Origin of the sequence: Methylobacterium sp. Leaf469, from assembly GCF_001424745.1 — a bacterium.
In the GTDB taxonomy this organism is placed as follows: Bacteria; Pseudomonadota; Alphaproteobacteria; order Rhizobiales; family Beijerinckiaceae; genus Methylobacterium.
Genome location: NZ_LMRE01000045.1, coordinates 1 through 56,810, shown reverse-complemented (window position 1 = coordinate 56,810; position 56,810 = coordinate 1). Strand labels below are relative to the sequence as shown.

Genomic DNA, 56,810 nt, shown 5'->3' with positions numbered 1-56,810 from the left:
CGAGATCGTCAACGTCGCCGGCAACGAGCCGAGCCTCGACCAGACCGCCCTCATCCTGTTCGGCATGATGGGCCTCGCGGTGGGCGCGTTCCAGTGGTCGTCGAGCCCGTGGTTCATCGACGTCAAGCAATGGCTCGCCACGATCCTGATCGAGCGCGGCATCTCCTGGCCCCTGGAGACGACACTGCCGTGGTTCGTCCTCACCAACTACCCCGAGCACAACGACGTGCTCAGCCTCCTCGACGGCGTGCTGCTGCTCGCCTACATCGTCGCCTCGGCCCTCATCCTCGGATCGTCCCTGTCGGGCTTCGTGGCCCTCGGCACCCGCGCCCTCGGGGCGTGGTCGACCCAGCGGTTCCACCACCTCACCCAGACGCTGATACCGGTCGCCGGCTGCGGCGTCTTCCTCGGCCTCTCGGCCCTCACCGTGACGTTCCTGCGCGGCGACGGTCTCGTCATCCCCTATGTCTCCGAATTGCGCGGCGGTCTCCTCCTCGGCAGCAGCCTGTGGAGCACCTGGCTCGCCTGGCGGGTGTCGGGGCTCTACGCGGCCGGGGCGCGCCGGATCGCCGCCACCCTCGCCATCGCAGCGGCCTGCGGCCTCTCGGTGTTCGGCTGGGTGCTGCTGTTCTGGATCTGGTAACCCGCGCGGCCCTTCGGCGCGCACACAAGGATATCCGCGCATGATCGGCGCTTTCGTCATCGCCTTCCGCGAGGTCATCGAGGCCGGCCTCATCGTCGGCATCGTGCTCGCCGCGACACGCGGGATCAGTGGGCGCGGCCGCTGGATCGCCCTGGGTATCGTCGGGGGACTGGCGGGCGCCGCCCTCATCGCGCTGTTCGCGGAAAAAATCTCCGACGCCTTCGAGGGTGCCGGCCAGGACATCCTCAACGCCGCCGTGCTCATCGTCGCCGTGCTGATGCTGATCTGGCACAACACCTGGATGAGCAAGCACGGTCGCGAACTCGCCGGGGAGCTGCGCGCGGCCGGCGACAAGGTCCGCACCGGACAGACCACGGCGGCCGCCCTGGCCCTCGTGGTCGGCGCCGCGATCCTGCGCGAGGGCGCCGAGCTCGTGCTGTTCCTCTACGGCCTCGTCGCATCCGGCACCTCCGGGATCGATATCCAGCTCGGGGCGCTCGCGGGCGTCGCGGCCGGTGCCGCCCTGTCGGGGGTGAGCTATTTCGGTCTCGCCGCCATCCCGACCCGCTACGTCTTCTCGGTGACGAGCGCGCTGATCATCTTCCTCGCCGCCGGCCTCGCCTCGCAGGCCGCTCAGTTCCTGGTGAACGCGGGCGTCGTCACCGTGCTCGATCGCCCCCTGTGGAACACCACCGCGATCCTGCGGGAGGACAGCCTCGCGGGCCGCGTGCTCCACGCCCTCGTGGGCTACACCGACCGGCCGAGCGTCCTCCAGGGCCTCGTCTACCTTGGCACCATCCTGGTCATGGTCGCCCTGATGCAATGGTCGTCGGCGGACAAGCGCCGGCAGGTCCGCACGGCCTGAGGCGCGCGAGGTCGTCATGCACGCCAGCCCCACGCCCGACGCCCCGGCGGCCGAGACCATCGGATTCGACGCGTTCCTCGCCGTGGATATCCGGGTCGGAACCATCGTGTCGGCCGAGCCGTTCCCGGAGGCTCACAAAGCCGCCCTGAAGCTCGTCATCGATTTCGGCGGCAGCATCGGCCGGAAGCGGTCGAGCGCCCAGATCACCGAGCATTACCGGGCCGAGGACCTGCCCGGCCGTCAGGTCGCCGCCGTGGTGAATTTTCCGCCCCGGCAGATCGGGCCGTTCCGGTCCGAGGTGCTGACCCTGGGCCTTCCCGACGCCGCCGGGGCGGTGGTGTTGTTCGCGCCGGACAAACCCGTGCCGAACGGCGGGCGCCTGTTCTGACTTATCGGCGCAGGGGCGCGGCCGCGATCCACTCGCCGATGCGGCCGCTCAGAACGACGGGATCGCCCGCGAGCGCCACCACCTTCCGACGAGCCGTCTCGCCCGAGACGATGCGGATCTCGCTGCGCCGCAGCTCCAGGACCTCGGAAAGGTAGCCGATCAAGGCCGCGTTGGCGGCGCCCTCCACCGGCGGGGCAGCGACGCGCAGCTGCACGGCAATCCGTCTGTCAGCCCCGGCGACGAGACCGTCGAGGCCGGACCGCGCGGCGCGGGGGGTGAGCCGGACGGCGAGGCGCACGCCGTCCGCATGGGCGGTATAGGGGAGGGCCGGCGTCACAGCTCGCCCGTGAGGAACTGCGCCCGGCCGTGGCCGAACGACCAATCGGCGTCGCTGTTGACCATGCAGGACACCATCACGTCGGCCGGAGCGATGCCGCAGGCGGCCTCCAACTTCTCCGTGAGCAGGCGATAGAAATCCTGCTTCATCTCCTGCGAACGCGGGCGGGTGAACACCTGCACTACCACCACGTCCTCCGTGCGCGGGATGCCGAGGCCGGTATCCTCGACGATCATCCGCGACGGCTTGTGCTCGGTGACGATCTGGTAGCGGTCGCCGGCCGGCACCCGGAAGGCTTCCAGCATGGCCTCGTGGGCCGCATCGAGCAGGGTCTTCAGCTCGGCCTCGGTACGGCCTTCGATGAGATCGAAGCGGATCAACGGCATGGCACTCTCACTCTTCGGGATCGACGAGCCGCGGCAGAACGGCTGCCTTGCTTGGTTTCGTCGGCGACGTCGGGCGAGACCATAGCAGTCCCTGTCCGCTCGCGTCCCGATTCGGGGAAGGAACTGCCATTCGCGGGGCCGTGCGGGGTGCCCAGGCGCCGATGTTGCATTAAGGTGCGCGGCGATTTCACAGGAACCCGCGATGTCCGACCTCCGCCTCCGCCGCAGCGTGCTGTATATGCCCGGTTCGAACCAGCGTGCTTTGGAAAAGGCCCGGACCCTCGCCGCCGATTCGCTCATCCTCGACCTCGAGGACGCGGTGGCGCCCGACGCCAAGGAACTCGCGCGCGAGCAGGTCTGCGCGGCGGTCAAGGAAGGCGGCTACGGCAAACGCGAGATCGTCATCCGGGTCAACGCGCCCCAGACGCCCTGGGGTGAATCCGACCTCAAGGCGGCGATCCAGGCCCGACCCGACGCGATCCTGATGCCGAAGGTCTCCTCGCCCGCCGTGCTGGAGAGCATCGCCAACCACCTCGAAGCCTTGGAGGCGCCCGACAGCATCGCCGTCTGGGCCATGATCGAGACTCCGGCGGCCATCCTCAACATTCAGGACATCGCGAAAGCCCGGCGCGACCGGCGCACCCGGCTCACCGGTTTCGTGCTCGGCACCAACGATCTCGCCAAGGACACCTGGGCCCAACTCGTGCCCGGCCGCGTGCCGATGCTGCCGTGGATGATGTTCACCCTCGCGGCCGCCCGCGCCGAGGGTCTGATCATCCTCGACGGCGTCTGGAACGACATCGGCGATGTGGACGGCTGCCGCGCCGAGTGCCAGCAGGCGCGCGACCTCGGCTTCGACGGCAAGACCCTGATCCACCCCAACCAGATCGAGCCGGCCAACACCTGCTTCGCCCCCACGGAAGAGGAGGTCCGCCGCGCCCGCATCGTCATCGAGGCGTTCGACAAGCCCGAGAACCTGAAGCGCGGCGCCATCAAGATCGAGGGCCGCATGTACGAGCGGCAGCATATCGGCATGGCCCGCCGGGCGGTGAACTGGTCGGAGGCCATCGCGGCCAAGGGGCAGTAGGGGCGCCTCGCGACGGCCGGGCCACTCAACCGTGAAGGTGGTCGAGGAGCGCCCGGCCCGCTTCGGTGACCGCGTAGTGCGTGCGCTGGGTGCGGGGGGCGCGCTCGATCACCGTCAGCAGCGCCGCCTCGCCGTCCAGGACTTCGACGGCCCGCAGCACGAGGGCATGCTCGACGCCGAACACGCGCGAAAAGCTGCGGCTGTCGGCGGCGAGGGCGAGGTGCAGGGCCGCGAGCACGCCCGCTTCCAGGGTCGAGAGCCCGGGCTGCAGGGCGGCGACGGAATCCGTCACCGCCAGGAAGGTTTCGGCGTCGGCCGGGGGTTCGCTCACGCGGCGGCCGGCGCGCGGAGGTGGACGAGCACCGACTTCGAGGTCGGCGTGTCGCTGCCCTCGCCGAAGGTCGAGAGCGGCACGAGGACGTTGAGCTCAGGGTAATAGCCCGCGAGCGAGCCGCGCGGCATGTCGAAGGGCACGAGGCGGAAGCTCTCCGCCACCCGGGTCACGCCGTCGTCGTGGTTGCCGACGATATCGACCCGGTCGCCCATGCGCGCGCGGATCTCCGCGAGGTCGTCGGGATGGGCGAAGACCACCCGGCGTTCGCCGTAGACGCCGCGATAGCGGTCGTCGAGGCCGTAGATGGTGGTGTTGTACTGGTCGTGGCTGCGGAAGGTCTGCAGCACGAAGGTGCCGGGCGTCGTGCTAGCGCGCTGGTGCTCCGTCGTCTCCGGCAGCACGTCGGCCGAGAAGTTGGCGAGCCCCGTCTCGGTCTCGAAGTTGCGCTCGGCGGCGAGGTTTCGGAGCATGAAGCCGCGCGGACGCCGCACCCGGACGTTGTAGCCCGCGAACCCCGGGATCGTGCGCTCAATGAGATCGCGGATCCGGTCGTAATCCTCCGTGAGCGACGCCCAGTCGACCCGCTCCGAACCGACGGTCGCCGCCGCCATGCCGGCGATGATGGCGATCTCGGACAGGAGCTCCTTCGAGGCCGGCTTGTTGATGCCGCCCGAGCCGTGGACCATGCTCATGGAATCCTCGACCGTCACGATCTGGGTCTTGCCCCGGGCGTTGCGGTCGATCTCCGTGCGGCCGAGGCACGGCAGCAGGTAGGCGACGCGGCCCGGCACGAGGTGCGAGTGGTTGAGCTTCGTCGCGATGTGGACGGTGAGCTCGCAGGATGCGAGGGCCTTGGCGACGAGGGCCGTGTCCGGCGTGGCGCGGGCGAAGTTGCCGCCGAGCCCGATGAACGCCTTCGACGAGCCGTCCAGCATGGCGCCGATGGCCGCGATGACGTTGTGGCCGTGACGGCGCGGCGCGGTGAAGCCGAACGTGGTCTCCAGGGCGTCGAGAAGGGCGGCGGAGGGCTTTTCGTTGATGCCCACCGTGCGGTCGCCCTGCACGTTGGAATGGCCGCGCACGGGGCACAGGCCGGTGCCGGGCCGCCCGACATGGCCGCGCAGGAACAGCACGTTGGCGAGTTCGCGAACCGTTGCGACGGAATGGCGGTGCTGGGTCACGCCCATGGCCCAGGTGCAGATCACCTTGTCGGCCCCGAGATAGACCTGCGCCGCGACCTCGATATCGGCGCGGGACAGGCCGGACTGATCCTCGATGGCCTCCCAGGTGGTGGCGTCGACGACGGCCCGGTATGCGTCGAGCCCGGCGGTGTGATGGATGAGGAATGCACGGTCGAGGACGGACGGCTTGCCGGCGTCGAGCGCCGCGTCGTCGGCGGCGAACACCGCCTTGGCGATGCCCCGGAAGGCCGCCATGTCGCCGCCGAGGCGCGGCTGGTAATAGTGGCTCGCCACGGGCGCGCTCGCGCCGCGCAGCATCTCGACGGTGTTCTGCGGATCGGCGAAGCGCTCGAGGCCGCGCTCGCGCACGGGGTTGAACACCACCACGCGGGTGCCGCGCTGGGCGGCCTTGCGCAGGTCGCCGAGCATGCGCGGATGGTTGGTGCCGGGGTTCTGGCCAACGACGAAGATCGCGTCGGCCTTCTCGAAATCTTCCAGCAGCACGGTGCCCTTGCCGATGCCGATGGCCGCCTGGAGGGCGATGCCGCTGGCCTCGTGGCACATGTTCGAGCAGTCGGGGAAGTTGTTGGTGCCGTAATGCCGAGCGAACAGCTGGTAGAGATACGCGGCCTCGTTGGATGCGCGGCCGGAGGTGTAGAACTCTGCCTGATCGGGATGGTCGAGGGCGTTGAGAGCAGCGCCGATGGCCGCGAAGGCCTCGGGCCAAGTGGTCGGCACGTAGCGGTCGCTGGTGGCGTCGTAGCGCATGGGATGGGTGAGCCGGCCCTCGCCCTCGAGGGCGTAGTCGGTCCAGCCGCGCAGCTCGCTCACGGTGTGCTTGGCGAAGAACTTCGGCGGGGTGCGCTTGTCGGTTGCTTCCCAAGACACCGCCTTGACGCCGTTCTCGCAGAACTCGAACGAGGAGCCGTGCGCCGGGTCACCCCAGGCGCAGCCCGGACAATCGAACCCATCGGGCTGGTTGGCCTTCAGCATGGCGCGGGCGCCCGAGAGCGGTGCGCGGCTGCCGAGGAGATGCTTGCCACAGCTTTTCAGCGCACCCCAGCCGCCGGCGGCGGACGAACGCTTGGGAGACGCGACCGGGTGATCCATGGACGATCCTGATGGGAAAGCTTCTGAGGTCGTAGCGACCTGCTTGCGTGAGGGACTACCGCACCGCACAGCGGCGCCTCAATCGGTCAAAAACGCAGGCCAGTCATGCGCTTGCACCGGGAAAGGTTTTACCCGGCTGGGTTTCGCCCGGGTTAAGGCACTGCGCTGCCGCACGCAGGTGGGGTATGCGTCGGCGAGGGGGCCTGCGGGCCTGGAACGGGCGAGGAGATCACCAGGATGCGAACCCCCGTACGGGTCAGCGCGGCCGTCGTCGTGGGCATCGCCGTCGCCGTCGCGATGATGGCGCACGATCGCCAGATGGACGCCGAATGGGCGATCTCGCCGGCGCAGATCGCGGACGCGCGAGGGGCGGGCAAGCCCGGCGTCGAGACCGCCCCGGGCCGGTTCGCGCGCCAGCCCGTGGCGAGCGAGGGCGCCGACCTCCTGCCGGTGAAATGGGGGCTGATCGGCCTGTTCGCCGCCTGCGTGGTCCTGGCCGGAACCGGCCGGCGGCGGTCGCGTCCCTAACCCGGCAGAGCCGCGAGAGCTTCGGCGTCCCGTCCGACGAACCCGGCCAAGCTGCCCGCGCCCTCGGCCGCCATCCGGGCGACGAGGCCGGCCTTGATCGACCCGATCAGGGCCGGCCCCTGATAGACCAGGGCGGAGTAGAGTTGGAGCAGGCTCGCACCCGCCAGGATCTTGGTCCAGGCCGCCTCGGCCGAATCGATGCCGCCGACACCCACGAGGGGGATCCGGCCGCCGACGCGCAGGTAGGTCTGCGCGAGCAGCCGCGTCGCGGGCTTGAACAGGGGTCGGCCGGAAAGGCCGCCGGTCTCGCGGGCAAGCGCCGTCTCGGCGAGGGTCGCGGGTCGCGCGATGGTGGTGTTGGAGACGACGAGGGCCTGCACGCCACGCTTCAGGGCGGTGGCCGTCATGGCGTCGAGGGCCGCGAGGGTGATGTCGGGTGCGATCTTGAGCAGGATCGCCGTACCGGGATGGACCGCGTCGCGGGCTTCCACAACCCGCGCCAGCAGGTCGTCGAGGAAGGCCTCGCCCTGAAGGTCGCGCAGGCCCGGGGTGTTGGGGGACGACACGTTGACGGTGACGAAATCGACGAGGGGCGCGAGGGCGCGGGTGCAGGCGACATAATCGGCGAGGCGGTCCGTCGCCTCCTTGTTGGCCCCGATGTTGACGCCGATCCGGCCGGGCTTGTCCCGCCGGGCCGCGAGCCGGCGACGCACCGTGTCGAGGCCTTCGCTGTTGAGGCCGAACCGGTTGATCACGGCACCATCGGCCTTCAGGCGAAACACGCGCGGGGTGGGATTGCCCGCCTGCGCCTTCGGCACCACGCCGCCGACCTCGACGAAACCGAAGCCGAGGCCGAGGAGCGCGTCGGGCACCTGGGCGCCCTTGTCGTAGCCGGCGGCGAGGCCGACGGGGTTGGGGAAACTGCGGCCGAGGATCTCCACGGCGAGGCGTGGATCGTCGGGCGGCGGGCGGCGCGGCGGCAGCAGGGACAGGCCCCGGATCGTGAGGTTGTGGGCCGCCTCGGCATCGAGGCTGTGCAGCAGGGGTTTGGCGAGGGGAAACAGCGCGCCGATCATGCGGCGTCTCCGAAACGTTCCGGGAAGACGTGGTTGCCGTCGGGCCCGACCGGCAGGTCGTGAACCGCCCGCACGGCCCCGAGTGGGAGGTCGCCGTAGAGGTGCGGGAACAGGTCGCCGCCGCGCGAGGGCTCGAAGCGGAGCGCCGCCCCCAGGGCCTCGGTGTCGACGGCGACGAGTAGGAGGTCGTGCACGCCGGAGAAATGCCGCGTCGCCGTCTCGGCCGCCTGGGGCGCGGTGGAGAAGTGGATGAAGCCGTCGGCGACGTCCACGGGCGCGCCGGTGAAACGTCCTTGCGCCTCCGCCGTCGCCCAGAGATCGCGCGGGCAGATCTTGTAGACGAGGGGCATCGGGTCTCCTTCGCGCGAGGGTCGCTCGCGTCCGGCGATAGAGCGCAGGCCGGCTCGCCGCAACCGAATCCGCTCGGCCGCCCCCGATCCTTCGGCGGCTCGTGGGCGGGGCGAAACCCGCGGGGGGCCATGCCGTTGCTTTCTGGGTATTTTAGTTCTACTTTCCTACACGTAGGCTGAGCGTCTTACACACTTTCCGTCGCGAGCCTCTCATGCTGTCGCACGAGCAGATCTGGACCGCCATCGATCGATTGGCCGAGCGCCACGGCTTCTCGGCCTCCGGCCTCGCGCGCCGTGCCGGCCTCGACGCGACGAGCTTCAACCGTTCGAAGCGAATCGGCCCGGACGGGCGCAAGCGCTGGCCTTCAACCGAATCCATCGCCAAGGTCCTGACCGCCACGGGCGCCAGCCTCGACGAGTTCCTGCGCCTCATCGAAGTCCGGACCGGACCGACCCGATCGATGATCCCCCTCGTGGGCATGACCCAGGCGGGGTCCGGACGGCTCTTCACCGACGAGGGCATGCCCACCGGCGGTCCCGGCTGGGAGGAGATCGAGTTTCCCGATCTCGCCGACGACCGGGCCTTCGCCCTGGAAGTGCAGGGCGATTCCATGGCGCCGCTCTACCGCGACGGCGACGTGCTCATCGTCTCGCCCTCCGCCAGCGTACGCAAGGGCGACCGCGTCGTGGTGCGCCTGAGCGCAGGAGAAGTCCTGGCCAAGGAACTCAAGCGCCGCACCGCCCGCACCATCGAACTCGTATCGCTCAATCCCGACCATGCCGACCGAGTCGTCAACGTGGCCGAGATCGCCTGGATCGGCCGGGTGATGTGGGTGCGGCAGTAGCGGCCCGTACGAAGCTTTGCCGCTTCGCCGGATCGGTTTATGCCTGAGATCCCGAAGGCGGAACGTGCCTCGCGGAACGCCCGGTCACCCGCGGTTCTCGTGTCGAACCCCGATGGGCCGAGGGCGTTTCGTGAAGAGGCGCCGAGAAGCCTCGCACGCGCGGACAGGCCATGGCATCGCCCCCACCGGACGATCAGGCGCCGGACGACCGGCCGGATGCGGCCCCGCAGGCCTACCTCGTGGCGTCGCGGGTGCCGGCACTGCTCGTCGAGGCCGGCCCGGACGGCGAACGGATCGTCTTCGCCAACCCGGCGTTCCTGACGCTCACCGGCTACGGCGCCGAGGCGGTGACCGGCCGCAGCACCCATTTCCTCCTCGGACCGGATACGGACCGGGCGGCGCGGATCGCCCTCGCGACGGCGCTCACCGATACGCCGCCCGAGGGCGTCGAGTTCCTGGCCTATACCCGCGCCGGAGCCGCGTTCTGGGCGCAGATCCTGGTGGCGCCGGTGCCCGGCACCGATCGGCGGCTCGTCCAGATCGTCGACGTCTCCCGCCGTCGCGATGCCGAAGGGGCCCTCAGCCTGTCGCGCCAGCGCGAGGCGCTCGGCCTCCTCACCAACAGCGTGGCGCACGAGTTCAACAATTTCCTCCAGATCCTCATCGGCTACATCGACGGCCTGAAACGGCGTCTGAGCGACCGCGACGAGCCCTTCATCCAGCGCGCCATCCTGCGCTCCACGGATGCGGCGGAGCGGGCGACGATCCTGACACGCCAGCTCCTCGCGTTCTCGCGTCGGATCGCCCCGGACGTCCGGCCCGTGGACCTCAACGCCCTGATCACCGAGTTCGGCGCACGCATGGGTCCGAGTCTGCCGGTGCGGATCAGCCTCGACATCCGCACCACGCCGGGCCTCGCCTGCGGCCTGAGCAACCCGCGCCAGGTGGAACTCGCCCTCAACCACATCGTGGCCAACGCGTGCGAGGCGATGCCGGGAGCGGGCCGCATCACCATCGCGACCTTCGCGGTACCGGTGGGGGATCGCGCCCTGCAGCGCCCCGGGGACGGCGCCGTCGGCATCACGGTGACGGATACCGGCCACGGCATGTCGCCCGAGATGGCGGCGCGCGCGCTCGCTCCGTTCATCACCAGCCGTGAGGCCGGGCGCGGCACCGGCCTCGCCATCGTCCATGGTCTGGTCAAGCGCCAGAACGGCACGGTGAACCTCGAGAGCAAGCCCGGCGAAGGCACCGTGGTCCGCCTTGTCTTCCCGGCCGTGGCCTGAGGGCGGAAAAAAAGCGCGGGGCGAGATGGACTAAAACCGCGCCTCGCCCGTCACCATATAGTGACTGGCGCTTCCGCCAGACTCTCAAACGAACCGCATCAGGGGCGAATCCATGCTCACCACCCCCACGCGCCGCAAGCGCGCGGCCACCATCCTCACGCTCGCCGCCACGCTGGCACTGGCGGCGCCCTTGGCGGAGGCACGTCCGGGCGGCAGCAGCGGCGGCATGGGTTCGCGCGGCTCGCGCACTCACGATGCCCCCTCGGCCACCACCACGGCCCCCTCGACCGCAGCGCCGATCCAGCGCACGCAGACCCTGCCCGGTCCGGCCATGGGCAATCCCGGCATGAACCCGGCTGCGGCCCAGCGCCCGCGCTTCGGTGGCGGCTTCATGGCGGGCCTTCTCGGCGCCGGCCTCCTCGGCGCGCTCCTCGGCAGCGGCTTCTCGGGCGGGCTCGGCGGCATCGCGTCGTTCATCGGCCTCCTGCTCCAGGTCGGCCTCCTCGTCCTCATCGTCTCCTTCGCCGTGCGCTGGTTCCGCCGTCGCCAGGCGAGTCCGGCCGCGGCCGGTCACGCTCGCTCGGACCTGAGCGGCAACGGTGCGAACGGGACCGGCATGGGTGGGACCGGCATGGGCGGTGGCCTCGGCGGCAATGCCGGCCGCGGCCCCGTGGGTGGCGCCCTCGGCGGAATGGGTCGCGGTCCTGCGCCCGTGCAGCCGGTGCAGGCGCGTCCGGTCCAGATCGGACCGGGTGACTTCGAGAGCTTCGAGATCGCCCTGAACGGGGTTCAGGACGCCTACGGCCGTGAGGACGTGCCCGCCCTGCGCAACCTCGCGACCCCCGAGATGGCCGGCTACTTCGTCGAGGAGCTCCGTGCCAACGAGGCCAAGGGTGTCGTCAACCGCATCTCCGACGTGAAGCTCCTTCAGGGCGACCTGTCGGAATCGTGGGGCGAGGGCAACGCCGAGTACGCCACCGTGGCCATGCGCTACGCCATCAAGGACGTCACCCTGGACCGTCGCACCAACCGCGTCGTCGAGACTGGCGCACCCGAGGCCGTGGAGCTCTGGACCTTCGTGCGCGAGCGCGGCGGTCGCTGGGTACTCTCGGCGATCCAGCAAGGTCACTGAAGCCTTCACCATCCGAATGAAAAGCGAGGGCCGCCCGGGAAACCGGGCGGCCCATTTCGTTTCGATCGATGGGTCCCGGACGCCGAATGGGTACGTCGGTCCATCGTCGTCGCATCACGCTTTGACGGACGCACAAGACTTACAGGATCTCATTATGGATTTAATATGCAGGTCAATACTCGCGAATTGCTGATTCCTATATGCCCGAATTTTGGCGGGCCTCGATATTTGCGTCGCAACGCAAAAACCTACAAGTAAAAACAAGACATTTGTAATTTGTACCGAGCCCTATAGGCTAAAAGCAAACATATAAATTTGTTAACCATCCTATTAAGCCACGGGTTTGTGAAGAAACGCCGTTTCGACTTGGAAATAATTATCGCAGATCAAGAAAGGACGCAGCTGGAACTCGCTTGGTCATCGCAATGCTGACAACTCAAGGTTGCATATTCTACGAGCATGACTATCGCCTCGTCGGATTGTCCGCCGTCATTTGTATCCTCGGTTGTTTTGCTGCGACGACGACGATGGCTCAGGTGGAACTGTCGGGTCAGCGCGCCTTCTCGCGCTGGATGCTCGCCTCGGCGGCCGTCTTCGGCTGTAGCGTGTGGTCGCTGCACTTCGTCGCCATGCTGGCCTTCACACCCGCGACCGAGATCGCCTACGAACTCGGCCTTACGGGCGCGTCGATCCTGGTGTCCGTCCTCGGAACCTTGCTCGCGCTCCTCGTGCGGCACCGCCTGCTCGGCACCCCCATGGCCGCAGTGCTCCCCGGCACGATCCTGGGTCTGAGCGTCGCCGGCATGCATTACCTCGGCGTCAGTGCGATGCGGGCCTCCAGCCTCGTCGTGCTCGATCCTTCCTACGTCATCGCCTCGGTGGCGCTCAGCGTGGGGTTCGGGATCGTTGCCCTGACCCGAGCCCAGGCGCTTCTCAGCCTCGCGCGGCGCGTCGAGGTGGCGATCTGGCTCACCCTCGCGATCTGTGGCCTACACTTCACCGGTATGGCCGCCGTGTCGATCACCTCCCTGGAGCCCCTGGAGGGGGCCGACCTTCTTCTCGGGTCGACGCAGCTCGGCTTCGCGGTCGGGTCCATCAGCCTGCTCGTCCTCGTCGCCGGCCTGACGGCCCTGCTGCTGCAGCAGCACCTGTCGCGTCGCAACCTCGACGAGATCAGCCGGATGCGGTTGCTCAGCAACCTGGCCTACGAGGTCCTGCTCATTCATCGTGACGGAAAGGTACTTGAGGTCAACAGCGCCGGAACGCGCCTGTTAGGCATGCCGGTCGAGGACATCATCGGCAAGCCGGTCCTCGATCTCTTCTCCCGGTCCGACGCCCCAGCCCTGATCCGGCGCGCGACCCGGCGGTTGGAGGACCTGCATCCCGAGGAGTTCGAGGCGCGTACGGGGGCGGGCGTCCTCGTTCCCGTGGAACTGTCGTGCCGCATCATCGAGTTCGGCGGTCGACCGGCGACCGCGGTCGCCCTGCGCGATCTCACGGCGCTCAGGCGTGACGAAGCCCGCATCCGTCACCTCGCCCTGCACGATGCCCTGACGGATCTGCCCAACCGCTACCTGATGGAGCAGCGCATCGATCACGCGATCGCGACCGCTGCACAGGTCGGGAGCGGTCTGGCGGTGCTCTATCTCGACCTCGATCGTTTCAAGCCGATCAACGACCTGTACGGACATGCGGCGGGCGACGAGCTGCTGGTTCAGGTGTCCCGGCGTCTCCTCGGCGAGCTGCGCCCGACCGACACCCTCGCGCGGATCGGCGGTGACGAGTTCATCGTCGTTCTACCCCAGGCGGCGACGCCGGCGCATGTCTCGGAGGTGGCGACCCAGCTCCTCGCCGAACTCGCCCGGCCGTTCCGGATCGATAGCCACACCGTCGAGATCGGTGTCTCGGTAGGCATCGCGCTCTACCCGGACGACGGTACCACGGTGGAGAGCCTGCTGCGCGCCGCCGATACGGCACTGTATCGGGTGAAGGACGAGGGACGCGGTGGCCTGCGCTTCTTCGAAGCGTCCATGGATGCGCAGCTCCACGCCCGGCGCACCCTCGAGCACGAACTGAGCGGCGCAATCGCCCGCGACGAGTTGCAGCTGTTCTACCAGCCCATCGTGAACGCCCGCACCGGCGAGATCGAGACCTTCGAAGCCCTCATCCGCTGGCAGCACCCGGAGCGCGGCCTCGTCTCACCGGCCGAATTCATTCCCCTGGCCGAGCAGGCCGACCTCATCGCGTCGATCGGGCGGTGGGTGATCGACACGGCCTGCGCCACGGCGGCGACCTGGCCGAAAGCGTGGCGCGTCGCCGTCAACGTCTCTCCGAGCCAGTTCCGGCAATCGGACGTGCCGGCCATCGTCGCCGCGGCCCTCGCCCGGAATGCCCTCGACGCGAGCCGCCTCGTCGTCGAGATCACCGAGAGCGTCTTCATTCAGGACGCGACGAACGCGGTGGACGTACTCTCGCGCCTGCGCCAGCAGGGCGTTCGCCTGGCCCTCGACGATTTCGGATCGGGCTATTCGAGCCTGAGCTACCTGCAACAGTTCAAGTTCGACAAGATCAAGATCGACCAATCCTTCGTGCGCCGGCTCGGGCAGGACGCCGACACCCTGACGATCATCGGCGCCATCGTGAATCTCGGGCACAACCTCGGCCTCCACGTCACCGTCGAGGGGGTGGAGACGGCCGATCAGCTCGAAATTCTGCGGGGCCTCGGCTGCGACCAGATGCAGGGCTACCTGTTCGCGCGGCCATCCCCCACGATCACCGGCCGGGAGCTGGAACAGGCCCGTTTGCGCGCGATGTTCGCGGAGACGTTCGTCAGGGCGCGCGCCTGAACGGCGTGCGCCGGCGGGACTACACGCCCGCGGGACTAGGTGCCCGACGCCAGGGCCTGCGCCATGGCGACGAACCCGGCCACCGGCACCTCCTCGGCCCGCGCGGTCTCGGGAATGCCCGCGGCCGCCAGCAGGAGTGCGGGATCGGGGGTCGCGGCCTTGAGGCTCTGGCGCAGCATCTTCCGGCGCTGGCCGAAGGCCGCGCGGGTGACGCGCTCCAGGGTCTCGACGGCGCAGGGCAGGGGGGAGGACCTGGGCGTCAGCCGCACCACGCTCGACGTCACCTTGGGCGGTGGCACGAAGGCGGACGGGGCGACGTCGAACAGGATGTGGGCTTCCGTGCGCCAGCCGCACAGGACGCCCAGGCGACCGTAATTCGCGCGGTCGGATTCGTCCGCCACGATGCGCTCGGCGACCTCGCGCTGAAACATCAGGGTGAGGCTGTCCCACCACGGCGGCCACACCGGCGCGGTGAGCCAGCCCGTCAGCAGGGGCGTTCCGATATTGTAGGGAAGGTTGGCGACGATCCGCACGGGCCCGGTGCCCAGACCCGCTTCAATGAGGGGCACGGGATCGAAGGTGAGGGCGTCGGCATCCACCACGTCGAGGCGGCCCCGGTAATGCGCGGCGATCTCGGCCAGCGCCGGCAGGGCGCGCGGATCGCGCTCGACGGCGATCACCCGGGCGGCGCCGGCACTCAGGAGCGCGCGGGTGAGGCCGCCGGGGCCGGGGCCGATCTCCACCACGGTGACGCCCTCGAGGGGGCCGGCCGACCGGGCGATGCGACCCGTGAGATTGAGATCGAACAGGAAGTTCTGGCCGAGCGCCTTCTTCGGCTCCAGGCCGTGCGCGCGCACGACGTCGCGCAGGGGCGGCAAGCCGTCGTCGGCGCGGTGGTCGATATCGCTCATGACTTGGGGCTTTTCGCGAGGCGGGCGGCGAGGCGCAGGGCCGCCATCAGGCTGTCCGGGCGGGCGATGCCCCTTCCGGCGATGTCGAAGGCGGTGCCGTGGTCCGGCGAGGTCCGGATGAACGGCAATCCCAGGGTCACGTTGACCCCGTCGTCGAACGCGATGGTCTTGATCGGGATCAAGGCCTGGTCGTGGGTCGGGGTCAGGGCCACGTCGTAGGTCGCTCGCGCCCGCGCGTGGAACAGGGTGTCGGCGGGCAGCGGACCGCGGATGTCGATGCCCTCGCCCTGGAGCTGCGCCACCGCCGGCTCCAGCACGTCGCGATCTTCCAGGCCCATGGTGCCGTTCTCGCCCGCGTGCGGGTTGAGACCCGACAGGACGAGGCGGGGGTTCGCGAGGCCGAAGCGATGGCGCAGGTCGTGGGCGACGATGCGGGCGGTGGCGACGACGAGCTCCCGCGTGAGCAGCTCGGGAACCCGGCGCAGGGCCACGTGAATCGTCACCGGCACCACCGCGAGGGTCTCGCTCCACAGCATCATCACCGGAAGCGGTACCGCCTCGCCGGGCTCGACGCTCAGCGCCGCGAGGAACTCGGTATGCCCCGGATGGGCGAAGCCGACCTGGGTCAGGACGTACTTGGCGATGGGGTTGGTCACGAGCGCCGTGGCGATCCCGGCGCGCACCAGGGCGACGCCCGCGGTGATGGATTCGAGGGTCGCGCCGGCGTTGGCCGAGTCCGGACAACCCGCCACGGCGCCGATGCGGGCGCCGCTCGGCAGGGGCATCACCGGGAGCGCGCGGGGAAACACCTCGGTGGCGTAATCCGGGCCGACCTCCGCGATGGGGATCGAGAACCCGAGTTCGCTCGCGCGCCGCTCGACGAAATCCGGGTCGCCGATGAGGAAGAACGGCGGCAGACCGGGGCCTTCGTCGCGGTCCCGCCACGCCATCAGGGCGAGTTCCGGCCCGATCCCGGCCGGATCGCCGAGGGTGAGGGCGATCGGTTGGTGATCGGTCACGCGGCGGTCCGTCCTTGCGCTGTCATGCCGACCGCGTCGCAGGTCGGGGCCGACAAGGCAAGGCGGCCGGGCTCACCGGATGGTGGCGATCCCGTCGGACGTGGTGGCGGTGCCGAGGTTCTGGCGCAGGTCCGCCTCGCCGAGGGTCTTGAGCTCGACGCGCAGCAGCACCGTGCGGTTGCGCTCCGCCGTGCCCAGCGCCGTGGCGATGGGCGAAACGATGTAGTTCAGGGACACCGTAGTGCACTCGTCCTGATAGCCGGCCCCGAGGCTGATGCCCGAGAGGTAGGACTTGCCGGGATTCACGTAGATCGGCGACGGGCCGACGGGGTTCTGCAGATAGGCGGTGTAGGCGTCGGCGAAGTTGTCGCGCACGTCGAGGTAGTGGCTCAGATCCACCAGGGCCGAGCCGGTGACGAACCAGTTCGGCGTCACATGGTAGGTGGCGGACGCGGTCACGCCCTCGCGCCGATGTACGAAGCCGAGGGCCGGCTGGGCCTCGTAGTAGGAATAGAATACCGACAGGTCGAGGGGCAGGAACGGGGCGAAGCGGGCCGTCACGCCCGTCTCGAACCGGTTGACGGCAAAATCCCGCTGGTCGAACCGCGCCCGCGAAATGAAGCTGATGTTCTGATTCGGCGAGAGCTGGAACCGGCCGACGAAGTCGGACCGGCGGTTCTCCAGGCCCGAATCGAGGCCCACATTGGCGATGTCGCCGCGGCGGAACGAGTTGACGCCGGCGATCTGGATCGACTCGCCGAACATCACGTTCGCGTACCAGCCGGCGGGCGTGACAACGGAATATTGCCCGCCGATGTTGGTCCGCAGGCCGCCCTCGACCCGGTCGTACCCTGAGAACTTGTCCCACTGGAACAGGGAGGTGTCGTCGAAGACGAGGCTCTGCGCGTCCTCGTTGGGCAGGCGGCCGATGCGGGTCTCGCTCGGGCGGGCGATGACCTGGACGATGGGCTCCAGGGTGTGGACGCCCAGCGGCCCGAAATTCGAGACGAACGGGTAGCGGTAATCGAGGCCGATGGCCGGCATCACCCGGCCGGAAATGTCGGAATCCTGGGTCGTCAGGTTCTGCGCCAGGGCGTTCTGGTAGCCGGAATTACGCGGGTCGACGAAGAACGCGTCGGTGCGCAGGTAGGCGAACGGCGTGAACACCTGACCGGCGTCGTCGATGAAGGTCCGGCGCCAGGACACCTGCGCCGAGGCGCGGGTCGTCGTGCCGGCCAGGCCGCGGATCAGGCAGGTGCTGCGGGTGAAGGTCAGGCAGGTCTCGTAGAGCGGGAAGCTCTGGCCGTTGGCGCTCGGGCTCAGCAGGTACGCGCCCGTGCGGGGAATGCCCTGGAAGTCCGTGGCCTCGCGGGTCAGGCTGGTGATGTTGGATTCGAATCGGACCTCGCCGCCGAGCGGGGCCGGCCCGTTGATGCGCTTGTCGTAGTCGATGACCGGCGCAACGATGGGCTGTTCCTTCTGCCAGTCGAAGCTCGACAGGCCCTTGAAGTAGTAGCCCCGCGCCTCGAACCACGAGCGGTCGCCCTGTCCGATGAGGTAGGCCGTCGAGACCGCCTCGCGGAAATAGTCCGTCGTGATGCTCTGGTTGCGGATGCGGTAGTTGTCCAGGAACCACTTGTCGGTGACGCCGACGAGGTCCCAGCCCGTGCGCCAGCGGTCGTTGATGTAGAACTGGCCCTTCGACTCGACGGCGCCGCGGAAATCGCGGTCCCCGGCGCCCAGCGGCCCGGGCAGGAACGCGCTCGGCGTCGTCTGGAAGATGCCCGAGAGACGCAGGTTGTATGAACCCGTCTCGAGGCGCTGGCGGAACTCGGCCTGACCCAGCACACCCTGGTTGCTGAGGAAAGCCGGCGACAGGGTCAGGTCGTAATCCGGCGCGAGATTGAAGAAGTACGGCACGGCGAGGCCGCTGCCGAGCGCCGTGGACGAAATGAAACGCGGCGTGAGGAAGCCGGATTTGCGCTTCACGCTCGGATCGGCCGTCTCGAAATACGGCAGGTAGGCGAGCGGGATGCCGGCGATCTCGAGGGTCGATTCCTCGAACGCGATGGTATGGGTCTCGTTGTTGTGGATGATCTTGGTGGCGCGGATCTGCCACAGCGGCGGCGTCTCCGGGTTGTTCTTGCACGGCTCGCAGGCCGTGTAGGTGCCGTACTCGAAGCTCGTGCGGTCGCCCTCGATGCGCTCGGCGCGGGGCGCCGAGAACCGGGTGCGGACGGGCTGGCCCTTCACCTCGATGGTCTGCTGGATGCGCAGGGCGTCGATGAAGCCGTTCTTGAAGTCGTCCGTCAGCTCCATCTTCGCGCCGGTCAGCACCGCCCCGGTCTCGTCGGTGAGGCGGACGTTGCCCTCGGCGAAGACTCGGCTGGTGTTGCGGTCGTAGAGGACGCGGTCGGCCTGCAGGGTGCGCGGACCGTAATGCAGCTCGGCGTTGCCGCGCGCCGCGACGGTGTTCTTGTCGTTGTCGTAGACGAGCTCGGCCGCCTCCACGAGAAGGCGCTCGGCCGGCTTGTTCGAGGCGGGCTTGCCCGAAGCCGGCTTCGTCTTGGCGTCAGTCGTCTTGGCGTCCGTTTGCGCAGCCGGACGGGCGTCGGCCGCGGTGGAGACCACGGCCGGGAGCAGCGCCAGCAGACCGGCGGCGAGTGCGATGTCGGCGACCTTACGCAACGCGAGTCCCAACTCCTGCCACGACCCCACCCCGTTTCCCGATCCGGAGATCAGCATCAGCCGTCCTCCTGGTAGAGAAGCGTGAGCGTACCGAGAAGACTTCCTACCACAGCCGGGAACCACGCCGCCACCGCCGGCGTCACGATCCCGGACGCACCCAGTCCCTCGAGGAGCTGCCGGGCGACGTAGAGCGCGAACCCGGCCGCCACGCCGCCGAGCACGAGCTTTCCCACGCCACCAAAGCGGAAGAACCTTAAGGAAACGCTGGCCGCCACGAGCACCATGGCGACGAAGAGAACGGGGCGCGCCATGAGCACGTCATACTGGAGACGGTAGCGCGTGGCATCCAACCCCGCCCGCTCGTTGCGTGCGATGGTCTCGGGAAGTTGCCAGAAAGGCACAGATTCCGGGGGTGTGAAGCGCTGGCGCACCTGTCCGGGGTCGAGGGTGGAGGCGATGAGATATGTGGAAAAGCCCTCCGGCGGCGCGTCCGGGGTGAGGAGGCGGGCCTCCTGCAGCTCCCAGTACCCGTCGTGGAGGATCGCCCGCGCGGCATCGATCTCCGACACGAACGCCCCGGCCTCGTCGAAGGTGTAGGCCGAGACGCCCGCCAGCGTCGTGGTGCCCTCGATGGCCGTCTCGGCCCGCAGGATCGCCTGCCCGTCGACGCTGCGCTGGCGGATCCAGATGTCCTTGCCCGAGCCCGCCTTGGTGGAGCGCGCGAAGATCTTCGCCTCGATCTCGGTGGAGCGCTGCTTCAGCAGGGCCGAGACCGGATTGTAGACGCCCACCGTGAAGGCCCCGATGGCGAGCGCCACGAACAGGCCGGGCTGGAGGAACTGCCACGCCGAGATCCCGGCGGCCCGCGCCACCACGAGTTCCAACTTGCGCGAGAGCTGCAGCAGCGAGGCCATCGATCCGAACAGGATCGCGAAGGGCAGCACGCCCTCGGCCACCGCCGGGGTGCGGAACAGGGCGAGCTGGGCCATCAACCCCGTGGACGCGCCCTCGGCGTCGCCGGCGCGGCGCAGGAGCTCGACGAAATCGAGGGTGTAGACCAGGGTGAAGACCGTGAGGAACACGCCCAGGATGGTGCGCAGGAACCGCAGCGCGAAGTAGCGCCCGAGGGTGAGGCCGATGAGTGCGCTCACGGCTCAGGCCCGTCCGAGGCGTCGGCGGCGCAGCAGCCCGGCGAGGCGCGCGTTCCAGGCCCGGACCGCGGGCCCGTGGAAGATCAGGACGCTGGACAGCGCGATGGCCAGCAGCGGCACGGCGTAGATCGCCACGACGGCGCCCTGGCTGCGGGTGGCGGCACTGGTGGCGGCGAACCCTGCGATGCGCAGCACCACCACCGCCAGCACCGCCCCGGCGACGGCGAGCCCCCGGCCCTGGCGGGTGGTGCGGGGATCGCCGAGCGCCGCGAAGGCGATGAAGGTGAGCGCCAGCGGATAGAGCCACGACGACAGGCGGTCGTGCAGCTCGGAGCGGAAGCGGCCCTTCTGGAGCTGGTAGTAGCCCTCCGCCCGATCGGGAAAGAACAGCTGCGTCGTCGAGCGCTCGCGCGGCTTGTAGGTCACCTCCGAATCCGGAGGCGTGAAGGCGGCCAGATCCACGGTGTAGCGCTCGAAGGTGATGATCGAGGAGTCGCGCGAGTCCTTCTGCTGCCGGTGCACGCTGCCCTTCTCCAGGGCGAGGTAGCTCTGGCCGCCGTAATCCACCGCCTGTCCGCGCTCGGCGAGGTAGACCACGCTTTTTCCCGCCTCGCGCTTGTCCTGGATGAAGATGCCGAGCAGCGATCCGCCCGGTCCACGCTCACGGAAATGGAAGGTGATGCCGCTGTCGAGGCTGGTGAACTGGCCTTCCTTGACCACGTTGGCGATGAAGTCGCCCCGCACCCGGGTGAGCACGTCGCGCAGTTCCTGGAACGAGGACGGCATCACCTGGATCGTCAGGAACGCCACGGCGAAGCTGACGGCGAGGCCGAGGGTAAGGAACGGGCGCAGGATGCGGCGTGGCTTCATCCCCGCCGCCGACATGACGATGAGCTCGGAATCGCCGTTGAGCTTGTTCAGGGCGTAGACCACGGCGATGAACAGGGCCACCGGCGAGATCACGGTGACCAGGGTCGGCAGGGACAGGCCGGTGATGAGGAAGAAGATCACCAGGGTCTGGCCCTTGGCGGTGATGAGGTCGAGTTCCCGCAGGGCCTGCGTCACCCAGATCGTACCCGTGAGGCCGACGAGGCAGGCGAGGAAGGCTCCGAACGCGATTCGGAAGATGTAGCGCTCGATCTGCGTCATCGGTTCTCGCGGACGGATCTCCCGGGGGACGTTTGGCCGGGTCACCGATGCGGCGACCCGCCGATGTAGCGCAGGCCCGCAGGTCGCGTCGAGCCACCCCTGAAGCGCACCAAACCGGGCGGTTTGACGGCGTTTTCCGCCGCCGCGCCATCGCGTTGCGTTCTGACGCTCGTCGGGTACACAGGAAACCGATCCGGCGCCGCCCGTCCTTCGCGTGCCGCGCCGCACACACTCGACGCGCGACCTTGGCGCGCCCATGGAAAGCTGCAGGCATGGCGGACGGTATCACGATCGCATTCGAGGCCCTCGGACCGGTGGGCCGGGGCGACCTCGTCGTCTTCGTCGGCGACGATCTCGCTCTCGCACCCGAGGTGGCCCAGGCCGTCGGGCGCGGTGCCGCCGACCTCGTCGCCCGCGCCGCCGCGAGCGAGCGCTTCAAGGGCAAGTCCCTCTCGGCCCTCACCCTGCCGGCCCCCGCCGGCCTCGACGTGGACCGCCTGGTGGTGGTCGGCCTCGGCTCCGAGAAGGACCGGGCCAAGCTCGACTGGCCGGCGCTCGGCGGCTTTGCCGCCAGCAAGGTCACGGGCCGCACCGCCACCCTGGCGCTGGTGCTCCCGGGCGTGACGGTGACGCCCGAGAACGCCGCCGACATCGCGCTGGGCGCCCGCCTGCGTCACTACAGCTTCCACCGCTACAAGACCAAGAAGAAGCCCGAGGGCGAGGAGACCCGCGGCACGACGCTCACCCTCATGGTGACCGATCCGGCCGCCGCCGAGGCCGCCGTCAGGACCACCGATGCGGTGGCCGAGGGCGTGATCCTGGCGCGTGAACTCGTCAACGAGCCGCCGAACGTCCTCTTCCCGGCGGAGTTCGCCCGCCGCGCCGAGGACCTGACGAAGCTCGGCGTCGAGGTCGAGGTGCTCGGCCCCGGCAAGCTCGAAGCCCTCGGCATGGGCGCGCTCCTCGCCGTGGCCCGCGGCTCGGTGCGCGAGCCCCGCGTGGTGATCATGCGCTGGAACGGCGGAGCGGCGGACGAGGCCCCCATCGCCCTCGTCGGCAAGGGCGTGTGCTTCGATTCCGGCGGCATCTCCATCAAGGGGGCGGCCGGCATGGAGGATATGAAGGGCGACATGGGGGGTGCGGCCTGCGTCGTCGGCACCCTGCACGCCCTGGCGTCCCGCAAGGCGAAGGTGAACGTGGTCGGTGCCATCGGCATCGTGGAGAACATGCCCGACGGCGACGCCTTCCGCCCCGGCGACATCGTCACCTCCATGTCGGGCCAGACCATCGAGATCATCAACACCGACGCGGAGGGACGCCTCGTGCTCGCCGACGTGGTCTGGCACGTCCAGGGCGCCTACAAGCCGAAGTTCATCATCGACCTCGCCACACTCACGGGCGCGATCATCGTGGCGCTCGGCCAGGACATCGCCGGCCTGTTCTCCACCGACGACGACCTCGCCGCCAAGCTCACCGCCGCCGGCGAGGCGACCGGCGAGGCCGTGTGGCGGATGCCGCTGATCCCGGCCTACGACAAGGCCATCGACTCGAAGTTCGCCGACATGAAGAACACCGGCGGTCGCCACGGGGGTGCGGCCACCGCCGCGTCCTTCATCAAGCGCTACACCAACGACGTGCCGTGGGCGCATCTCGACATCGCGGGCGTCGCCATGTCGTCCTCGTCGTCGGAGATCAACCGGAGCTGGGGTGCGGGCTGGGGCGTGCGCCTCCTCGATCGCCTCGTGCGCGACAACTACGAGGCGTGAGCCGCGTATCCGCCACCGCCTGGGCGCTGGCCCCGGCGGCGGCCGCGATCCTCGGCGTGGGCCTGGCCTGGGCGACGGGGTTCAGCCAGCGCACGGTCCTGCCGGGGGTGGTCGAGGCGCGGTTCTACGGCTTCTTCCTCGACCGGTACCCGCTGTTCGCGGCCGCCATCCTGTACGGGCTCGCCGCCCTCCTCGTGACGATGATCCGGTCGGGGCCGGGCCGACCCGTCCGGCGCCTCGCCGGCGGCGCGGTCGCGGTCGCGATGCTGCTCGTCGCCGGCCTGTATCCGACTTTCGGCGGCCCGACCCTGCGGTCGGGCTTCGCCACGGGCGGCGTCGCCTTCCTCAACGGGCAGACCATGACGGTGGCCTACGGCCTCGGCGCGGCCTCGGCCGCGTTCGTGTTCGGCCTCGCCTTCGGTTTCGGCAGCCTGCTCATGGCCGGCACCGTCCGAAGGGGTGGAGGCTGGGGCCGATGGCTCCTGGCGGCGGGCGGGCGCGTGCTGGTGCGATACCTGTCGCTCTGGTTCGCCCTCGCGATGCTCGGCCTCGCCCACGCCGCCGGGCTCGGCGCCTGGCCGCGCCGCCCGCTCACGGGCGGGGAGGCGGCCCTCGCCGCTGCCCTCGTCCTCCTCGCCTTCCTGCCCCATTCGGCGCTCGCCTGGCTCGACAACCGGGCGCGCCATCGGCCACCATCCGGCGCGGTGGCTTGATCCGGGCCGGCAAATCCGAAAAGATGGTTCAGATGTGAACGAAAGCGGCACCAAGCCGCTGCGCCACATCACAGGGAGGTTCGCAATGCCCCAGGATCGGGTGGCCCCTCGTCGTGGCGCCGAGCGTCCGTGGCTGTCCGCCTACCCGCAGGGAATGCCGGCGGAGATCGACGTGGCGGCCCTCGGCACCCTCGTCGACCTGTTCGAGGACACCCTGCGGCGCCATCCCGACCGGCCGGCGGTGCAGTGCTTCGGCTCCCGCATCACCTACGGCGCTCTCGGCGAATCCGCGCGCGCGGTGGCGGCGTGGCTCGCGGCGCAGGGCTACGGCAAGGGCGACCGCATCGCGATCATGATGCCCAACGTGCCGGCCTACCCGGTGGCGATCCTCGGGGTGTTGCTCGCCGGCTGCACCGTCGTCAACGTCAACCCGCTGTACACGCCGCGCGAACTTACCGCGCAGCTCGCCGATTCCGGCGCGCGCGCCCTCTTCGTCCTCGAGAATTTCGCCCACACGGTGGAGACGTCCCTTGCCGAGGTGAGCCTGGAGCGCATCGTCGTCGCCGGGCCGGGCGACGGCCTCGGCCTCAAGGGGCGGGCCATCGGCTGGGCCAGCCGCACCCTGAAGAAAGCGGTGCCGGCCTATGCCCTGCCGCCCGAGCGGACGGTCCGGTTCGAGCAGGTCCAGCGCCTCGGCCGGACCCTGCCGCGCCCGGTCGTTGCCCTCGCCCCCGACGACCTCGCCTTCCTGCAATACACCGGCGGCACCACGGGGGTCGCCAAGGCGGCGATGCTGACCCACCGCAACATCGTCGCCAACGTCGCCCAGTGTCAGACCTGGTTCTGCATCGACGGCGACGACGGCCACGAGCGGGTGATGATCACGGCCCTGCCGCTCTACCACATCTTCGCCCTGACCTGCTGTTTCTTCCTGTTCGTGAAGCTCGGCGGGTGCTGTCTGCTGATCCCGAACCCGCGCGACGCCGACGGCTTCGTGAAGACCCTCAAGGGCAACCGCTTCACCCACCTCTCCGGGGTCAACACCCTGTTCAACCTGCTGGTGAATCATCCGGGCATCGGGGCGGTGAATTTCGGCCACATCGATTTCGTCATCGCCGGCGGCATGGCGGTGCAGGCCCCCGTGGCGGCCAAGTGGAAGACCATCACCGGCACCACCATCGTCGAGGGCTACGGCCTGTCCGAGACTTCGCCCGTGGTCTGCGTGAACCCGCCGAGCCTCGTCGAATGGTCCGGCACCATCGGCTTCCCGCTTCCGTCGACAGACGTCGCCATCCGCACCGTGGACGGGCGGAGCGCCGGCCCCGGCGAGCCCGGCGAATTGTGCGTGCGCGGGCCCCAGGTCATGGCCGGCTACTGGAAGCGCCCCGACGAGACCGCGCGGGCCACCACGCCGGACGGATACTTCCGCACGGGCGACGTCGCGGTGTTCGAGCCCGACGGGCAGGTCCGCATCGTCGACCGGATGAAGGACATGATCCTGGTCTCGGGGTTCAACGTCTACCCCAACGAGATCGAGGAGGTGCTGGCCGGCCATCCCGGCGTCCTCGAATGCGCCGTGGTGGGCGCGCGCCACGACGAGACCGGCGAGATGGTGGTGGCCCACGTCGTCCGGCGAACCGACGAGACCACGCCCGATCTCCTGCGGGCCTTCGCCCGGACCCAGCTCACGGGCTACAAGGTGCCGCGCCGGGTGGTGTTCCACGACGCCCTGCCGAAGACCAATGTCGGCAAGGTCCTGCGCCGGGCCCTGCGCGACGATCCGCCCGCTTCGTGAGATCGCGCCGCGTGTAACCAAACGGGCCGCCGGTCCGTATGGTGGGCATCGGGCGGATGCCGAGAATCGACGCCGGGCGTCGAAGTGAAGCGTTCCGGCCGGCATCTGCGAAGGAGCCTCACATGCACATCAAGCGTCCGCGCGGCTGGGAAATCCCGGAGCACCTCGCGACCCCCGAGAGCGTCTTCCTCGACCGCCGCGCCCTGCTCGGTGCCGGGGCCGGTCTGGCCGCATCGGCGCTCCTGGGCGCCCGCGGCGCACACGCCGCCGCCGAGCCCGGCCTATACCCGGCGCCCCGCAACGAGGCCTACGCCCTCGACCGCGCCGTCACGGCGGAGAAGTACAGCGGCGACTACAACAACTTCTACGAATTCGGCATGTCAAAGAGCGTGCTGCCGGCGGCCAACGCCCTCAAGACCAAGCCCTGGACCATCAAGATCGACGGCCTCGTCGAGAAGCCGTTCGAGATCGGCTTCGAGGACCTCCTGCGCAAGGTGACCCTGGAGGAGCGGCTCTACCGCCACCGCTGCGTCGAGGCGTGGTCCATGGCCGTGCCGTGGACGGGGTTTCCCCTCTCGAAGCTGGTGGCGCTCGCCAAACCCGCCTCGGGTGCGAAGTACATCCAGATGCAGACCTTCCTCGACCCCGCCATGGCGCCGGGCCAGCGCTCGTTCCTGTACCCCTGGCCGTACATCGAGGGGCTGACCATGGCGGAGGCGGCCAACGACCTCGCCTTCGTGGTCACGGGCATCTACGGCAAGGCCCTGCCGAACCAGTTCGGCGCGCCGATCCGCCTCGCGGTGCCGTGGAAGTACGGCTTCAAGTCGGTGAAATCGATCACCAAGATCTCGTTCGTCGCCGAGCGGCCCAAGACCTTCTGGGAAGGCCTGCAATCGGCCGAGTACGGCTTCTGGGCCAACGTCAATCCGGCCGTCTCGCACCCGCGCTGGAGCCAGGCGACGGAGCGGGTGCTGGGCACCGACCAGCGCGTGCCGACCCTGATCTACAACGGCTACGGCGAGCAGGTCGCGGGTCTCTACAAGGGCCTGGAGAAAGAACGCCTGTTCGTGTGACGGAGCCCAGGCGCGGCGCTCAGTAGATCCATCGCTGCGCCTTGGCCACGAGGAAGTCCCGGAACGCCTGCACGCGGGCGACGGTGCGCATCTCCTCCGCGTAGACGAGGTAGCTCTCCATGTGCGGCATCTCGCTGTCGCGCATGACCTGGACGAGGCCGGTCCCGCTCTCCACGGCGTAGTCGGGCAGGATGCCGATGCCGGCGCCCGTCTCCATGGCCTGCTGCAGGGCCGTGATGTTGTTCACCGTGAAGTGGATCGGCCGGCGCTCCTGGCCCTCGCGCCCGACGGTGGCGAGCCAGTGGGTGGCGAGCAGGTAGGACGGCTCGTTGCCGCCGAACGAGATCAGCCGGTGGTTGTCGAGGTCGGCGATGCTCTTGGGCTCGCCGAAGCGCTTGACGTAGTCGGCCGCCGCGTAGGCGTGGTAATGCACCGTGAACAGCCGCCGCTGGATCAGGTCGGGCTGGGCCGGCCGCCGCATGCGAATCGCGACGTCGGCCTCCCGCATGGCGAGGTCGAGTTCCTCGTTGGTGAGGATCATCTCGACGCGGACGTCGGGGTAGAGGTCGAGGAACTCGGCCACGCGCTGGGCGAGCCACGAGGTGCCGAGCCCCACGGTGGTGGTCACCTTGAGGTCGCCGGACGGGCGCTCGCTGGTTTCGACGAGGCGCGCGCGGGTGTTCTCCAGGCGCAGCTTCATGTCCCGCGCGGCGCGGAACAGCAGGTCGCCCTGCTCGGTGAGGATCAGCCCCCTGGCGTGGCGGTGGAACAGAGGTGCCTTCAACTCGCGCTCGAGGGCGCTGATCTGGCGGCTGACGGCCGATTGGCTCAGGCCGATGTCGTCGCCGGCGCGCGTGAAGCTGCCGGCCTCGGCGACGTTGAGGAAGATGCGGATCTTGTCCCAGTCCACGGCGTCCACTCCCGTACGCACCCCGGTGCCGTCCCGTTCGCCGTTGCCGGCCCGGACCCTGACACGCGCCGCACGGATGCCCACGGATCACAGTGTGGGTCGTCCATGCGAGAAGCGCCGACGGCCCATGCCGTCAGCGCTCAGGTTAGGACTTCGATCTTGCGATTGTGTTGCGGCCTGGCGCAAGCCGCGGCGGACAAAAATCGCTATTCCGCCGCAGCTTGCTGTGGGGTCTCGCCGACTTCGAGGGCGGCGATGAACTTTTCGGCGTCGAGGGCCGCCATGCAGCCCATGCCGGCCGCCGTGATCGCCTGGCGGTAGATGTCGTCGGTGACGTCGCCGGCGGCATAGACGCCGGGAATCGCCGTGTGGGTCGTCCCCGGCTTGGTCTCGATGTAGCCGCCGTCGCGCATGGCGAGCTGACCCTCGAAGATCGCCGTCGCGGGCTGGTGCCCGATGGCGATGAACACGCCGTCGGTCTTGCGTTCGACGATCTCGCCCGAGCGCACGTCCTTGAGGCGCAGGTGCGTCACCGACGGGGGCTTCTGCGTGCCGCAGACTTCCTCGACGGCGTGGTGCCACAGCACCTCGACGTTGGGATGCTTGAACAGGCGCTCCTGCAGGATGCGCTCGGCCCGGAACTCGCCCCTGCGGTGGACCACCGTCACCTTGGAGGCGAGGTTGGCGAGATAGAGCGCCTCCTCCACGGCGGTGTTGCCGCCGCCGACCACCACGACCTCCTTGCCCCGGAAGAAGAAGCCGTCGCAGGTGGCGCAGGCCGAGACGCCGAAGCCCTGGAACGCCGCTTCGGAGGGCAGGCCGAGCCACTTCGCCTGGGCGCCCGTGGCGATGACGAGGGCGTCGCACGAGTAGGTCTCGCCGGAATCGGCTTCCAGCCGGAACGGCCGGACCTTGAGATCGACCTTGGTGATGTACTCCGACACGATTCTGGTGCCGACATGCTCGGCCTGGGCGCGCATCTGCTCCATGAGCCACGGCCCCTGGATCGCTTGCGCGAAGCCCGGATAGTTCTCCACATCCGTGGTGATCATGAGCTGACCGCCGGGCTGGAAGCCGGAGATCATCAGGGGCTCGACCATGGCGCGGGCGGCGTAGATGGCGGCGGTGTAGCCGGCCGGCCCCGAGCCGATGATGACGAGCTTGGAATGGGTGTGCGCCATCGGATTCGTCTCCTTCAGGATGGGTCGGCGGAGGCCAGGCGCGCGACATGCGCGTCGTAGGCCCGCGCCATCGCCTGCGCGATGGCCGGCGTCGCGTCGAGGGGTTCGTAGCGCAAGGTCTCCAAACGACCGATGAAGGGCTTCAACGCGCCCGCCATGGCGAGGCCCGCGAACAGCCGCCTGTGACGGATATAGGTCTTCGGCAGGTCGAACAGGAGGACCGGGGCGCCCGTGCTCACGGCCTCGCCGACCATGTTGGCCGAATCCGACGTGACCACGATGGACTCGGCGAGCGCCAGCATGGCGACGTAGGGGTTCTCGCCCGTCCCGTCCCAGAAGAACCCGCCCTTGGCCGCGACCAGGGCCTCGAGGGCGTCGCGCAGGTCCGGCGGGGTGCGGCGCGAGACCGTCAACATCAGCGAGCAGCCGCCCTCCGAGAGCTTGGTCAGATCGCGCACGAGGCGGCGCATGTCGGCGTTGCGGTAGGTGAGATGCCGGCTGTCGCCGCCGATGAGCACGGCGATGCGCGGCCAGGGCAGGCCGGCGAGGCGCGGATCGGGCCGGGCGCGCGCGGCGGCGAGGCGCTTGGCGGACACCTGATGCGGCGCGGTGAGGGTGGTGAAGACGTTCTCCCCCCGCAGGTCGTCGTAATCCGGCACCCAGACGAAGTTGGCGGTCTGCGGTCCCGTGCGCGGGTCCTTGAGGAACGCCGTGAAGGTTCGTCCCCCCGAGGCTTCGCGGACGGCCCGCAGGTACGGTACCGACCGCCGACCCGAGGCGACGAGGATGTCGGGCAGCGGCCCCGACAGGGCGCCGCGCGCCCGGCCCGGCCGATCGCCCGGGTCCACCGGCCCCCACGGCGCCATCCAGCCGAAGGGCGGGCGCGGCGTGATGCGCCGGGTCTCGAAGGCGAGGCCGAGGGTCTCGGCGAGGCCGAGGCACTGGTTCTCGTCGCCGGCCTTGCCGTCGGTGACGATCCAGGTCCTGGCCTGGGCGATCTCGCGCGGAGGGGAGGGGGTCGTTGCCGGACGGCCGGACGGTGCATGCATCCGGGACGCTTTCGCCATCGGCGCCGCCACGTCAATCCCGCCGGTCGGTTCGCCCGACGATCACTGCGACGGCAGGGCCCGCCGAAGCCAGCCGGCGTAATGCGCCGCGATGGCGGTCACCCGCCGACGCTCCGATTCAGGATCGTACCAGGCCCCGCCGGAACTCGCCGGGACGACGGACAGCTGGGGATGCCGGGCCAGCACCTCGCCACGGCGACCGACGAGGAGGGCCTCCCCGTCGAGATAGTCGGAATCCATGCTGCCGCCGAAGCCGCTCCGGCCCTGGTTGCCGACATAGGGATTCATCGACAGGCTGCGCAGGCGCACCACCAGGGTCGGGCCGCGCCCACCGGAAACATCGGCGAACTCGGCACGCAGGGCCTGGGTGAGATCGTCCTGAAGCGCCCGGGCGCGGGGTCCGTCCCCCTGGGCGAGGAGGGGTCCGACATCGACGCGAATGCCGGACAGCCGTTCGCCCCCGAGGCTCGGCAGACCCTGGGCCGAAGCCGGGGCGGCGAGGGAGAGAAGGCCGAGAAGGCCTCCCGTCCCGGCCCAGCGCAACAGGCGGCGCACGACGACGCTCAGGCGCCGTACTGGACGGCGACGACCTCGTAGGACTTGCCGCCGCCGGGCGTCGTCACTTCGACGGTGTCGCCCACACCCTTGCCGATGAGGGCGCGGGCGATAGGGGAGGTGATGGACACGAGGCCCGAGCGCACGTCGGCCTCCGGCTCGCCGACGAGCTGGTAGGTCTTCTCTTCCTCGGTGTCCTCGTCGACGAGCTTCACCGTGGCGCCGAACTTGATCTTGGTCCCGGAGAGCTTGGTGACGTCGATCACCTCGGCGCGCGCGATCATGCTTTCGAGTTCCATGACGCGGCCCTCGTTGTGGGACTGCGCCTCCTTGGCGGCATGGTACTCGGCGTTCTCCGACAGGTCGCCGAGGGCTCGTGCCTCGGAGATCGCCTGGATGATGCGCTGGCGCTCCACCTGCTGGCGGTGCTTCAACTCCTGCTCCAGCGCCGCGTAGCCGCGCACCGTCATCGGAACCTTGTCTATGGTCATCGTCTCGCGCCACAATGAAGAGGCCCGAAGGGAGCGCAATCGCTCCCCCCGGGCCAGAATAAGATCGTCCAGAACCTAATGCGTCGCGGCCGTGACGCAAGTCACCCGCAACGCGATGATTCAGGCCGCGAAGTATTCCTGCAAGGCGCGGACTTGGAGATCGCCTTCCAGATAGGCCTTGATCCCCTCGGCCGCCGCCATCGCACCCGCGAGAGTGGTGTAGTACGGCACTTTATGCAAGAGGGCCGCGCGGCGGAGCGAGCGGGAGTCGGAGAGCGCACCCGCCCCCTCGGTGGTGTTGAACACGAGCTGGATGTCGCCGTTCTTGATGGAATCGACCACGTGCGGCCGGCCTTCCAGAACCTTGTTCACCCGCTCCGTCGGTACGCCCTGTTCCGCGAGATAGCGCTGGGTGCCGCTGGTGGCGATGATGGTGAAGCCGAGTTCCGCGAGCAGGCGGATCGCCGGCAGGATCCGGGCCTTGTCGGCATCGCGCACGGAGACGAACACCGCCCCGCCCTTCGGCACCTGGGTGCCGGATCCGAGCTGGCTTTTCGCAAAGGCGACGCCGAAGCTCGAATCGAGGCCGATGACCTCGCCGGTGGAGCGCATCTCGGGGCCGAGCAGCACATCGACGCCGGGGAAGCGCGCGAACGGGAACACCGCTTCCTTGACGGCGATGTGATCGAGCACCTTGGCCTTGAGGCCGAAGCTCGCCAGCGGCTCTCCGGCCATGACGCGGGCGGCGATCTTGGCGATGGGCTCGCCGATCACCTTCGCCACAAACGGCACCGTGCGCGAGGCGCGGGGGTTCACCTCCAGCACGTAGATGGCGCCGTCCTTGATGGCGTACTGCACGTTCATCAGGCCGCCGACCCGCAGAGCCAGAGCCATGGCCTTCGTCTGGCGCTCCAGCTCGGCGATGGTCTCGGGCGAGAGCGAGCGCGACGGCAGCGAGCAGGCCGAATCGCCCGAATGGATGCCCGCCTCCTCGATGTGCTCCATGATGCCGGCAATGAACACGTCCGTGCCGTCGCAGATGGCATCGACGTCGATCTCGGTGGCGTCCGACAGGTAGCGGTCGAACAGGAGCGGGTTCTTGCCCAGCACCGTGTTGATCTGCCCCGTCTTGTCGTTGGGGTAGCGCGCCTTGACGTCGGAGGGGATCAGGCTCGGCAGGGTGTCGAGGAGATAATCCGCGAACTGGGTCTCGTCGCGGATGATCGCCATGGCGCGCCCGCCGAGCACGTAGCTCGGCCGCACCACGAAGGGCAGGCCGAGATCGGCGGCCACCAGCCGGCTCTGCTCGACCGAATAGGCGATGCCGTTCTTCGGCTGCTTCATCCCGAGCTTGTCGAGGAGGCGCTTGAACTGGTCGCGGTCCTCGGCGAGGTCGATGGCGTCGGGCGAAGTGCCGAGGATCGGCACGCCGGCGGCCTCCAGGGCGCGGGCGAGCTTGAGCGGGGTCTGGCCGCCGAACTGCACGATGACGCCGTGCAGCGTCCCGGCCTGACGCTCGGTCTCGATGATCTCGAGCACGTCCTCCTCGGTCAGGGGCTCGAAGTAGAGCCGGTCGGAGGTGTCGTAATCCGTCGAGACCGTCTCGGGGTTGCAGTTGACCATGATGGTCTCGTAGCCGGCCTGGGTGAGCGCGAAGCAGGCGTGACAGCAGCAATAGTCGAACTCGATGCCCTGGCCGATGCGGTTCGGGCCACCGCCGAGGATGATGACCTTCTTCGCCTCCGTCGGCTGGGCCTCGTCGACGACCGTCCCGGCGAAGGGCGCGACATAGGTCGAGTACATGTAGGCAGTGGGCGCCTTGAACTCGGCCGCGCAAGTGTCGATGCGCTTGAACACCGGGCGGACGCCCAGCGCCCGGCGGTTCCTGCGCACCGACTCCTCGTCGGTCTTCGCCAGCACGGCGAGGCGCGCGTCGGAGAAGCCGGCGGCCTTGAGCTGGCGCAGCGCTCCCGGCGTCGTCGGGATGCCGTGCGCCTTGACCCGGTTCTCGAGGTCGATGATCGCCTGGAGTTGCTCCAGGAACCACGGATCGATCTTGCACGAGGCGTGGACCTCCGCGTGGCTGACGCCGAGGCGCAGGGCCTGGCCGACCTTGAGGAGCCGGTCCGGGGTCGGGGTGCCGAGGGCCGCCTTGATGGCGTTGTGGTCGTCGCCCTTGCCGAGGCCTTCAATCTCGATCTCGTCGAGGCCGGTGAGGCCGGTCTCGAGGGAGCGCAGGGCCTTCTGCAGGGATTCGGCGAAGCACCGGCCGATGGCCATGGCCTCGCCCACCGACTTCATGGCGGTGGTGAGCGTCGGCTCGGCGCCGGGGAACTTCTCGAAGGCGAAGCGCGGAATCTTGGTGACGACGTAGTCGATGGTCGGCTCGAACGAAGCCGGGGTCGCCCCGCCCGTGATGTCGTTGGCGATCTCGTCGAGGGTGTAGCCGACGGCGAGCTTGGCCGCGACCTTGGCGATGGGAAAGCCCGTGGCCTTCGACGCGAGCGCCGATGAGCGCGAGACGCGCGGGTTCATCTCGATGACGATCATCCGGCCGGTGGCCGGGTCGATGGCGAACTGGACGTTGGAGCCGCCGGTCTCGACGCCGATCTCGCGAAGCACCGCGAGCGACGCGTCGCGCATCACCTGATATTCCTTGTCGGTCAGCGTCAGCGCCGGCGCGACGGTGATGGAATCGCCCGTGTGGACGCCCATCGGGTCGATGTTCTCGATGGAGCAGACGATGATGCAGTTGTCGTTCCTGTCGCGAACGACCTCCATCTCGTACTCCTTCCAGCCGAGCACGCTCTCCTCGATCAGGACCTCGTTTGTGGGCGAGGCATCGATGCCGCGCTCGACGATGTCGAGGAACTCCTCTCGGTTGTAGGCGATGCCGCCACCCGTGCCGCCCATGGTGAAGGACGGCCGGATGATCGCCGGCAGGCCGACATCGGCGAGCGCGATGAGCGCCTGCCCGATGGCGTGCTCGCCGTAGCGCTTGCGCCGGTCGGATTCGCCCCGGTGCCAGGTCTTCTCGAACGCGGCCAGCGCGGGCGCGCGGGCGTCGCCCTCGGTGGCGGTCTCGATCCGGGCGATCTCGGCGAGGTACTTCTCGCGGTCGACCTTCTTGGCCGCCGACGCGTTGGCCACCGCCGATTTCGGCGTCTCCAGTCCGATCTTGGTCATGGCGTCGCGAAACAGCTGGCGGTCCTCGGCCTTGTCGATGGCCTCGGCGGTGGCGCCGATCATCTGGACGTCGAACTTTTCGAGGATGCCCATCTTCTTCAGGGACAGGGCGCAGTTCAGCGCGGTCTGGCCGCCCATGGTCGGCAGCAGGGCGAAGCCCCCCGGCACCACGTGGCGCTCCTTCTCGATGATCTTGGCGACGATCTCCGGGGTGATCGGCTCGACATAGGTGGCGTCGGCCATGTCCGGGTCAGTCATGATCGTGGCGGGGTTCGAATTGACCAGCACGATCCGGTAGCCCTCCTCGCGGAGCGCCTTGCAGGCCTGCGTGCCGGAATAGTCGAACTCGCACGCCTGTCCGATGACGATCGGGCCCGCACCGATGATGAGGATCGTGGAGAGATCGGTGCGTTTCGGCATCGGGGGCCCTGGCTTGCGGGCACGCGCCCAGGCACACGCGGCGCCACCATCGGGGGCTGCCGTGTGCGGGCGCGAGCGGCGTGGATTGTCGTTAGGCTTCGCGTCTACACGCCGCCGCCCGGTTTTGGAAGGGCGGAGCGGTGGGCGCCGTCAGCCATACGCAGGAACCATGCCCACCGCCGGCCCCCAAGATATTCTTACGAATAGAACTGCTTGAATTCGTAAGTATCGGCGAATTTTCCCGACATTGTGCGTTGCTATATTTGCGCCAAATCGACGAAACGCGTCGATATTCTTTAGAATCATTCGAGGAAACGCATGACGAAGCTCACCCTGCTCGCCGGAACGGTCACCCTGTGCACAACGCTCGGCACGGCCGCGATGGCGGCCGAGTTCACGGTCAAGACCCTCGACAGCGGCGCGGACGACATGATGGTGTTCGAGCCCACCCTGGTGAAGCTGGCGGCGGGCGACAGCATCCGCTTCGCCCCAACGGACAAGGGGTACAACGCCGAGCTGATCAAGGGCATGGCGCCCGAGGGCGCGGCGACGTTCAAGACCGTGGTCGGCACGGAGGAGGTGGTGACCTTCGACAAGCCGGGCGTCTACGGCATCAAGTGCGCGCCGCACTACATCATGGGGATGATCGGCCTGGTGATGGTGGGGGGGGACCAGCCGGCGAACCTCGACGCCGCCAAGGCCGTCCCCCACGGCAAGATCGCCACGAAGCGGTTCGAGCCGCTGTTCGCGAAGGTGCAATAGGCACGCTCGCGGGCCGGAGGTGATCGTCCGCCTCCGGCAGGTTCGCTGAACTTAAAGGCCGGCGTAGAGTGCGGCCACAGCCCGGTCGATGGACAGGGTGAACACCCCGAAGGCCACGACGGCGGCGGCGGCGAATTCCAGGGCGGCGCTGGATAGCGTCTGGCTGCGGCGCAGGAGTTCGCGGCCGAAGAACAGGCTCACCCAGGCGATGGTGAGAACCGCCGGCAGGACGAACAGGAAGGACAGGGTGCTCTCGATGCGGTCGAGCCCGGCGGCGGGGTCGATGAGGGCCCGGATGTTGCGCACCCACGGCGCGTAGCAGGCCGCGTACAGGGTGGTCATCCAGGACAGGCCGACACCGACGCCGAGATGGAAGGTGAAGAGGCGATGCAGGCGCGAGAAGTCGTCGCGCGCGTCGTCGAAGGTCATGTGGAGATCCCCGCCATCGGTCCGGTTCGGGCCCGCGCGACGAAGCTTCGAGCGTCGTCCTTAGCGGGCCGTTAATGGGGCGGGGATGCCCGGCAATGCCGGACATTTTGTGACGCGCTCCGGTCCATATCGGGGCAGGTGGCTCGCACAGACCGGACTGGAGCGACCCCCGACGCGGCCGGCCGCCGACCTCACTCCGCCACGGCGTGGAGCGTCTCGGGCTTGCCCGCCCGCATCAGGGCGACGAAGCGCTCGAACAGGTAGTGGCTGTCGCGCGGCCCCGGCGAGGCCTCGGGGTGATGCTGCACCGAGAAGGCCGGGCGGTCGGTGAGCGAGAGGCCGCAATTCGAGCCGTCGAACAGCGACACGTGGGTCTCCACCGCGGTTGCCGGCAGGCTCCCCGGATCGACGGCGAAGCCGTGGTTCATCGACACGATCTCGACCTTGCCGGTGGTCTTGTCCTTCACCGGATGGTTGGCGCCGTGGTGGCCTTGCGCCATCTTCACCGTGCGGCCGCCGAGCGCCAGGCCCATGAGCTGGTGCCCGAGGCAGATGCCGAAGGTCGGCACCTTCTCGGACAGGAGTTCGCGGATCACCGGCACGGCGTATTCGCCTGTCGCTGCCGGGTCGCCGGGGCCGTTCGACAGGAACACGCCGTCGGGCTTCATCGCCATGATCTCGGCCGCACTCGTGGTGGCGGGCACCACGGTGACGTCGCAGCCGGCTTGCGCCAGCAGGCGCAGGATGTTGCGCTTCACGCCGTAATCGATGGCCACGACCTTCAGGCCCTGGCCGGCCGGGCGATCGCCGTAGCCGGTCTTCACGCCCCAGGTGGTCTGCGACCAGGCGGAGGTCTCGCGGCTGGTCACCGGCGGCACGAGGTCGAGGCCCTCCATGGGGGCCAAGGCGGCGGCGCGCGCCTTCAGCGCCTCGCGGTCGAAGCTGCCGTCCGGAGCGTTGGCGATGACGGCGTTGGGCATGCCATGGTCGCGGATCAGGGCGGTGAGCGCGCGGGTGTCCACCCCGGTGATGCCCACGATGCCGCGCGCCTTCAGCCAGGCGTCGAGGTGGCTCGACGAGCGCCAGCTCGACGGGTTGGTCACCGCCGAGGCGATGACGGCGCCGCGCACGCCCGAGGCCGGGGCGGCGTCGAGGCTCTCCAGATCCTCGTCGTTGGTGCCGGTGTTGCCGATATGGGGAAACGTGAAGGTGACGATTTGTCCGGCATAGGACGGGTCGGTCAGGATCTCCTGATAGCCGGTCATCGCCGTGTTGAAGCAGACCTCGCCGTCGGCGGCCCCGGTCTGGCCGATGCCGAACCCTTCGAGGATCGTGCCGTCGGCGAGAACCAGGAGGGCGGTGGCGACGGGCTCGGCCCAGGGGGCCGGGGAGGGTGCGGCGGTGGCGGGGTGCGCGCGGGCGCCTTCATCTTGCAGCATCGGCGTGATCTCGCTTATGTCCGGCCGATCCCGGCGCCGTGCGACACGGCGCATGCCGTGCGACACGGCACACGCGGGTGGCTTGTCGTGCGGCGCTCATACCGAGCGGGCGGCGATGGGGTCAATGTGGCCCCACGCACCCACCGGCTCAAGACGCGCGATCCACTCAGCAATTCACAGACCAGCCCGATCAGGAGACTTCCATGCTGCGCGCCCGCCTCACCACCGAGATGAAAGAGGCCATGAAGGCCGGCGACAAGGCGAAACTCGCCACCGTGCGGATGATCCAGGCCGCCCTGAAGGACAAGGACATCGAGGCGCGAGGGCTGGGCAAGGAACAGCCCACCGACGAGGAGATCCTCGCGCTCCTCCAGAAGATGATCAAGCAGCGCAACGAATCGGCCGGCGTCTACGATCAGGGCGGCCGCCCGGAACTCGCCGAGAACGAGCGCGCCGAGGCCGCGATCATTGCCGGGTACCTGCCCCAGCAGATGGACGAGGCCGAGACCCGCGCCGCCATCGAGGCCGCCGTCGCCGAGACGGGCGCCGCCGGCCCCAAGGACATGGGCAAGGTCATCGCGTCCCTGAAGGCGGCCTATGCCGGCCGGATGGATTTCGGCAAGGCGAGCGGGCTGGTGAAAGAGGTGCTGAACGCCAAGGCGTGAGGCGAGGCGGCAGGCCGCGACGCTCAGCGTTCGGGACTCCTTAAGGCCCTTCGGCTAGACTGGGCGGCCGCAGAGGTCCCATGCGCTATCCCCCCCACATCCTCGAAGAGATCCGCGCGCGCCTGCCCGCCTCCGACGTGGTCGGGCGCCGCGTCCGGCTGAAGAAGGCGGGGCGCGAGTGGCGCGGCCTGTCGCCGTTCAACGCCGAGAAATCGCCGTCGTTCTACGTCAACGATCAGAAGCAGTTCTACCACTGCTTCTCGAGCGGAAAACACGGCGACGTGTTCACCTTCCTGATGGAGACGGAAGGGCTGAGCTTTCCCGAGGCCGTCGAGCGCCTGGCCTCGGAGGCCGGCGTCAGCCTGCCGACCCCGAGTGCCGACACCCGGGAAATGGAGACGAAGCGCGCCGGCGCCCTCGACATCATGGAGATGGCGGCCGCGTTCTACGAGGCGCAGCTCGCCGGGAGCGCCGGGATCGAGGCCCGGGCCTATCTCGACCGGCGCCAGCTCGGACTCGACACCCGCGCGCGGTTCCGCCTCGGCTACGCGCCGAACGACCGCTACGCCCTTCGCGATCATCTGGCCGCCAAGGAGGTGTCCAAGGAAATGATGGCCGAGCTCGGCCTGCTCGTGACCGGCGACGACATCAAGGTGCCGTACGACAAGTTTCGCGACCGGGTGATGTTTCCCATCACCGATTCGCGCGGACGCGTCATCGCCTTCGGCGGCCGGGCGATGCAGAAGGACGCCAAGGCGAAGTACATGAACTCGCCGGAGACGCCGCTCTTCCACAAGGGCCAGCTTCTCTACAATCTCCACGGCGCGCGGAAGGCCGCCCACGATCGCGGTACCATCATCGCCGTCGAGGGCTACGTCGACGTCATCGCCATGACGCTGGCGGGCCACCCGAACGCCGTGGCTCCCCTGGGCACCGCGCTGACGGAGGAGCAGGTCGCGCTGCTGTGGCGCCACGGCGACGAGCCGATCCTGTGTTTCGACGGCGACGGCGCCGGTCAGCGCGCCGCCTTTCGGGCGCTGGACGTCGCCCTGCCGGGCCTGACGCCGGGCAAGTCCCTGCGCTTCGCCATGCTGCCCGAGGGGCAGGACCCCGACGACCTCCTGCGCTCCGAGGGCAAGGCCGCCATCGACCGGGTGCTGGAGGGCGCGCGCCCCCTGGTGGAAGTGCTGTGGTCGCGGGCGACCGAGGGCGCGCCCCTCGACACGCCCGAGCGCCGGGCAGGCCTCGCCAAGATCCTGCGCGAGATGGTGGCGGGCATCCGCGACGAGACCGTGCGGGGGTTCTACCGCGACGAGATCGAGGGCCGCCTGCGCGCGCTCTCACCCCAGTCGAACCAGGGCCGACGCGGCCCGTGGGAGCCCCGACAGGGCGGCGGCGGGGGCCGGCCGGCCTACCAGCGGACCCCGCGCCCGGGCGATCCGCCGCCGTCGCCGCGCATCACCACCAAGTTCAACCCGCTCTATGCGGGCGAGACCAACGCCGCCGGCCCCGTGGCGTTTCGCGACCGAGAGGCGATGATCGTGTCGAGCCTCCTCGTCCACCCGGAACTCCTCGGCATCGAGGCGGAGGATCTCGCCGAACTCGAACTCGGCGATTCCGACGCGCAGGCCCTGCGCTCGCTGCTCCTCGACAGCCACGCCGATGCCGGACAGCCCGGCGTCGAGGTCCTGGAGGCCCGCCTGCGGCGCACCGGACTGGTCGAGGCGTCGGAACGACTGGCCACTCATGTGCGCCCCGGGGACCGATGGACCCTTGACGCGCATGCCGATCCCGTGCGTCTCGAAGACGCATTGCGTCAGGCCGTGATCTTGCACCGCAAGTCCGGCGCGCTAAATAGCGAACTTCGCTTGGCGGAACACGCCCTGGCCGAGGACTTCACGGAGGCGAACTTCGCTTGGCTGTGTGACGTGAAGCAACGTATGGCCGTGGTCGCCGGAGCAGAGGCGGAGGAGGACGGGTCCGACGCCGATGCGGCAGCGGGCTAGGCCTTCGAAGGAATGGAATTCTCGCGCCGAAGGCGGCGCATGGTTAACAATCGGTCAAGCGTCTCGCTTGCATACCGGGATCTGAGATCGACGCGGGCGCTTTTCGGCGTTCCGCACACCATATGCATTGCAACGTCGTAGACGCGGAGTGAGCCACACACTCCCGCGCGACATTGCCACGACAACCATAGGCGGACCATGGCGACGAAGGCAACGGAACGGGACGAGACGGATGCTGCCCCCGAGGCACAGACGGACGGGCCGCTTCTCGATCTGACGGATGCCTCCGTCAAGCGGATGGTGAAGCTCGCCAAGAAGCGCGGCTACATCACCTACGAGGAGATCAACGAGGTCCTGCCCGACGGCCAGTCCGATCCCGACCAGATCGAGGACGTACTGTCCCAGCTCTCCGAGATGGGCATCAACGTCGTCGAGGCGGAGGAGACCGAGGAGACCGCCGGCGAGACCAAGGCCAACGGCGAGGCCGGCGAGGACGAGGACGGCGCGGAGGGGACCGAGGTCGCCGAGATCGCGCCGACCAAGGCGCCGGCCGTGCGCGAGACCACGACCAAGGAGCCCACCGACCGTACGGACGATCCCGTGCGGATGTACCTGCGCGAGATGGGCTCCGTGGAGCTGCTGTCGCGCGAGGGCGAAATCGCCATCGCCAAGCGCATCGAGGCGGGCCGCGAGGCGATGATCGCCGGACTGTGCGAGAGCCCACTGACCTTCCAGGCCATCATCATCTGGCGCGACGAACTCGTCGACGGACGGGTGCTCCTGCGCGAGATCATCGACCTCGAAGCCACCTACGCGGGTCCCGACGCCAAGAACGCGATGCAGATCGCGGAAGGCGGCGAGGAAGCCGAGGAGACCGAGGCCGAAACTCCGGCGGCGCCCGAGGGCGACGACGAGGACGACATGGAGAACAACGTCTCCCTGGCGGCCATGGAGACCGAGATCAAGCCGCGCGTCCTCGAGACGTTCGACAACATCGCGAACAACTACAAGAAGCTGCGCAAGCTGCAGAGCGAGCACGCCGAGGTGAAGGCCTCGGGCAAGACCCTGACGGAGGCGCAGGCCGCCAAGCGCGACGAGTTGAAGGACATCGTCGTCACCGACGTGAAGTCCCTCTCGCTCAACGCCAACCGCATCGAGGCCCTGGTCGAGCAGCTCTACGACATCAACAAGCGCCTCATCTCGCATGAGGGCCGCCTGATGCGCTACGCCGAGACCCACGGCGTCGCCCGCGACGAGTTCCTGCGCCACTACCAGGGCTGGGAGCTCGACCCGAACTGGATGGAGCGCGTCGGCAGCCTCGGCGGCCGCGGCTGGAAGAACCTCGTCGAGAAGGGCCAGAAGGAGGTCGTGCGCCTGCGCGAGCAGATCCTGACGCTCGCCTCCGAGACGGGCCTGGAGATCGGCGAGTACCGCAAGATCGTCAACATGGTCCAGAAGGGCGAGCGCGAAGCCCGTCAGGCCAAGAAGGAGATGATCGAAGCGAACCTCCGCCTCGTGATCTCCATCGCCAAGAAGTACACCAACCGCGGCCTGCAGTTCCTGGACCTGATCCAGGAGGGCAACATCGGTTTGATGAAGGCGGTGGACAAGTTCGAGTACCGTCGCGGCTACAAGTTTTCGACCTACGCCACCTGGTGGATTCGCCAGGCGATCACCCGCTCCATCGCCGATCAGGCCCGCACCATCCGCATCCCGGTGCACATGATCGAGACGATCAACAAGATCGTCCGCACCTCGCGCCAGATGCTCCACGAGATCGGCCGCGAGCCGACCCCCGAGGAACTGGCCGAGAAATTGGCCATGCCCCTGGAGAAGGTGCGTAAGGTCCTGAAGATCGCCAAGGAGCCGATCTCCCTCGAAACCCCCATCGGCGACGAGGAGGACAGCCACCTCGGCGACTTCATCGAGGACAAGAACGTCGTCTTGCCCATCGACGCGGCGATCCAGAGCAATCTGCGCGAGACCACGACGCGCGTCCTTGCCTCGCTGACCCCGCGCGAGGAGCGCGTATTGCGCATGCGCTTCGGCATCGGCATGAACACCGACCACACCCTCGAAGAGGTCGGCCAGCAATTCTCGGTGACCCGCGAGCGCATCCGTCAGATCGAGGCGAAGGCCCTGCGCAAGCTCAAGCACCCGAGCCGGTCGCGCAAGCTCCGGAGCTTCCTCGACAACTGAAGTCGTAAAAAGGCGGCCCGGTAGGCCGCCTTTTTCGATTCAATGCATCGCCGTACGTTCAGTCAGCGGCCTTCGGCATGTTGCGCCAAGTCGAACTGTCTCGTCATGCTTTCCGGATGTAACTGATGGCGGCGACCACTCCGCCACGCGGTTCGTTCACCGAGGATTGCAGGAAGTAACCGTCCTTAGTGACTTGCATCGATACTTTCCGGGCATCGTAGAGTCCGCGGAAAACGCTTTCTGGCGTCACGTCGCCGATAACGTCCATGTTTGTTCCATTGTCATTCGTATAGGGGCTCGCGAAGAACAGGGCGATCCGCTTCTTTGTCACCGAGGTGCTGAAAACCATGACGCCCTCGGCGCCGCGTAGCCCGAATTTCTTGTCCGAGAAATAGATCCCGGCGGAAATGAAATTGTCCGGGTCGTCCTTGCCGAAGATGGTGCGATGATTGACCTGCACTTCGGGTGAACTCAAGCCCGACGGATGGTCGGCCATGAAGCTCTTCATGTCGCCATGCGCCATGTAGAGATCGCCTTGGTTGGCACCGGTCAGACCATCGCGCCACTTGTTAACCGTCAGGTTCTCGTCCGTATCGTTCATGACGATTCCGAGGACCTTCTTCGGGTTTTCCAGAAACAGGAACAGGAGCAAACCGACGAGGGCGAAGATGATGACCGAGATGGCAGTCTTCATGCCGAGGCCGGCGATTCCCGCTCGTGCAGCACCGAGGAACGTCGTCCCACCAGCACGATAGGCGTCGATAGCGAGCTTCGTGGCTGCGAGACCGACGCTGAGCACGCCGCCGCCGATGATTTCACCGGCCGCCTGCCCGGGCGTCTTCGCGTTCGAGGCGTTCTCGAACCGCTTCGTCAGCATATAGACATAATCTTTGACGTCGTTCCCCCTGTAACTCAGGATTGTGGGGACGTCCGTGGGTACGATCGTGAAGTTGGGCTCGATGTCCACGTCACTCGCGAGCATCGCGTCCAGGAGCGCGTCTTCGGCTTCGCGGTTGGGGCTGCCCTGATGCCAATCCTCAAGGTAGCCCTCACGCTTCGCCTTATCGAAGATCGCATCGAGCAGTGCCCCGGCGGCACGCTTCTTCTTCTCGGCATATGGGAGATGCGAACGAAGGATAGGTGCGAGGTCGACGTTGAACTGCTTTCGCAGATTGCCGATGACCTCCTCGGCGAACGCAACTTCAGAGAGTTCGAGTAAACGGCTTTCCAAGCGAATCATCACACGCTTCCTTACGTTGAGGTTGCGTTATCGAGATGCAATACAACCTGAGAGAAAACAATCTCAGATTTCATTTCACGTGAGGATTCGACACCGTCGTGATTCGAGGCCTTTCGGGATCGTGCCCATCTCCCCCACCGGAGGTCCTGGGGGAGGCGAGGCGCGGAATTCGAATGGAATTGCAACCGGGGTCCGCAGATTTCACGTTGATCCAACCATCGTTTCCCGGTTGATGGCGGTTCGGAGAGCCGCGCAAAGCGAGCGTCCGGTTGCCGAAGCGCGATCCTTGACCCAACTAGGCCATATGCTCGATCGAGGTCCGCCCCAGTCGCCGCCCACCGCCGAAGCCGACGGATCGGAAGCGAACGACGTTCCGTTCGGCGCCCTGCAGCAATGCGTGGCCCTGCGCGACTGGCTGCTGAGCGAGGGGGCCCGGATGCCCAACGCCGAGGACCTCCTGGCGGGGTTGGCCGAGCGGCTCATCGACCTCGGGGTGCCGGTGGACCGGGCGACCACGGCCATCGACGCCCTGCATTCCGAGTATTCCGGCGTCGGCCGTTTCTGGACCCGCGAATCGGGCTCGACGGTGCGGCTGTTCCCCCATGGCGACGCCTCCGACAAGGCCTACCGCGAGAGCCCGTTCCAGACGGTCCACGAGACCGGGGAGTGGCTGATCCTCGATCTTTCCGAGACGCCGTCCGACGCCTACGCGGTGATCCCCGACCTGAAGGCCGAGGGCTACCGCCACTACATCGTGGCGCCGCTGTTCTTCACCAACGGCACCCGCAACGGCATCACGTTCGCCACACGCAGCGCGGATGGATTTCGCGATGAAGACGTGGCGATCCTGCGCTTCGTCATCCCGACGCTCGCCGCCGTGATGGAGATGCGCAGCATCAACAAGCAGCTCGACCACGTGCTGCGGATCTATGTCGGCGACGAACCGCACAAGGCGATCCTGGCCGGATCGATCCGGCGCGGCCACGTTCAGCGCATCCGCTCGGCGATCCTGTTCGCCGACATGCGCGACTACACCCGCATCTCCGCCGAGATGACCCCGGAAGAAGCGGTGGACCTCCTCAACATCTTCTTCGACTGCCTCGTGCCGGCCATCGAGCGCGAGGGCGGCGAGGTGCTGAAGTACCTCGGCGACGGCCTGCTGGCGATCTTTCGCGAACGGGGCGACGACCTCGGCGGGGCGGCCAAGGGGGCGTTGACGGCGGCCCAGAGCGCGCTCGCGGCCCTCGACGAGGCCAACGGTCTCGGGCGCTTCGCCCAGCCCGTGGCGGCCGGCATCGCGCTCCATCACGGCGAGGCCGCCTACGGCAATGTCGGCTCGGGCGCGCGCCTCGACTTCACGGTCATCGGCCGCGATGTCAACCTCGCGAGCCGCCTCGCCCGCCTCAACAGGACGCTCGGCGAGCCCCTGCTGATGTCCAAGCCCTTCGTGGATTTCCTCTGGGGCGATCCGGTCTCCCTCGGCACCCACGCCCTCGACGGGTTCGCCGAGCCCATGGGGGTGTTCCGTCCCGGACGGCCGGCCGCGACGGTGTGACGAGGCGCGCGGGGTGTTGACCGGAGGGCCGTCCCGGCCCACATCGGTGGTGTTCCAGGGAGATCCCCGGCAAGGGGCTGAGAAACCGATGAGCGGCCTGCGTGCGGGCGGCGGCGCGGAAATCCTTCGAACCTGAACCGGTTCATACCGGCGTAGGGATTGGACCGCCGTGTTTGCCCGCCCGAGTTCGGCGGGCTCCGCTCAGAAGCGCACCGGCCCCACACCCCCTGCGTCCGTCGCGGAGGTTGTCCAGGTGATCGTTCCCAGCCGACCCATCGATCTCAGGCGCTCACCCGCCGCCGCCCGGGCGCAATCCGCCCTGCCGGCCCGCTGCGATGTCGCCATCGTCGGCGGCGGCCTCATCGGCCTGTCCATCGCCTGGCGCCTCGCGGAACGCGGACGCGCCGTCACCGTCGTCGAGCGCGAGACCGTCGGCGCGGGGGCGAGCCTCGCCGCCACCGGCATGCTGGCGCCGGCCGCCGAGCACGAACCCGGCTCCGACCCGCTGCTGCCCTTGGCCCTGGAGAGCCTGTCGCGCTGGCCGGGGTTTCGCGACGCCCTGCAGGCGGCGTCGGGCGTCGACATCGACTACCGGGAGGAGGGCACCCTGGTGCTCGCCATCGGCCGCGACGAGGTCGAGCGCCTGCGCTTTCGCCACGACCTGCAGGTCCGCTCGGGCCTCGAGGCCACGTGGCTGTCCGGGCCGCAGGTGAGGGCCCGCGAGCCGGCCCTGCGCCCGGCCGTCACCGCCGGCCTCTACTGTCCCCACGATCATCAGGTCGATCCGAGCCGGGTCATGGCCGCCCTGGTGCGGGCCTGCACGGCCGCGGGCGTCACCATCGTGGAGAATTGCTCCGTCGAAGCCCTGGACTGGGCGGGCGACCGGGTCACGGGGCTCCTGACCGGCCAGGGCCGGCTCGCGGCCGAGACCGTGATCCTCGCCGCCGGCGCCTGGAGCGGGCAGACCGGGCTGCTCCCCGATGCCCTGGCCCTGCCGGTGCGTCCCCTGAAGGGCCAGTCGCTGGCGCTGCGCACCACCGCCCGCACCGGAACCCTCACCCATATGGTATGGACCGAGCAGATCCACATGGCCCCGAAGAGCGACGGCCACCTCATCGTCGGGGCGACGGTGGAGGATTGCGGCTTCACCCCCGGCGTCACGGCGGGCGGCCTCTACGCCCTGTTGGAAGGGGCGCGCCGCGTCCTGCCCGGCATCGAGGAGATGGCCGTCGAGGCCGTGTGGAGCGGCTACCGCCCGACCTCCGACGACGACGCGCCGATCATCGACACCCTGGCCCCCGGCCTCGTCGCGGCAACGGGCCACCACCGCAACGGCTACCTCCTGGCGCCCGCCACCGCCGACGCCGTCGCGGCCCTGCTGACGGACGGCGCCGTGCCGGACTACGCCAGCGCCTTCGGCCGCGCCCGCTTCGCCCCGGCCGAGACGAGGGCGCGCGCATGAAACTCATCCTCAACGGCCGGCCCCACGAGAGCGCGGCGCGCGACCTCGACGCCCTGTTCCGGATCGAGGCCGAGGAGACCGGGATCGAAAGCCCACAGGGCATCGCCATCGCCCTCAACGGCGCGGTTATCCGCCGCCGGGACTGGGAAACGACGCAACTCGAAGAGGGCGACCGCGTCGAGATCGTCCGCGCCATGCAGGGAGGCTGAAACCATGACCGAACCCCACGACGATCCCCTCGTCATCGCCGGCATCACCCTGGGCTCGCGCCTGTTCATCGGTACGGCGAGCTATCCCACCCAATCCATCATGGCCGAATCCGTGGCGGCGTCGGGCGCCGAGGTGGTGACCGCCTCAATCCGCCGGGTCTCGCTCCAGGGCCACGGCTCGGACACGGTCAGCAAGCTCAAGGGCTACCGCTTCCTGCCCAACACCGCCGGCTGCGAGACGGCGCGCGACGCGATCATGACCGCCGAACTCGCCCGCGAGGCCCTCGACACGACGTGGATCAAGGTCGAGGTCATCGGCGACCGCGAGACCCTGTACCCGGACGTCGCCGAATTGCTGGAGGCCTGCCGCCACCTCGTGGAGGACGGCTTCACCGTGCTGCCCTATTGCAACGACGATCCGGTGGTGTGCCAGCGCCTGGCCGACATCGGCTGCGCCGCCGTGATGCCCATGGGCTCGCTCATCGGCTCCGGCATGGGTGTGGCGAACCCGGCCAACCTCGAACTGATCTGTCGGCGCTCGCCCGTGCCCGTCATCGTCGATGCCGGCATCGGCACGGCGTCGGACGCCGTCATCGCCATGGAGCTCGGGGCCGCCGGCTGCCTCCTCAACACGGCGGTGGCGAAGGCCGACGATCCCGTGCGCATGGCCCGCGCCATGGGCCACGCCGTCGCGGCCGGCCGCCTCGCGCACCGCGCCGGCCGCATTCCTCGGCGCGGCCGGGCCGAACCGTCGAGCCCGCAGCTCGGCCTCGTCGGCTCGTGAGGGCGCCGCCGTCGCCGCTCCTCGTGGTGACGGACCGGACCCTGGTCCCCGGTGGGGAGCAGGACCTCGTCGCCCGGATCGACGCGCTCCTCGCGGGCGGCGCCCGCTGGGTCTGGTTTCGCGAGCGCGACCTGGCGCCGGCCCCGCGCGAAACCCTGGCGCGCGCGCTGCTGGAGCGGGTGCGCGCCTGGGGCGGTGTCCTGAGCATCGGCGCAAGCGCGGCCTTCGCGGCGGATCTCGGGGCGGACGGCGTCCACCTGCCCGGCGGGGCGACACCGGCCGATTTCGCGGCGGCGCGGGGTCGGTTGCCCGACGGCTTGATCGGAGTCTCGGCCCATTCGATCGGGGAGGTCGAGGCGGCCGCGCGGCATGGCGCGGACTACGCCACCCTGAGCCCGATCTTCGCGACATCGAGCAAGCCCGGCTACGGCCCGGCCCTGGGGCCGGAGGCCATGCGGGCGGCGAAAGCGTGCGGGCTGCCGGTCATCGCCCTCGGGGGTATCATGGGCGAGAGGGTCAGGCCCTGCCGGGCGGCAGGGGCCGCCGGGATCGCCGTCATGGGCGGCCTGATGCGCAGCCGCGACCCGGCGGGCGACGTGGGCGCTTTGCTCGGAGCCTGGAAGACCTGACGCGTCGGGGAGCGTCTCCCACCCCCTCGTGGGGGAGGGCCGAACGCGATGCGAAACTCGAAAAAATCTACTTCGGGTCGGCGGCCGGGCCGTAGGGCGGACGCGGGATCGCCCGGTGAGCGGCGCGCAGGGCCGCCGACCAGCGTTCGCGCAGATCGTGGAAGTAGCCTTCGCCCGCCTCGATGCGGTGGTTGACCTCGAGGGTGAGGGCGTCGCGGCGGACCAGGGCGATGTCGATGGGCAGGCCGACGCCGAGGTTGGACCGCATGGTCGAATCCATCGAGACGAGGCCGACCTTGAGGGCGTCGTAAAGATCGGTCTCGTATTTCACCGCCCGGTCGAGGATCGGCTTGCCGTACTTGTGCTCGCCGATCTGCAGGAACGGCGCGTCGCCGCTGCATTCGATGAAATTGCCGGCGGCGTAGATGAGGTACAGCTTCATCGGGTCGGTGCCGATCTGGCCGCCGAACAGCAGCGAAACGGAGAAGCGCAGGTTCGCCGCCTCGAACCCGGCCTTCTCGATCTCGCGCACCCGGCGGATGGCGCGGCCGACGAGCTGGGCGGCCTGGAACATGGTCGGTGCCTCGACGAGCTTCATCTTGGCCTCGCCGGCATCGCCCTCGACGCCCTCGGAGAGCAGGCTCAGGACCGACTGGGTGATGGAGAGGTTGCCGGCGGACGCCAGCATCATCACCCGCTCGCCCGGCACGTTGAAGTGGTGGAGCTTGCGGTAGGTGGAGATGTCGTCGAGGCCCGCGTTGGTGCGGGTATCGGCGATCATCACCAAGCCGTCCTCGACCAGGACACCGACGCAGTAGGTCATCGTTTCAGCTTTCTTCGTGCCCGAACGCCCCGTATCGTCAGGACTGGACCGTCGCCTGTGCTTGCTCGACGCGGAGCTTCACGTCGAGGGTTTCCGTACCGCCACCCATGCGGCTGCCGCGGATCGGAGCCGCGCCGAGGTAGTCGAGCCCCACGGCGACGCGGATATGCGCCTCCGTGGTGGCGATGCCGTGGGCGGGGTCGAAGCCGACCCAGCCGAGGTTCGGCACCAGGGATTCGACCCAGGAATGACCCGCCTCCTGGTCGACCATGCCGTCGTCCCGGTGGAAGTAGCCCGAGACGTAGCGGGTCGGGATCTCGAGGTGGCGTGCCGCGGCGATGAAGATGTGCGTCAGATCCTGGCAGACGCCCTTCGCCTGCTCGAACGACTGCGCCGCCGTGGTGCTGGCGCTGGTCGGGCCGGGCTCGAACACCACCTTGTCGTGCACGGCGGCGAGCAGGCGGTGGAGGCAGGGCAGGGGCGAGGCGTCGCCCGCCTCCCGGACCGCGCGGGCGAAGGCCTGGATCGGCTCGCTCGCCAGAGCGAGATCGGAATCGCGCAGGTAGAACTCGTCGGGCAGTCGCTCGACGGTGCCGCGCACCACGCCGTGCATCTCGTTGGTATCGACCTCGCCGGTGACCCGGATGGTGAGGGATTCGGCCGGCTCGTCGGCGGTGAACCAGTGCACCACGTTGCCGAATCCGTCCTCGCGCTCGCTGATCCGGCCGTCGATGGACGGCTCGATGCGCCAGCGCCGGACATATTGGCCGTCATGGTCGCGCGGCCGCAGGCGCAGGACCTGGATCAGGTTCCGGGCGGGATGCTCGTAGGTGTAGTTGGTCTCATGAAAGACGCGGATTCGCATGAGGGCGGCCTTTGCGCGGGTCCGGGCAGAGCCCGCCACCCCTAAGCATCATTCCCCGACGTGTCACACGGTTCGAGGCGAACCGGGATAAGTCGACGGATTTCGAGGCGGGTGTCACGTCGGCGGCGCCACGTGACACCCGCTCAGACGAGATATTGCTCGATCACCGCCGCGCCGAGGCGGTTGTTCTCGGCGATAAACGCCGTGACGAATTCGTGCAGCCCCGACGTGAAGATCCGGTCGATGTTCTCGCCCTCCAGCCGCGCCAGGGTGTTGCTGGCGAAACGTTGGCTGGCCCCGCGCCGCCCGTAGGCGTCGGCGATGAGGTCGAGGTGTTCCACGAGCATGCCGTAGCAGTTGTGCAGCGAGCGCGGCATCTGGCGGTTGAGGATGAGGAGATCGGCCACCAACAGGGGCTTCACGCTCTCGCGGTAGACCCAGTGATAGGCGTTGAAGGCCGAGACCTCGCGCAGGATAGTGGTCCACTGGAAGTAGTCGAGGCTGCCGCCGACGCGCTCGGTGGCGGGCAGGAGGATCCGGTACTTCACGTCGAGGATGCGGGCGGTGTTGTCGGCCCGCTCGATGGCGGTGCCGAGGCGAGTGAACCAGTAGGCGTCGTTGCGCAGCATGGTGCGGTAGGCCGAACCGTCGAAGGCCAGGGACACGCCCTTCACCCATTCGAGGAAGCGGGAGAACTCGTCGCGGTTGAGGTCGCGCCCCTCGTAGTTGCGCAGCTCCAGCCAGGCGCCGTTGATGGCGTCCCACATCTCGGTGGTCAGGGCCGTGCGGACGCTGCGGGCGTTCTCGCGCGCCGTCTCGATGCAGGAGCGGATCGAGGACGGGTTGTGCGGACTGAAGGCGAGGAAGTCGCAGACCGTGGCCTCGGTGACGCCGTCGTAGAGCGGCTTGAACACTTCCGGATCGCCGGCCGACGCCAGGGCCGAGGCCCATTCGTTGGTCTCGCCGCCGCCGTAGCTCGACGGCAGGGCCGCGAGCCGATGCGCCGCGTCGAGGATGCGGGCGACGAACTCGGCCCGCTCGACGTAGCGCGAGAGCCAGTACAGGTTGTCTGCGGTCCGGGAGAGCATGGGCTTCCGTTGAGGCGCGGCCACCCGCGACGCGCGCGGGAACCGTTGGGCTGAAGGGACTATGCGGAGGCGATAACGGGTTGGGAAGCGCGCAGGACCCGTGCCGCATTCGGACGGGAGGGGATTGTCAGGCGTCGAGGACCCAGGTGTCCTTGGTGCCGCCGCCCTGGCTCGAATTGACCACGAGGGACCCTTCCTTCAGGGCGACGCGGGTGAGGCCGCCGGGCACGATGCGGATCTCGTCGGAGCCGCACAGCACGAACGGGCGCAGGTCGACGTGGCGCGGCGCGACCCCGGAGGCGACGAAGGTCGGGCAGGTGGAGAGGGCGAGGGTCGGTTGGGCGATGAAGCCGTCGGGTGCGTGCTTCAGCTTGCGCCCGAACTCCTCGATCTCGCGCTTCGTCGCGTGCGGGCCGACGAGCATGCCGTAGCCGCCCGAGCCGTTGACCTCCTTCACCACGAGGTCCTTGAGGTTGTCCATGACGTAGGCGAACGCCTCCTTCTCGCGGCAGCGATAGGTCGGCACGTTGTGCAGGATCGGCTCCTCGCCGGTGAAGAACCGCACGATCTCGGGCATGTAGCTGTAGACCGCCTTGTCGTCGGCGATGCCGGTGCCGACGGCGTTGGCCAGCGTTACGGTCCCGCGCTCGTAGGCGTTCATGAGGCCGGGCACGCCGAGCACCGAGTCGGGGCGGAACACCAGGGGGTCGAGGAAGTCGTCGTCGAGGCGGCGGTAGAGCACGTCGACCCGGCGCGGCCCCTCGGTGGTGCGCATGTAGACCACGTCGTCCTTGGTGAAGAGGTCGGAGGCCTCCACCAGGTCGACGCCGAGCTTGTCGGCGAGGAACGAGTGTTCGTAGAATGCCGAATTGTAGCGGCCGGGCGTCAGCAGGGCGACGGTGGGGTCCCGCGTCGCGGTGGATGGCGCCAGGGACCGCAGGGTCGCCAGCAGGGCGTCGGGATAGTTCTCCACGGGGGCCACGCGGTGGCGTGAGAACAGCTCCGGGAACAGCCGCAGCATCACCTCGCGGTTCTCCAGCATGTAGGAGACGCCGGACGGCGTGCGGGCGTTGTCCTCCAGCACGAAGAAGTCGTTCTCGCCGGTGCGGACGATGTCGATGCCGGCGATGTGGACGTAGAGGTCGTGCGGCACCTTGAAGGCGCGCATCTCCATCCGGTAGTGCGGGTTGCGGTAGACGAGATCAGCCGGGATGATGCCGGCCTTGATGCATTCCTGGGCGCCGTAGATGTCCTTCAGGAACGCGTTGATGGCGGTGACGCGCTGCTTGAGGCCGCGTTCGAGGAAGCTCCACTCCGGCTTGGTGATGACCCGGGGGATGATGTCGAACGGGATCAGCCGCTCGGTGGATTCGTTGGCGCCGTAGACCGCGAAGGTGATGCCGATGCGGCGGAACAGCATCTCAGCCTGGCTGCGACGGGTGTTGAAATGCTCCGGCGGCGTGGTGTCGAGCCACGATTTCAGGCTGTTGTACGCCTCGCGCACGGCCGCATCGTTGAGCGTCCCTTCCTTCAGGATCCCGTCCGGGAACCCGGTCATCTCGTCGAACGCAGCGAGCGCCATGTGCGCCTCCCCTTAAACGCCAAGTTCCAGGCAAGAGGCGCGCCAGGGGCGGACCGACCGGCCGTTCGAGGTCTCGACGGACCCCTTCGAGGGTACGCTAACACGCGGAACGCGAGGCGGCACGGTGTCTCTCACGAAACGTGAAGGCGTCGAGGGCCGGATGTTTCGCGGGGGGTGACGGTCAGATCAGCTTCAGGCCCTTGAAGCTCGCATGGCCCTCGCGCCCGAGGATCACGTGGTCGTGAACCACGATCCCGAGGGGATCGAGCACGCCGACGATGTCGCGGGTCATGCGGATGTCCGCCGCCGACGGGGTCGGGTCGCCGGAGGGATGGTTGTGAGCGAGGATGATGGCGGTGGCGGAGAGTTCCAGGGCGCGCCGCGCCACCTCGCGGGGATAGACCGGCGTGTGGTCGACGGTGCCGCGCCCCTGGACCTCGTCGGCGAGGAGGTGGTTGCGCCGGTCGAGGAACAGCACACGGAACTGCTCGCGCGCCGCGAACGCCATGGTGGCCCGGCAATATTCGAGCACGGCGCTCCACGACGACAGCAGCGGCCGGGCCGCGATGGCGCCCCGCGCCAGCCGATGGCCCGCCGCTTCGATGAGCTTCAGGTCGGCGATGACCCCGGCGCCGATGCCTTCGATTTCGGCAAGCCGGGCCGGTTCGGCGGAAATCACCTCGGCGAAGCTGCCGAACCGGCGGATCAGCGCCTTCGCCAGGGGCTTCACGTCGCGCCGGGGAATGGCGCGAAACAAGGCAAGTTCGAGGAGCTCGTAATCCGGCAGCGCGTCGGCGCCCCCTTGGGCGAAGCGGGCGCGCAGGCGGTCGCGGTGCCCGAGGTAATGAGGCTCGGCCGCCTCGGTCCCGGTCGCCTCGCCGGCCGGCAGGGGAGGGTCGGACGGTCGGCGGGCGCTCACGGGACCGGCTCAGGCCGCCGGATTGACCGGCTGGTGCAGGCCCTTCGGCGAGAAAGTGAAGATCTCGGCCCCCGTCTCCGTCACCGCCACCGTGTGCTCGAACTGGGCCGAGAGCGAGCGGTCCCGCGTCACCGCCGTCCACCCGTCGGACAGCACCTTCACGGCGGGGCGGCCGAGGTTGATCATCGGCTCCACGGTGAAGAACTGGCCGGGCTTGAACGTCACGTCGTAGCTCGGCTCGGCGTAGTGCAGGATGGTGGGCGCGTCGTGGTAGGTGCGCCCCAGCCCGTGGCCGCAGAAGTCGCGCACCACGGAGCAGCGCTCGGCCTCGGCATAGCTCTGGATCGCCCGGCCGATATCCGTGGTCGAACCGCCGGGCTTGATCGCCGCGATGCCGCGCATGAGGCATTCGTGGGTGATCTCGCACAGGCGCTGGGCCTTGCGCGACACCTCGCCGACATAGGCCATGCGGCTCGAATCGCCGTGCCAGCCGTCGACGATGAGGCAGATGTCGAGGTTGACGATGTCGCCCTCGCGCAGGGGCTTGTCGTTGGGAATGCCGTGGCAGACCACGTGGTTGATCGAGGTGCAGATCGATTTCGGGTAGCCGCGGTACAGCAGGGAGGCCGGGTAGGCGCCGTGGTCCATGGCGAAGGTGTAGGCAAGGTCGTCGAGGGCCTCCGTGGTCACGCCCGGCGCCACGGCCTCCATCAGCACGTCGAGGGCTTCCGCCGTCAGGCGCCCGGCCTTGCGCATGCCCGCGAACCCCTCCAGCCCGTGGATGGGCGGCTCGGGCGAACGTCGTCCGGTCTCGGAGACGGCCTGATCGTTCTGCGTCATGGGCGGGCGTTTCGTGGCTGGCCGGGAAAGATCCTCTGTACGACCCCGCGCCCGCGAGGCCAACCCTTGCGCGAAGCCAACCCTCGCGCGAGGCCAACCCCGCCCCGAAGGAAGACCGGCGTTCGGGCCGGGCTAGGCGCCGGGCCGGGGAGGGGCTAGACACCGTGTCTCCAAGAACGGGCGCCCGGACGGGTTTCGACGGGCCGGCAGGCAGGACGGGACGATGGCTGACAAGGCGGTGCCGCACTTCCACAACGACCTCGGGGTCGCGGTGATCCATGTCGGGTCGCGGGAGTTCATGTGCATCGGCGCGCGCCCGCCCTTCGACCATCCGCACGTGTTCCTCGACATGGGCACGGACGACGAGATCATCTGCCAGTACTGCTCGACGCTCTATCGCCACCGTCCGGGCCTGAAGGCCGGTACCGCCGACCCGGCGGCCTGCGTGTGGGACGACCGGACCCCGGCCGCCGCCTGAGCGCCGTGTCCTCCGTCGGTCCGAGTCGGATCGCCATCGTCGGCGCCGGGATCGGCGGCCTCACGGCGGCCCTCGCCCTGGACGCGGCCGGCCACGAGGTCACCCTCGTGGAGCGCCGCACCGGATTCAGCGAGGTCGGCGCCGGCCTCCAGCTCTCGCCCAACGCCAGCCGCGTGCTCATCGGCCTCGGCCTCGGAGCGGCCCTGCGCCGGGCCGCGAGCGAGCCCCCGGGCGTGGTGGTGCGGGCGCTCGCGGACGGGCGCCAGCTCGGCGCGATTCCCCTCGGCCCCGCGCATCGTGAAAATTTCGGCGCGCCCTACTACGTGATCCATCGGGCCGATCTGCAGACCCTGCTCCTCGATGCCGTGCGGGGTCGTGCCGGCATCCGCCTGCTCATGGGCCGCGACGTCACCGGCCTCGTGGAAACCCGGGACGGCGTCAGCCTTACCCTGGAAAGCCACCAGGGCGCCCGCTCCGAGACCTACGTGGCCGACCTCGCGGTGGGCGCAGACGGGGTGCGCTCGCGCCTGCGCGGCCACCTCGACGCGGTTCCCCTGCGCCCGTGGCGCGCCGCCGCCTGGCGGGCCCTGGTGCCGCGCGAGGCGGTGCCGCCCGAACTCGCGGCCGACGCCACCGGGCTGTGGCTCGGCCGCGACCGCCACGTGGTGCACTATCCGATCCGCGGCGGCAGCCACCTCAACGTCGTCGCCGTGGTGCCGGAGCGCGCCGGGACCGACGATTGGGGCCAGCTCGGCGAACCGGCGGTCCTGCGCGCCCGCTTCCCCGATGCGGCGCCTGCGCTGGCCGCGCTCCTCAGCGTGCCGGATTCGTGGCTGGTGTGGTCGCTCGTCGACCGTCCGCCGGCCAAGCCCCTGGCGCGCGGACGCGTCGCGCTCCTGGGCGATGCCGGCCATCCGATCCTGCCGTTCCTGGCGCAGGGCGCGGCGCTCGCCATCGAGGATGCGGCGATCCTGGCGGCCTGCCTCGGCACGGCCCCGGTGCCGGAGGCGCTCGCCGCCTACGCCAAGGCGCGCCGGGCCCGGGTGCGCAAGGTCCGCGCGGCGGCCCGCGCCAACGGCCGCAGCTACCATGCCGGTCCCCTCGTCGGCCGCGTGCGCAACATGGTGATGCGCCGCCTCGGTCCCGCCGGCATGACCCGGCGCTACCGCTGGCTCTACGGCTGGACGCCGGGAGGGTGAATGTCTTGATCTCGGACGCCCGCCCCGCTACCGCAGGAACCGGTATGCGGACGTGGCGAAACCGGTAGACGCACGAGACTTAAAATCTTGCGGCCGCAAGGCTGTGCGGGTTCGAGTCCCGCCGTCCGCACCAATACGTTGAAATCGTGAACGATGCCAGTAAGATGCTGGCACAAAGGTGTTTTTCGGCGCCCCTCGCTACAAAGGGCGCTACAAATGGCCGTTCCGATGACCTCCCTAAGCCGTGCCCCAAACGGGGATTGGTTCGCCCGCAAGGGCATCCCGAAGGACATCCGAGACGCCTACAGGAAGGCGTTCGGCGTCTCACAGGAGGAGCGTTTCCGTCGCCCTGGAAGCCTGTCCACGGGCAGTGCGAAGGTTGAACTGCGGGACTGGGACGCGACCGTGACGGGCCGTATCGAGGCCCTGAGAGCCGCTGCACGGGGCGAAGGCGTTGGACTGACGCATCGTGAGGCCCATGCTCTCGTTGGCCGCTGGTATGCGTGGTTCGTGGCAGGACGCGAACAGGAGCCGGGGCAGCCAGGGGAATGGGACTATCTCGCTGGACAGCTTCAGGACGCCCGAGAAGCCTTCACGACACAGATCGGTGCACCGGGGGAGGAGGAGGAGCACGAGACCTCGGCCACTCGACGGCGGGTCCGGGCAGTGGTGGCTGAGCTAGGAAGGGTCCCAACCTTTCTGGGGGAACAGGGCCTCAACCTCACACAGGAAGCCTCCGACGCCCTTCTCGACCTACTGGACCCCGAACTGCTGGCGGCCATTCATGCCCTCAGGAGACGCGCTGACGGCGACTATACAGCCGACGCCCGACCCCTTCGGCACCCCGAGGCGAGACAGGCTCAAGCCCCAAAGCAGTCCGGCCTATCCTGCTGGTCGTTGTTCGAGGCGTGGGTCACCGAACGTCGGCCCGGTGCGTCCACGGTGAACCGCTGGCGAGCTGTGTTCCGGGGGCTTGAGGAGCACTTCGAAGGCCGAGACATCGGGGCCATCAGCGCGGATGACGCGGTCGCCTGGAAGAACACTCTCGTGACTGACGTGACTGGCTGGCTTTGGACCGGGCTGATTGAGAGGATCAGCCAGGACCGAAGGAGCTGGACATGCGGCGAGGTCAGAAGACGGGTGCGGAGCAGGTGGTGCTGAAGCTTCG

At 68.9% G+C, this 56,810-nt stretch carries 51 protein-coding genes, 1 tRNA gene and 1 riboswitch (1 of these 53 running past the window's edge); of the genes, 26 read left to right on the top strand and 26 right to left on the bottom strand.

Going from position 1 to position 56,810, the window contains the following annotated elements; translation table 11 throughout:
- The 3 genes in view from ASG60_RS20360 to ASG60_RS20350 are tightly spaced (at most 40 nt apart) and all read left to right on the top strand, a layout consistent with a single transcriptional unit that may run on beyond the window.
- On the top strand, positions 1-643 hold the 3' end of the coding sequence (locus tag ASG60_RS20360) for a 4Fe-4S binding protein (RefSeq protein ID WP_056387682.1). The gene continues 758 nt to the left of window position 1, outside the view; the window shows 643 of its 1,401 coding nt (coding positions 759-1,401); the start codon falls outside the window, past its left edge; its stop codon occupies positions 641-643.
- Between the two features lie 40 nt (positions 644-683).
- Positions 684-1,508, top strand: a complete 825-nt coding sequence (locus ASG60_RS20355; RefSeq protein WP_056268467.1) for an FTR1 family protein — start codon at positions 684-686, stop codon at positions 1,506-1,508.
- A gap of 16 nt (positions 1,509-1,524) precedes the next feature.
- Positions 1,525-1,896 carry a tRNA-binding protein gene (locus tag ASG60_RS20350; protein ID WP_056387514.1) on the top strand — a complete coding sequence of 124 codons (372 nt, stop codon included), beginning with the start codon at positions 1,525-1,527 and terminating at the stop codon, positions 1,894-1,896.
- Position 1,897: 1 nt separating this feature from the next.
- On the opposite strand, the gene ASG60_RS20345 is transcribed toward ASG60_RS20350, so the two are convergent.
- Together ASG60_RS20345 and ASG60_RS20340 are read right to left on the bottom strand one after the other, a co-directional pair.
- Positions 1,898-2,233, bottom strand: a complete 336-nt coding sequence (locus ASG60_RS20345; RefSeq protein WP_056387511.1) for a DUF167 domain-containing protein — start codon at positions 2,231-2,233, stop codon at positions 1,898-1,900.
- A complete protein-coding gene (locus ASG60_RS20340; protein ID WP_056387509.1) occupies positions 2,230-2,619 on the bottom strand; it encodes a tautomerase family protein in 390 nt (129 codons plus the stop codon). Before ASG60_RS20340 ends, ASG60_RS20345 begins: the two co-directional genes overlap by 4 nt.
- 202 nt (positions 2,620-2,821) lie before the next feature.
- Here ASG60_RS20340 and ASG60_RS20335 point away from each other — a divergent pair, with 202 nt between their 5' ends.
- Entirely contained in the window at positions 2,822-3,706 is an 885-nt protein-coding gene (locus tag ASG60_RS20335; RefSeq protein WP_056174490.1) for a CoA ester lyase, read from the top strand.
- A gap of 25 nt (positions 3,707-3,731) precedes the next feature.
- On the opposite strand, the gene ASG60_RS20330 is transcribed toward ASG60_RS20335, so the two are convergent.
- Together ASG60_RS20330 and ASG60_RS20325 are read right to left on the bottom strand one after the other, a co-directional pair.
- Positions 3,732-4,037, bottom strand: coding sequence for a hypothetical protein (locus tag ASG60_RS20330; protein ID WP_056387506.1), 306 nt, complete (start codon positions 4,035-4,037; stop codon positions 3,732-3,734).
- Complete coding sequence (locus tag ASG60_RS20325) at positions 4,034-6,331, bottom strand: FdhF/YdeP family oxidoreductase (protein ID WP_056387502.1); 2,298 nt, start codon at positions 6,329-6,331, stop codon at positions 4,034-4,036. The genes ASG60_RS20330 and ASG60_RS20325 overlap by 4 nt, the downstream gene beginning before the upstream one ends.
- 237 nt (positions 6,332-6,568) lie before the next feature.
- Here ASG60_RS20325 and ASG60_RS20320 point away from each other — a divergent pair, with 237 nt between their 5' ends.
- Positions 6,569-6,859 carry a hypothetical protein gene (locus ASG60_RS20320; RefSeq protein ID WP_056268452.1) on the top strand — a complete coding sequence of 97 codons (291 nt, stop codon included), beginning with the start codon at positions 6,569-6,571 and terminating at the stop codon, positions 6,857-6,859.
- Here the strand turns inward: ASG60_RS20320 and ASG60_RS20315 are convergent.
- Both ASG60_RS20315 and ASG60_RS20310 read right to left on the bottom strand, forming a co-directional pair.
- Positions 6,856-7,935: a quinone-dependent dihydroorotate dehydrogenase gene (locus ASG60_RS20315; protein ID WP_056174497.1), complete on the bottom strand. Its 1,080-nt coding sequence runs from the start codon at positions 7,933-7,935 to the stop codon at positions 6,856-6,858. The genes ASG60_RS20320 and ASG60_RS20315 overlap by 4 nt on opposite strands.
- A complete protein-coding gene (locus ASG60_RS20310) occupies positions 7,932-8,285 on the bottom strand; it encodes a DUF952 domain-containing protein (protein WP_056268446.1) in 354 nt (117 codons plus the stop codon). The genes ASG60_RS20315 and ASG60_RS20310 overlap by 4 nt, the downstream gene beginning before the upstream one ends.
- 212 nt (positions 8,286-8,497) lie before the next feature.
- On the opposite strand from ASG60_RS20310, the gene ASG60_RS20305 reads away from it, so the two are divergent.
- The 4 genes from ASG60_RS20305 to ASG60_RS20290 all read left to right on the top strand — a co-directional run bounded on the left by ASG60_RS20305 (position 8,498) and on the right by ASG60_RS20290 (position 14,394).
- Complete coding sequence (locus ASG60_RS20305; protein ID WP_056174501.1) at positions 8,498-9,130, top strand: helix-turn-helix transcriptional regulator; 633 nt, start codon at positions 8,498-8,500, stop codon at positions 9,128-9,130.
- 170 nt (positions 9,131-9,300) lie between these two features.
- Positions 9,301-10,416 (top strand): ATP-binding protein, encoded by a 1,116-nt coding sequence (locus tag ASG60_RS20300; protein ID WP_056387499.1) that lies wholly within the window; start codon positions 9,301-9,303, stop codon positions 10,414-10,416.
- Between the two features lie 112 nt (positions 10,417-10,528).
- A complete protein-coding gene (locus ASG60_RS20295; RefSeq protein ID WP_056387496.1) occupies positions 10,529-11,548 on the top strand; it encodes a TIM44-like domain-containing protein in 1,020 nt (339 codons plus the stop codon).
- Between the two features lie 527 nt (positions 11,549-12,075).
- Positions 12,076-14,394 (top strand): EAL domain-containing protein, encoded by a 2,319-nt coding sequence (locus tag ASG60_RS20290; RefSeq protein WP_244476728.1) that lies wholly within the window; start codon positions 12,076-12,078, stop codon positions 14,392-14,394.
- Between the two features lie 35 nt (positions 14,395-14,429).
- Here the strand turns inward: ASG60_RS20290 and rsmA are convergent, their stop codons facing one another.
- The 5 genes from rsmA to lptF form a co-directional block, all read right to left on the bottom strand.
- Entirely contained in the window at positions 14,430-15,305 is an 876-nt protein-coding gene (gene rsmA / locus ASG60_RS20285) for a 16S rRNA (adenine(1518)-N(6)/adenine(1519)-N(6))-dimethyltransferase RsmA (RefSeq protein ID WP_056387491.1), read from the bottom strand.
- Positions 15,302-16,324, bottom strand: coding sequence for a 4-hydroxythreonine-4-phosphate dehydrogenase PdxA (gene pdxA, locus ASG60_RS20280; RefSeq protein WP_056387488.1), 1,023 nt, complete (start codon positions 16,322-16,324; stop codon positions 15,302-15,304). Before pdxA ends, rsmA begins: the two co-directional genes overlap by 4 nt.
- 72 nt (positions 16,325-16,396) lie before the next feature.
- Positions 16,397-19,069, bottom strand: coding sequence for an LPS-assembly protein LptD (locus tag ASG60_RS20275; RefSeq protein WP_056387485.1), 2,673 nt, complete (start codon positions 19,067-19,069; stop codon positions 16,397-16,399).
- Positions 19,069-20,163, bottom strand: a complete 1,095-nt coding sequence (lptG, locus tag ASG60_RS20270) for an LPS export ABC transporter permease LptG (protein ID WP_056268429.1) — start codon at positions 20,161-20,163, stop codon at positions 19,069-19,071. The genes ASG60_RS20275 and lptG overlap by 1 nt, the downstream gene beginning before the upstream one ends.
- Positions 20,164-20,166: 3 nt before the next feature.
- Positions 20,167-21,312, bottom strand: a complete 1,146-nt coding sequence (gene lptF / locus ASG60_RS20265) for an LPS export ABC transporter permease LptF (protein WP_056268426.1) — start codon at positions 21,310-21,312, stop codon at positions 20,167-20,169.
- Between the two features lie 272 nt (positions 21,313-21,584).
- On the opposite strand from lptF, the gene ASG60_RS20260 reads away from it, so the two are divergent.
- The 4 genes from ASG60_RS20260 (at position 21,585) to msrP (ending at position 26,659) form a co-directional block, all read left to right on the top strand.
- Complete coding sequence (locus ASG60_RS20260) at positions 21,585-23,078, top strand: leucyl aminopeptidase (RefSeq protein WP_056387482.1); 1,494 nt, start codon at positions 21,585-21,587, stop codon at positions 23,076-23,078.
- Positions 23,075-23,791: a hypothetical protein gene (locus tag ASG60_RS20255; RefSeq protein ID WP_056387476.1), complete on the top strand. Its 717-nt coding sequence runs from the start codon at positions 23,075-23,077 to the stop codon at positions 23,789-23,791. The genes ASG60_RS20260 and ASG60_RS20255 overlap by 4 nt, the downstream gene beginning before the upstream one ends.
- Positions 23,792-23,876: 85 nt before the next feature.
- Positions 23,877-25,586, top strand: a complete 1,710-nt coding sequence (locus ASG60_RS20250; RefSeq protein WP_244476727.1) for an AMP-binding protein — start codon at positions 23,877-23,879, stop codon at positions 25,584-25,586.
- A gap of 122 nt (positions 25,587-25,708) precedes the next feature.
- Positions 25,709-26,659, top strand: coding sequence for a protein-methionine-sulfoxide reductase catalytic subunit MsrP (gene msrP / locus ASG60_RS20245; protein ID WP_056174521.1), 951 nt, complete (start codon positions 25,709-25,711; stop codon positions 26,657-26,659).
- A 19-nt stretch (positions 26,660-26,678) separates the two neighbouring features.
- Here the strand turns inward: msrP and ASG60_RS20240 are convergent, their stop codons facing one another.
- The 6 genes from ASG60_RS20240 to carB form a co-directional block, all read right to left on the bottom strand.
- Positions 26,679-27,569 carry a LysR family transcriptional regulator gene (locus ASG60_RS20240; protein ID WP_056175021.1) on the bottom strand — a complete coding sequence of 297 codons (891 nt, stop codon included), beginning with the start codon at positions 27,567-27,569 and terminating at the stop codon, positions 26,679-26,681.
- Positions 27,570-27,775: 206 nt separating this feature from the next.
- Positions 27,776-28,750, bottom strand: a complete 975-nt coding sequence (gene trxB, locus ASG60_RS20235) for a thioredoxin-disulfide reductase (protein ID WP_056174523.1) — start codon at positions 28,748-28,750, stop codon at positions 27,776-27,778.
- Between the two features lie 14 nt (positions 28,751-28,764).
- Complete coding sequence (locus ASG60_RS20230) at positions 28,765-29,799, bottom strand: mitochondrial fission ELM1 family protein (RefSeq protein WP_056174525.1); 1,035 nt, start codon at positions 29,797-29,799, stop codon at positions 28,765-28,767.
- Positions 29,800-29,859: 60 nt separating this feature from the next.
- On the bottom strand, positions 29,860-30,372 hold the full coding sequence (locus tag ASG60_RS20225) for a hypothetical protein (RefSeq protein ID WP_244473847.1): 513 nt from the start codon (positions 30,370-30,372) through the stop codon (positions 29,860-29,862).
- Between the two features lie 8 nt (positions 30,373-30,380).
- On the bottom strand, positions 30,381-30,857 hold the full coding sequence (greA, locus tag ASG60_RS20220) for a transcription elongation factor GreA (protein ID WP_187272944.1): 477 nt from the start codon (positions 30,855-30,857) through the stop codon (positions 30,381-30,383).
- A 126-nt stretch (positions 30,858-30,983) separates the two neighbouring features.
- Entirely contained in the window at positions 30,984-34,469 is a 3,486-nt protein-coding gene (carB, locus tag ASG60_RS20215; protein ID WP_056387473.1) for a carbamoyl-phosphate synthase large subunit, read from the bottom strand.
- Between the two features lie 318 nt (positions 34,470-34,787).
- Between carB and ASG60_RS20210 the strand changes: the two genes are divergently transcribed.
- A complete protein-coding gene (locus ASG60_RS20210; protein WP_056387470.1) occupies positions 34,788-35,231 on the top strand; it encodes a pseudoazurin in 444 nt (147 codons plus the stop codon).
- A 51-nt stretch (positions 35,232-35,282) separates the two neighbouring features.
- Here the strand turns inward: ASG60_RS20210 and ASG60_RS20205 are convergent, their stop codons facing one another.
- Positions 35,283-35,660 (bottom strand): hypothetical protein, encoded by a 378-nt coding sequence (locus ASG60_RS20205; RefSeq protein WP_056387466.1) that lies wholly within the window; start codon positions 35,658-35,660, stop codon positions 35,283-35,285.
- 191 nt (positions 35,661-35,851) lie between these two features.
- Positions 35,852-37,099 carry a glutamine-hydrolyzing carbamoyl-phosphate synthase small subunit gene (gene carA, locus ASG60_RS20200; protein WP_056174533.1) on the bottom strand — a complete coding sequence of 416 codons (1,248 nt, stop codon included), beginning with the start codon at positions 37,097-37,099 and terminating at the stop codon, positions 35,852-35,854.
- Positions 37,100-37,302: 203 nt separating this feature from the next.
- On the opposite strand from carA, the gene ASG60_RS20195 reads away from it, so the two are divergent.
- From ASG60_RS20195 to rpoD, 3 genes are all read left to right on the top strand, one after another.
- A complete protein-coding gene (locus ASG60_RS20195; RefSeq protein ID WP_056174535.1) occupies positions 37,303-37,764 on the top strand; it encodes a GatB/YqeY domain-containing protein in 462 nt (153 codons plus the stop codon).
- An 80-nt stretch (positions 37,765-37,844) separates the two neighbouring features.
- Positions 37,845-39,770, top strand: a complete 1,926-nt coding sequence (gene dnaG / locus ASG60_RS20190) for a DNA primase (RefSeq protein WP_056387462.1) — start codon at positions 37,845-37,847, stop codon at positions 39,768-39,770.
- Positions 39,771-39,968: 198 nt separating this feature from the next.
- Positions 39,969-41,969 (top strand): RNA polymerase sigma factor RpoD, encoded by a 2,001-nt coding sequence (gene rpoD / locus ASG60_RS20185; protein ID WP_056387458.1) that lies wholly within the window; start codon positions 39,969-39,971, stop codon positions 41,967-41,969.
- A gap of 103 nt (positions 41,970-42,072) precedes the next feature.
- On the opposite strand, the gene ASG60_RS20180 is transcribed toward rpoD, so the two are convergent.
- Complete coding sequence (locus ASG60_RS20180) at positions 42,073-43,209, bottom strand: hypothetical protein (protein ID WP_056387456.1); 1,137 nt, start codon at positions 43,207-43,209, stop codon at positions 42,073-42,075.
- 304 nt (positions 43,210-43,513) lie between these two features.
- On the opposite strand from ASG60_RS20180, the gene ASG60_RS20175 reads away from it, so the two are divergent.
- From ASG60_RS20175 to ASG60_RS20155, 5 genes are all read left to right on the top strand, one after another.
- Positions 43,514-44,764 (top strand): adenylate/guanylate cyclase domain-containing protein, encoded by a 1,251-nt coding sequence (locus ASG60_RS20175; RefSeq protein ID WP_056174543.1) that lies wholly within the window; start codon positions 43,514-43,516, stop codon positions 44,762-44,764.
- Positions 44,765-44,811: 47 nt separating this feature from the next.
- Positions 44,812-44,941, top strand: a riboswitch (TPP riboswitch).
- Between the two features lie 76 nt (positions 44,942-45,017).
- Positions 45,018-46,226 (top strand): glycine oxidase ThiO, encoded by a 1,209-nt coding sequence (gene thiO, locus ASG60_RS20170; RefSeq protein WP_056387453.1) that lies wholly within the window; start codon positions 45,018-45,020, stop codon positions 46,224-46,226.
- Positions 46,223-46,435 (top strand): sulfur carrier protein ThiS, encoded by a 213-nt coding sequence (gene thiS / locus ASG60_RS20165; RefSeq protein WP_056174546.1) that lies wholly within the window; start codon positions 46,223-46,225, stop codon positions 46,433-46,435. Before thiO ends, thiS begins: the two co-directional genes overlap by 4 nt.
- Before the next feature lie 4 nt (positions 46,436-46,439).
- Entirely contained in the window at positions 46,440-47,219 is a 780-nt protein-coding gene (locus ASG60_RS20160) for a thiazole synthase (protein ID WP_056387449.1), read from the top strand.
- Positions 47,216-47,848, top strand: a complete 633-nt coding sequence (locus ASG60_RS20155) for a thiamine phosphate synthase (RefSeq protein WP_056387447.1) — start codon at positions 47,216-47,218, stop codon at positions 47,846-47,848. The genes ASG60_RS20160 and ASG60_RS20155 overlap by 4 nt, the downstream gene beginning before the upstream one ends.
- A gap of 67 nt (positions 47,849-47,915) precedes the next feature.
- Here ASG60_RS20155 and ASG60_RS20150 read toward each other — a convergent pair whose 3' ends face one another.
- The 6 genes from ASG60_RS20150 to map all read right to left on the bottom strand — a co-directional run bounded on the left by ASG60_RS20150 (position 47,916) and on the right by map (position 53,965).
- Complete coding sequence (locus ASG60_RS20150) at positions 47,916-48,671, bottom strand: hypothetical protein (RefSeq protein ID WP_056174552.1); 756 nt, start codon at positions 48,669-48,671, stop codon at positions 47,916-47,918.
- Between the two features lie 37 nt (positions 48,672-48,708).
- A complete protein-coding gene (locus ASG60_RS20145; protein WP_056268596.1) occupies positions 48,709-49,536 on the bottom strand; it encodes a transglutaminase family protein in 828 nt (275 codons plus the stop codon).
- Between the two features lie 143 nt (positions 49,537-49,679).
- Positions 49,680-50,624: an alpha-E domain-containing protein gene (locus ASG60_RS20140; RefSeq protein WP_056174553.1), complete on the bottom strand. Its 945-nt coding sequence runs from the start codon at positions 50,622-50,624 to the stop codon at positions 49,680-49,682.
- 127 nt (positions 50,625-50,751) lie between these two features.
- Positions 50,752-52,206, bottom strand: coding sequence for a circularly permuted type 2 ATP-grasp protein (locus ASG60_RS20135; protein ID WP_056174555.1), 1,455 nt, complete (start codon positions 52,204-52,206; stop codon positions 50,752-50,754).
- Positions 52,207-52,387: 181 nt separating this feature from the next.
- The gene (radC, locus tag ASG60_RS20130) at positions 52,388-53,095 is read right to left on the bottom strand and encodes a DNA repair protein RadC (RefSeq protein ID WP_056268593.1); all 708 of its coding nucleotides are present in this window, start codon (positions 53,093-53,095) and stop codon (positions 52,388-52,390) included.
- A 39-nt stretch (positions 53,096-53,134) separates the two neighbouring features.
- The gene (map, locus tag ASG60_RS20125) at positions 53,135-53,965 is read right to left on the bottom strand and encodes a type I methionyl aminopeptidase (protein ID WP_056387445.1); all 831 of its coding nucleotides are present in this window, start codon (positions 53,963-53,965) and stop codon (positions 53,135-53,137) included.
- Positions 53,966-54,188: 223 nt separating this feature from the next.
- On the opposite strand from map, the gene ASG60_RS20120 reads away from it, so the two are divergent.
- The 4 genes from ASG60_RS20120 (at position 54,189) to ASG60_RS20105 (ending at position 56,803) form a co-directional block, all read left to right on the top strand.
- Positions 54,189-54,443, top strand: coding sequence for a zinc-finger domain-containing protein (locus ASG60_RS20120; protein WP_056174559.1), 255 nt, complete (start codon positions 54,189-54,191; stop codon positions 54,441-54,443).
- A 5-nt stretch (positions 54,444-54,448) separates the two neighbouring features.
- Entirely contained in the window at positions 54,449-55,642 is a 1,194-nt protein-coding gene (locus ASG60_RS20115; protein ID WP_056387677.1) for an FAD-dependent oxidoreductase, read from the top strand.
- Positions 55,643-55,688: 46 nt separating this feature from the next.
- A tRNA-Leu gene (locus ASG60_RS20110) sits at positions 55,689-55,775 on the top strand.
- Positions 55,776-55,858: 83 nt separating this feature from the next.
- Positions 55,859-56,803 (top strand): hypothetical protein, encoded by a 945-nt coding sequence (locus ASG60_RS20105; RefSeq protein ID WP_056387442.1) that lies wholly within the window; start codon positions 55,859-55,861, stop codon positions 56,801-56,803.
- The last annotated feature ends 7 nt before the right edge of the window (positions 56,804-56,810 follow it).

Coding starts and splice junctions, on each gene's coding strand:
- ASG60_RS20195 (WP_056174535.1), top strand. CDS start 37,303: ATGCTGCGCGCCCGCCTCACCACCGAGATGAAAGAGGCCATGAAGGCC.
- ASG60_RS20180 (WP_056387456.1), bottom strand. CDS start 43,209: ATGATTCGCTTGGAAAGCCGTTTACTCGAACTCTCTGAAGTTGCGTTC.
- lptF (WP_056268426.1), bottom strand. CDS start 21,312: ATGACGCAGATCGAGCGCTACATCTTCCGAATCGCGTTCGGAGCCTTC.
- ASG60_RS20295 (WP_056387496.1), top strand. CDS start 10,529: ATGCTCACCACCCCCACGCGCCGCAAGCGCGCGGCCACCATCCTCACG.
- ASG60_RS20105 (WP_056387442.1), top strand. CDS start 55,859: ATGGCCGTTCCGATGACCTCCCTAAGCCGTGCCCCAAACGGGGATTGG.
- ASG60_RS20320 (WP_056268452.1), top strand. CDS start 6,569: ATGCGAACCCCCGTACGGGTCAGCGCGGCCGTCGTCGTGGGCATCGCC.
- ASG60_RS20140 (WP_056174553.1), bottom strand. CDS start 50,624: ATGCTCTCCCGGACCGCAGACAACCTGTACTGGCTCTCGCGCTACGTC.
- ASG60_RS20160 (WP_056387449.1), top strand. CDS start 46,440: ATGACCGAACCCCACGACGATCCCCTCGTCATCGCCGGCATCACCCTG.
- trxB (WP_056174523.1), bottom strand. CDS start 28,750: ATGGCGCACACCCATTCCAAGCTCGTCATCATCGGCTCGGGGCCGGCC.
- ASG60_RS20205 (WP_056387466.1), bottom strand. CDS start 35,660: ATGACCTTCGACGACGCGCGCGACGACTTCTCGCGCCTGCATCGCCTC.
- ASG60_RS20210 (WP_056387470.1), top strand. CDS start 34,788: ATGACGAAGCTCACCCTGCTCGCCGGAACGGTCACCCTGTGCACAACG.
- rpoD (WP_056387458.1), top strand. CDS start 39,969: ATGGCGACGAAGGCAACGGAACGGGACGAGACGGATGCTGCCCCCGAG.
- ASG60_RS20150 (WP_056174552.1), bottom strand. CDS start 48,671: ATGACCTACTGCGTCGGTGTCCTGGTCGAGGACGGCTTGGTGATGATC.
- rsmA (WP_056387491.1), bottom strand. CDS start 15,305: ATGAGCGATATCGACCACCGCGCCGACGACGGCTTGCCGCCCCTGCGC.
- msrP (WP_056174521.1), top strand. CDS start 25,709: ATGCACATCAAGCGTCCGCGCGGCTGGGAAATCCCGGAGCACCTCGCG.
- ASG60_RS20310 (WP_056268446.1), bottom strand. CDS start 8,285: ATGCCCCTCGTCTACAAGATCTGCCCGCGCGATCTCTGGGCGACGGCG.
- ASG60_RS20325 (WP_056387502.1), bottom strand. CDS start 6,331: ATGGATCACCCGGTCGCGTCTCCCAAGCGTTCGTCCGCCGCCGGCGGC.
- ASG60_RS20350 (WP_056387514.1), top strand. CDS start 1,525: ATGCACGCCAGCCCCACGCCCGACGCCCCGGCGGCCGAGACCATCGGA.
- ASG60_RS20135 (WP_056174555.1), bottom strand. CDS start 52,206: ATGGCGCTCGCTGCGTTCGACGAGATGACCGGGTTCCCGGACGGGATC.
- ASG60_RS20230 (WP_056174525.1), bottom strand. CDS start 29,799: ATGCATGCACCGTCCGGCCGTCCGGCAACGACCCCCTCCCCTCCGCGC.
- ASG60_RS20120 (WP_056174559.1), top strand. CDS start 54,189: ATGGCTGACAAGGCGGTGCCGCACTTCCACAACGACCTCGGGGTCGCG.
- ASG60_RS20355 (WP_056268467.1), top strand. CDS start 684: ATGATCGGCGCTTTCGTCATCGCCTTCCGCGAGGTCATCGAGGCCGGC.
- dnaG (WP_056387462.1), top strand. CDS start 37,845: ATGCGCTATCCCCCCCACATCCTCGAAGAGATCCGCGCGCGCCTGCCC.
- ASG60_RS20275 (WP_056387485.1), bottom strand. CDS start 19,069: ATGCTGATCTCCGGATCGGGAAACGGGGTGGGGTCGTGGCAGGAGTTG.
- ASG60_RS20250 (WP_244476727.1), top strand. CDS start 23,877: ATGCCCCAGGATCGGGTGGCCCCTCGTCGTGGCGCCGAGCGTCCGTGG.
- map (WP_056387445.1), bottom strand. CDS start 53,965: ATGACGCAGAACGATCAGGCCGTCTCCGAGACCGGACGACGTTCGCCC.
- ASG60_RS20335 (WP_056174490.1), top strand. CDS start 2,822: ATGTCCGACCTCCGCCTCCGCCGCAGCGTGCTGTATATGCCCGGTTCG.
- ASG60_RS20340 (WP_056387509.1), bottom strand. CDS start 2,619: ATGCCGTTGATCCGCTTCGATCTCATCGAAGGCCGTACCGAGGCCGAG.
- ASG60_RS20315 (WP_056174497.1), bottom strand. CDS start 7,935: ATGATCGGCGCGCTGTTTCCCCTCGCCAAACCCCTGCTGCACAGCCTC.
- thiS (WP_056174546.1), top strand. CDS start 46,223: ATGAAACTCATCCTCAACGGCCGGCCCCACGAGAGCGCGGCGCGCGAC.
- ASG60_RS20175 (WP_056174543.1), top strand. CDS start 43,514: ATGCTCGATCGAGGTCCGCCCCAGTCGCCGCCCACCGCCGAAGCCGAC.
- ASG60_RS20260 (WP_056387482.1), top strand. CDS start 21,585: ATGGCGGACGGTATCACGATCGCATTCGAGGCCCTCGGACCGGTGGGC.
- ASG60_RS20145 (WP_056268596.1), bottom strand. CDS start 49,536: ATGCGAATCCGCGTCTTTCATGAGACCAACTACACCTACGAGCATCCC.
- carB (WP_056387473.1), bottom strand. CDS start 34,469: ATGCCGAAACGCACCGATCTCTCCACGATCCTCATCATCGGTGCGGGC.
- ASG60_RS20290 (WP_244476728.1), top strand. CDS start 12,076: ATGGCTCAGGTGGAACTGTCGGGTCAGCGCGCCTTCTCGCGCTGGATG.
- ASG60_RS20300 (WP_056387499.1), top strand. CDS start 9,301: ATGGCATCGCCCCCACCGGACGATCAGGCGCCGGACGACCGGCCGGAT.
- ASG60_RS20305 (WP_056174501.1), top strand. CDS start 8,498: ATGCTGTCGCACGAGCAGATCTGGACCGCCATCGATCGATTGGCCGAG.
- carA (WP_056174533.1), bottom strand. CDS start 37,099: ATGCTGCAAGATGAAGGCGCCCGCGCGCACCCCGCCACCGCCGCACCC.